The sequence below is a fragment of the Pseudomonas sp. NPDC007930 genome (assembly GCF_042958985.1).
Taxonomy (GTDB): domain Bacteria; phylum Pseudomonadota; class Gammaproteobacteria; order Pseudomonadales; family Pseudomonadaceae; genus Aquipseudomonas.
This window is the reverse complement of sequence record NZ_JBIBKC010000014.1, coordinates 1-55,495: the sequence shown is the minus strand read 5'-3', so window position 1 is coordinate 55,495 and position 55,495 is coordinate 1. Positions and strand designations below refer to the sequence as shown.

Below are 55,495 nucleotides of genomic sequence, written 5' to 3'. Positions count from 1 at the left end.
CACCGCAAAGGGCGTGCTGGGGAAAAGGGAAGGGCCTCCCTGGCCAGCCACGCCCGGCTGTTTTAGCGCTGTTGGCTGAAGCCCGGGCCACCACCGCCGCCCGGGCCACCGCCACCGGGGCCGCCGCCGTGGCCACCACCACCGCCATGGCCACCGCCGCCACCGGGCGGAGGCATGAAAATCCAGCAGCCGCTGAGCAGCGACACCAACATCAGGGGAATCAGCCAGGTGATTCGACGAAGCATCGTAACAAATCCTCGATCAATGAAACGGCTCCCCGAAGATGGGCAACCGCTGTACTATCTGACCGCACCGCTGCCGGCTCGTCCTGGCATTCGGGTAACAGCCTGGCATCGGTATCGATACATTCCCGATACATCGCACCACCGTGGACGCCCCATGACGCAAAAACAACGCTTGAAGTATTCCATCCTCATCGCCGTGGCCGTGCTGGCCATCATGCTGGGCCTGACCTGGCTGCAAACCCATAACGTGATCACCGAGCAGGTCTACAAGTACATCGCCATCGGCGTGGCGCTGGCGGTGGTGGTGCTCAACGGCATCCTGCGGCGCAAGGTGCGGCCGTAACCGCTCAGTCCTGCTCGAAGTAGCTCAACACCGCCGCTTCGAGCCGGTAGGTTTTGTCTGGCGCAAGGCTGACCAAGCCCTCTTGGGCCAGGCGCTTGAGCACTTCGCGCACGCTCAGGAAGGCCAGCGGGATCGCCTGCTCGGCCAGCCGCGCATGCACCCCGCGCATGCCGATGGCGCGGCCGTCACGCTCGGCTTGCAGCAAGGCATCGATCACCTTCAGGCGGATCAGGCTGGTGCGCAGGCCAAACTGCCTGAGCATGCCTTTGATCTGCTCGTTGCTGGCCGGGGCGCTGGCCTCGTGGGCCTGGCCCGCCCGGGGCCGTGGCTGGGCGCGGGGGAGTTGCGGGTGGGCATCGTGCATGGTTTCTCCTTGAATTCGTGGGCCGCTGGCCGGCCTGCTCGCGGTGCGCTTACTAGATAGGACGTACGAGCCGGCAAAAACCTGAACTTTCATAGGTAAATTCTTTGTCATGCCGCCGCCGCGTTGACAGCCTGGCCTGTGCAATGGCCTAAATGAGCGCCTTCGCCCACCGTTCCGGAGTTGCCGATGCCCATTGCCTACACCGACCTGGTTGCCCTGTTGCAGGGGATTTTCGTCCGCCATGGGGTCACCCCGGAGGTGGCCAGCGTGCTGGCCACCAACTGCGCCACCGCCGAGCGGGACGGCGCCCACAGCCACGGGGTGTTTCGCATCAAGGGTTACCTGTCGAGCCTGGCCAGTGGCTGGGTCAGTGGCACCGCGGTGCCCGTGGTGGAGGATGTCGCCAGCGGCTACGTCGCCGCCGATGCCGCCGGTGGTTTTGCCCAGCCGGCGCTGCACGCGGCGCGCCCGCTGCTGGTGGCCAAGGCCCGCGCCGCCGGGATTGCCGTGCTGGCGATCCGTAACTCGCACCACTTCGCCGCGCTCTGGCCTGATGTCGAACCCTTCGCCGAAGAAGGCCTGGTGGCCCTGAGCGTGGTCAACAGCATGACCTGCGTGGTGCCCCATGGCGCCAGCAAGCCGGTGTTCGGCACTAACCCGGTGGCGTTCGCCGCGCCCTGTGCCGGCGGCGCGCCGATCGTGTTCGACCTGGCCACCAGCGCCCTGGCCCATGGCGACGTGCAGATCGCCGCCCGCGAAGGCCACAGCCTGCCGCCGGGCAGCGGCGTTGACCGCCATGGCCAGCCCACCTGCGACCCGGCGGCGGTGCTCGATGGCGGCGCGCTGCTGCCGTTTGGCGGGCACAAGGGCTCGGCGTTGTCGATGATGGTCGAGTTGTTGTCAGCGGCGCTGACCGGCGGGCATTTTTCGTTCGGCTTCGATTGGTCCCAGCACCCTGGGGCGCAAACGCCCTGGACCGGGCAGTTGATCATCGTCATCGACCCGGCCAAGGCGGCCGGTGTGCCGTTCGCCGAACGGGCGCAAACCCTGGTGGCGCACATGCGCGAAGCGGGGGTGGAGCGCATGCCCGGCGAGCGGCGCCAGCGCAATCGCGCGCGGGCCGCCGCCGAAGGCATCCCGCTCAAGGCCGAGGTGCTGGCGCAACTGCGGCAATGGGCGGGGCAGGCGGTTTAGCGTTTGCCCAGCAGTAGGCCGACCACCAGGCCCAGGCCGGCGGCGATGGCCACGGTCTGCAGCGGGTGGCTGCCGATGTAGTCCTGGGCCGCCTCCAGTGCCGGTTCCGCCTTGCTGCGGGCACCGTCCATGGATTCACGGGCCTTGCGCAGCTTCAGCGTGACCTGCTCGCGCAGGGTCTCGGCTTCATCGCCCACCAATGCAGCGCTGTCTTTGAGCAGTTTTTCCGATTCTTCGATCAGCGCGGTCAGCTCACTGAAAGCCTGATCCTTGATTTGGTCGTCGATCGAGGCCGCGGAAGGCTTGCGGGGCATGGGGTCACTCCTTGTTCAGATAAATGCCGGGTGGCATGGCCAATGGAGTCATGCCGGGCCGGAAAAGTTGCAGTTTTGGTTTACACTGCGCGGCGTCTTGATAGCAGGTGATCCCCATGAGTTTCAATCTGGCCAGTAAAACCTTTGAAGAACGCCAGGCCATCGAGGAAGAAAAGGCCCGGCACTTCGACAACTGGAAAGCCAACATCGGCAAGGCCAAGGGCGAGGCCGCCCGGCTGATCGGCGAGAAGCCGCGGCGCAAGGGCAAGTGGGCCGAGTGGGTGCGCGCCGAGTTGGAACAGATGGCCCCGCCAGAATTCGCCAACATGGTGCGCATCGAGGTGAACAAGCTGATGGCGGCCGCCAAGTAGTCAGTACGCCGCGCCCCAATTGGCGGTATCCAGGCTGCCGCGCTCCTCGAAGCGCGCCGCCGGCAGCGGCCCCCGGCCCAGTTTGCCGCGCAGCACATAGGGCACCCGCGCCGGCGCGCCATCGGCCAGGCCTACCGCCTGGCGCAACACCGAGAACGCCGACACGCTCACCGGTACGCTGATCAACGCCTCGCCGTAACGGCCCACGCTGCCTTGGGCGTCGCTCACTCCGGAGGCGAGCAGGTGGCCGTTCACTTCCAGGTTCAGGGCGATGCCGTTGTAGTCGATGCTCGTGTCATTCGGGTTTTGCACGCGCAGGCGCAGCGCCATGCGCACTTCGAGGTCCTGGCCGGGCAGGGGGTCGATGCCGGCCAGGGTCACGCTGACCGGGTCTGCCGGGCGAAACAGCGCGCAACTGGCCAGGCACAGGCTGGCGAGCAGTACCCAGAGGGTTTTCATGCACAGGCTCCAGGGGCTTGGGGTACTGCATCGGACCGGCGCCAGGGGGCGCCAGTTCGCCATCGTCTAGGCTGTAGGGTGAAGCCCTGTTCACGGAGCCACGATGCCTCGCCTGCGCTACCTGCCCGTACTGCTGTGGGTGTTGGCCACGCCGCTGTATGCCGCCGACGCCAACAACCCCTACAACAGCCCGATCCGCAACGCCAACCCGAACAGCCGCCAAGGCACCGCGCCGCCGCCGGGCGTGCCGCGCAGCGCGCTGCCGCCCACCCGCGCGCCGACCGTGGAAAACCGCGGCATCGGCAACGGCGAGAACATCCGCCGCGCCGCGCCCGCGCCCGTCACCCCCACGCCGCCGCCGAAGCGTCAGTGAGCGTAGGTGTGCATGCCGCCGTCTACGGCGATCACCTCGCCGGTGAGGTAGCGCGCCCGCGGTGAGGCCAGGAACGCCACCAGGTGGGCAACGTCTTCCGGCTCGCCAAAGTAGCCGATCGGCACATGCCGGGCGATAAACGCCGCGCGCGCCTCAGGGGTGGGGTGGAGTTTTTCGAGGATCTGCTCGGAGTTGATCCGCCCCGGGGCAATGGTGTTCACCGTGATGCCCTCGGCCGCCAACTGGCTGGCCAGGCCTTTGGCCCAGAACTGCACCGCCGCCTTGGCCGCCCCGGCGCCGTTCACCTCGCGCGGTTCCATGCTGCCGCTGAAGTTGATCACCCGGCCCCAGCGCCGCGCGCGCATGCCGCCCAGCACGGCCTGGGTCATGCGCCGGGTGGCGCTGAAGTTCAACAGCAGCGCCTCTTCCCAAGCCTCTTCGCTGGCATCGACCGGCATCGGCCGCGAGCCGCCGGCGGTGTTGACCAGAATGTCGACCTGGCCCAGTTGCTGCTCGGCCTGCTCCGCCAGGCGCAGGATCGCCTCGGCGCGGGTGAGGTCTGCCGGGATCACCAGCGGGCGTGGGTGGCCGGCGGCGGCGATGCCTTCGGCGAGGCGTTCGAGATGCTCGCCGCGGCGGGCGGTGATTGCCAGTTGCACGCCTTCGGCGGCCAGTGCCCGGGCGATCCCGGCACCGATGCCGGTGCTGGCGCCGGTGATCAATGCGCTGCGGCCTTTGAGTTGTAGGTCCATCGGAGGCTCCTGTTGGGTGGGGCGAACGGCCCTTGAACGTTGCCGAGCTAGCTTGATCCGCCATCAGCATGAGATAAAGACCAAATAACTGTGGGGATTAAGCAACAGGAGTGCGCAATGGACCTGCTCGAAAGCATGCGGGTATTTGTTCGCGTGGTCGACCACGGCAGCCTGGCCGCCGCGGCCCAGGCCCATGGTATTTCAGCGAGCATGGCCGGCAACCACCTGCGCGCGCTGGAGCAGCGCCTGGGCCTGCAATTGCTGGTGCGCACCACCCGGCGCCAACGCCTCACGGCCTTTGGCGAAGGCTATTACGCCCGTTGCCGCGACATCCTCGACCTGGTCGCCGACACCGAGCGCCAGGCCGAGAGCCAGCGCCTCGCGCCCGCTGGCCCGCTGCGGGTGGCGGCGCCGTTGTCGTTCGGTACCTACGCGCTGGCGCCGCTGCTCGGTGAGTACCTGGCCCATTACCCCCAGGTAAGCCTGGACCTGGTGCTCAGCGACCGCGTGCAGGACCTGGTCGAGGAGGGCATTGATGTGGCGGTGCGCATCGGCACCCTGGCGGACTCATCGCTGGTGGCCCGGCCACTGGCGCCTTACCAGATGTGGTGCTGCGCGGCGCCGGCGTACCTCAGCCGCCACGGCACGCCGCGGCGCCTGGCCGAGCTGGCGGGGCATGAATGCCTGGGCATGGACCCGCACGCCCTGGCGCACTGGGCCAAACAGTTCGGCGAGGCGCCGCCGATGGCCCGCGGGCGCTTGCAGATCAACAGCGGCCCGGCGCTGCGCGAGGCGGCGTTGCAGGGTTTGGGGATCATCCTGCAGCCGGCCTTTTTGCTGCGTGGGGACGTCGCCAGCGGGGCGCTGGCACGGCTGTTCGAAGGCCAGGAGCCGCAGCGGCCGCTGGGGGTGGTGTACCCCCAGGCGCGTTGGCGCTCGGTGGCGGTGCGCAGTGTGGTGGCGTTTTTGCTGGAGCGCTTCGGCTAAGCCGCGCACGCCGGCAGCCGCCAGCGCTCGAGGTCGCACGGCGCGGCGGCGTGCGCCGCGGCCAGGGCCACCACCGCCTCGCCCGCCAGGCCCAGCGGCTGGCGGCAGGTCACCAGCACCTTGAGCCGGCGCCCCCGGGCCGGCAAACCGGCGATCAGCGCCCGCAGCGGCTCGATGAACGCCTCGGGGCTGTCGAACACCAGCAGCGCCTGGCGCGCCGCCAGTTGGCTGACGTGGGCCGGGCAGGGGTGGTCTGGCCGGGCCAGGCGGTTGCAGGAGAAGAAACTCGCGAGGTCTTGGTATTGGCTGTGGCGGTCGGCCTCGATGAAGTACACGCCATCGGCGAAACGCTGGCTGTGGGCCTCGACCAGGCAGCGCGCCAGGCGGGTTTTGCCAGCGCCTTCCGGGCCGCACAGGGTGACCAGGTCGTGGCGGCCCAGATGGGCCAGCAGCCGGTCGGCGTCGGCGCAGGGTTCTTGGGCCGGCACCGGGCTGGCGGCCAGCACGTAGCCTTGGCGCGGCACCGTCACGATATAGCCATCGCTGCCAGGGTCCAGCGCCTTGAACAGCTTGCGCAGGGCCGCCACCTGGCTGCGCAGGTTGCATTCTTCGATGGCCAGGCGTGGCCAGGCGCGGGCGATCAAGTCGCGCTTGTCGACCATCCGCCCGGCCTGCTCGGCCAGGGTGATGAGGATCGCCAGCGCCCGGCTGCCGATGCTCACCGGCTGGCCGAGGTGGTGCAGTTCGTGGCGGGTGGGGTACAGGGTAAAAGGGCCGAAGCCCAGGCCGCTGTCCATGGGCGGTGCTCCAGAAACGAAAAAGGTTCGATACACGGCAAGGGCGTAAGCGTACGCCCCCGGCGGTTCCCTCGGTATGTGCGTTTCGGTTGTAGCTTTAGCAACCGTTGGTTGTTTTAGCTTGAACCCTTGGGCGTGAGGATCAGGCAGGTGGTGGTCCCGGTGGCGTACAGGCGGCCTTCGGCGTCGACGATACGGCCCTCGGCCAGCGCGGTGGAGCGGCCCACGTGCACCACGGTGCCGATCGCCCGCACCGGCCCTTTGGCGCTGGCCAGCCCGCGCACGTAGCTGACGCGTAGGTCTAGTGTGGTATAGCCCTGGCCCTGGGCCAGGTGGGTGTGAATGGCGCAGCCCATGCACGAGTCGAGCAGGGTCGCCGCGTAGCCGCCGTGGGTGCCGCCCATGGGGTTGTGGTGGCGCTCATCGGGCGTGCCCTGGAAGGTGAACTCGCCTTCGCCCCAACCGATGGGCACGAAGTCCATCAACACCCCGATCGGCGGGCAGGGCAACTCGCCGTCGGCGATCCCTTGAAAGAACTGCACGGGGCTCATCTGCAACGCGGCATCGGCCGGTACCACACCGGGCGCGCCCAGGCGCTGGCGGGCCTGGCGTTCGTCTTCGAGCCATTGGGCAAGGGTATCGGCAGCGGGCATCGGTGGTACTCCTGTGGTGTTGTTGGTACGTACGTGCATAATGCAGCGGCCCACGCCCGGCTGCCTAGCTTTGCTATGCTGGCGGGCCTTTCAAGTGGCGCCCCGAGGCGCCCGTGCGAGCCTAGCCTATGACTGCCAGTTCTTCCCGCCCGCTGACCTTGTCGCGGGCCGACCATAAAACCCTGGGCCTGGCCGCCCTGGGTGGCGCGCTGGAAATCTACGACTTCATCATCTTCGTGTTTTTCGCCGTCACCCTCAGCCAGCTGTTCTTCCCGCCGCACATGCCCGAATGGCTGCGGCTGCTGCAAAGCTTCGGGATTTTCGTCACCGGCTACCTGGCGCGGCCGCTGGGCGGGATTCTCATGGCGCACTTCGCCGACCGCCTTGGGCGCAAGAAGGTGTTCAGCCTGAGCATCCTGATGATGGCGCTGCCGTGCCTGCTGATCGGGGCGATGCCCACCTATGCCGAGATCGGCTACGCCGCACCGCTGGTGCTGCTGGGGTTGCGCATCCTGCAGGGCGCCGCGGTGGGGGGAGAGGTGCCGAGTGCCTGGGTGTTCGTGGCCGAGCACGTACCGGCCGAGCGCCGTGGCTATGCGCTGGGGTTTCTCCAGGCCGGGCTGACCTTTGGCTACCTGATCGGCGCGCTGGTGGCCGCGGCGGTGGCTCGCGCCTTCAGCCCCGAGCAGTTGCTCGAGTACGGCTGGCGCCTGCCGTTCCTGCTCGGCGGGGTGTTTGGCCTGTTCGGCGTGTGGCTGCGCCGGTACCTGGCCGAAACCCCGATTTTCGTCGCCCTGCGCCAACGCCGCGAGGCAGCCCCTGAGTTGCCTCTGGCCGAAGTGTTGCGCGCCCACCGCCCGGCGCTGCTGCCGGCGGCGTTGCTCACCTGCGTGCTGACCAGCGCCGTGGTGGTGCTGGTGGTGCTCACGCCCACCCTGATGCAACAGCGCTTTGGCTTGCCGGCCAGCCAGGCCTTCGCCCTGAGCAGTGTTGGCATCGTGTTCCTCAACCTGGGCTGTGTGCTGGCCGGCCTGCTGGTCGATCGCATCGGCGCCTGGCGCGCGCTGGGGCTGTACAGCCTGCTGCTGCCAGTGGGCATCGGCGTGCTCTATGCCAGCCTGATCAACGGCTGGGGCTGGCACGGGCTGGCGTACGCCGTGGCCGGGCTGTGCTGCGGCGTGGTCGGGGTGGTGCCGTCGTTGATGGTGTCGCTGTTCCCGGCGCGCATTCGGGTGTCGGGTATTTCCCTGACCTACAACCTTGCCTACGCCCTGTGGGCGAGCATCACCCCATTGGCGCTGCTCGCGCTGGTGCCCTGGAGCCCCTGGGTGTGCCTGCTGTACTGCCTGGCGATGGGCGCCGTGGGCCTGCTCTGCAGCCGCCGTTATGGCGCCGCGGCGGCGCGGCTGGCGGCGTGCGAGGGGCGCGGGTGAACCTGTTTCAACTTCGCGCGTTCGACGCGGTGGCCCGCGAGGGCAGCTTTACCCGCGCCGCCGAGCGCCTGTGCATCAGCCAGCCGGCGGTCACCGGCCACGTCAAGGCGCTAGAGGAGCACTACCAGGTGCTGTTGCTGCGCCGTGGCGCGCGCAAGGTCAGCCTCACCGCCGACGGCGAGCAATTGGCCGCCCTCACGGCGCGGCTGTTCGCCCTCGCCGGGCAGGCCGAAACCTGGCTGGAGTCACGCCGCCAGGTGCTCAGCGGCCAGTTGGCGATTGCCGCCGACAGCCCGCAGCAGGTGATGCCGCTGGTGGCGCGGCTGCGCGAGCACCACCCGGCGGTGGTGGTGCAATTGCGCCTGGGCAATGCCCGCGATGCTCTTGAGGCGTTGCTCAGCGAGCAGGTAGACGTGGCCGTGACCACCGCCGCCCAGGCCCGTAACGGCCTGCACCTGCAAGCCCTGGCGGTGTCGCGGCTGCTGCTGTTGCTGCCCCTCGGGCACCCCTGGGCTGGCCGCGCCTCGGTGCGCCTGGCCCAACTCGAAGGGCAGGGCATGGTGCTGCGCGAGGCCGGCTCGCTGACCCGCCTGACCTTCGAGCAGGCCTGCCAGCAGGCGGCGGTCAAACCGCTGGAATGGATGACCCTGGGCAGCCGCGAGGCGGTCGGCGAGGCAGTCGCCGCCGGGCTCGGGCTGGGCCTGGTGTTCTCCGGTGAAACCAGCCCGGACCCGCGCTTGTGCACGGTGCCGCTGGCCGGCGAGGGCCTGGAGCAAACCCATGTACTGGCCTGCCAGGCGCGCCAGCGCGACCACAAGCTGATCCGCACCCTGTTCGAGTTGGCCGGCGGGCGCTAGACTTTCGCCACCGCGCGGGCCACCTGGGCCGGCGCACGAGTTCAGTGACAGTAGAGAAAGAGAGTTATGGGCGCACAATGGAAAGCTAAACACAGAGAAGCCGCGGCCAACGCCAAGGGGCGTATTTTCGGCAAGCTGGCCAAGGAGCTGCAGATCGCCGCGCGCGGTGGCGCTGACCCAGACATGAACTCGCGCCTGCGCCTGGTGGTCGAGCAGGCCAAGAAGGCCTCGATGCCGCGCGACACCCTGGAGCGGGCGATCAAGAAGGGCGCGGGCCTTTCCGGTGAAGTGGTGCAGTTCACCCTGGTCAAGTACGAAGGCTTCGCCCCGCACCAGGTGCCGTTGATCGTCGAATGCCTGACCGACAACGTGAACCGCACCGTGGCGGAAATCCGCGTGCTGTTTCGCAAGGGCCAATTGGGCGCCGAAGGCTCGGTGTCGTGGGACTTCAACCACGTCGGCTTGATCGAAGCCACGCCGGATAACGCCGACGCCGACCCGGAACTGGCCGCCATCGAAGCCGGCGCCCAGGATTTCGAACCCGCCGAAGACGGCGCCACGCTGTTCATCACCGACACCACCGACGTTGACGCGGTGCAAAAGGCGCTGCCGGAGCAGGGCTTTACCGTGACCTCGGCGAAAATCGGCTACACCCCGAAAAACCCGGTCACCCTGGGCGATGCCGACAAGCTGGCCGAGGTCGAAGCCTTCCTCGACGCCATCGACGGCCACGACGATGTGCAGAACGTGTACGTAGGCTTGGCGGGCTGATCGCCAGGCTTCAGGGCCCTTCGCCCGGCACTCCGGCTGCGCCGGGCGAGAGGCCGGTAAACCCTGTCACCCCGGCCAACTCACCAACGCCCCTTCCACCTCCGCGGCACTTGGCGGCCGCAGCACCTCCAGCGTGCTGCTGCCCCATTCCACCAGCCCCAGGTTGGCGAACGCCCCGAGCCAGCCTTCCATCGGCCAACTGCCCCAGCGCGCGTAGAACAGCCGGGAATTGGCCACGATCGCCTCGAAGTGGTTCAAGGGCGGGTCGTAACTGGGATGAAACTGGTGCATCGCCACTGCCGCGCAATCGAGCAGCGGCACCTGCTGCTCGCGGGCGCGGAAGGAAAAGTCCGTGTCTTCGCCGCCATAGCCGAGGTAGGCCGGGTCGAACCCGCCGATGCGCGCCATCAGCGCGCCCATGCAGGCAAAATTCAGTGACCAGAACAACGGGTAAGGCACCGGCAGGCCGGGGCCCGGGCGGTGCACGGCGAGCGGATGCAGCGCCGCCACGCTGAGCAGCGCCTGGGGCGTCCACAGGCCGTTGGCGGCGCCTTCGGGCAAGTACATCACCTGGCCCAGGTGCAGCGCTTCGGGGTGTACCACCAAGGCATCGCGGTACTGGCCCATCAGGTGCGGGTCAGGGATGCAGTCCACGTCGAGGAATACCCAGGCGGCATGCGGGTCGATCAACAACGCCTGGTTGCGCGCCGCGGCCAGCGGCAAGGCACCGCCTTCGCCCTCGACCTGGCGGGTGTAGATGGGGAAGCGCGCACTGCTCCAGATCTTCGCCGGCTCGTTCATGTGCACCACCCACAGCGCCTCCGGGGCGAGCAGCGACTGCTCCAGGCCCTGGATCAGGTTCAGCAGTTGCGCCTGGCGGCCTTTGACCAGGGTGATCACGTTCACGCCGGTTCCCCCAGGGTTTGCAGGTAGCTGCCGAAGCCGCCCTGGGCGCGGAAGTCCAGCCGGGCACTGGTGCGCACCCGCACCGAGCGGCTCCAGGCGATGCGCGCGCCCACCGCTTCCAGCGCCCGCACCAGGTGCACGTCTTCGTGGCAGGCCAGTGCCGGGAAGCCGCCGGCCAGCAGGTAAGCGGCGCTGGTCACGCCGAGGTTGGCGCCGTGGATATGGCTGTGGCCGTCTTCGTCGCGGTAACTGGCCTCGTAGCGCGCGCGTACCTGCAGGTGGTGTGGGCTCCAGTCGTCGACTTCGACCACCCCGCACACCGCGTCGGCCTGGTGCGCCAGTTGCGCGGCCAGCCAGTCGACGGGCACCGTGCTGTCGGCGTCGGTGCAGGCCAGCCAGCGCGCGCCGGCCTCGATCAGCGCATGGGCCCCGGCGGCGCGGGCCACCCCCACGCTGCGCGCGTGCACCTCGAGGCACTGCACCGAGTAGTGCTGGCAGATGGCCGCCGAGCCGTCATCGCAGCTGTCCAGCACCACCATCACCCGCACCGTTTCAGCGGCCAGCAGCGGGTGTTCGGCGGCCGCCAATACGCTTTGCAGGCAGCGTTCCAGGCAACGTTCCTCGTTGTGGGCGGGTATCACGACACCGATCATGAGCGGTCCTCGCAGATGGAATAAGGTTATACGACGCATGGCGGTACGCGGTTACAACCCGTAACATTCACCCCTCGTGACCGGCCTGAAGAGTCGACAGGGCGCCCGCTACAGAGGTTTCGCCCACCCGACCAAACGCCGGCCTGGCTAATACAAGCGTTATACAAAGCGTGCGAAGGAGATTGCATGGCACCGCGGGACTTGCTGTTGGCGTTGGTGGTGATCGTGGCCTGGGGGCTGAATTTCGTGGTGATCAAAGTCGGCCTGGACGGCCTGCCGCCGATGTTGCTGGGGGCGCTGCGCTTTGCCCTGGTGGCCTTCCCCGCAGTGTTCTTCGTGCGCCGCCCGGCGCTGCCCTGGCGCTGGCTGATCGCCTACGGCGCGACCATCTCGCTGGGCCAGTTCGCCTTTCTGTTCGAGGCCATGGCCCACGGCATGCCGCCGGGGCTGGCCTCGCTGGTGCTGCAGTCGCAGGCGTTCTTCACCTTGTTCTTCGCCGCGGCGTTTCTCGGTGAGCGCCTGCGCCCGGCCAGCGTGCTGGGCTTGCTGATCGCCGCCGGCGGCCTGGCGCTGATCGGCCTGCAGCATGGTGACGGCCAGGGCGTGCCGCTGCTGGCCATTGTGCTCACCCTGTGCGGTGGCGCCTCGTGGGCGATGGGCAACGTGCTCACCCGGCGCTTTGGCAGCGTGAACCTGATGGGCCTGGTGATCTGGGGCGCGATCGTCCCGCCGCTGCCGTTCATGGCGTTGGCCTGGTACTTCGACGGCCCCGAGCGGATCGCCCAGGCGCTGTTGAACATCAGTGGGTCGTCGATCCTGGCGCTGGTGTACCTGGCGGTGGTGGCGAGCATGCTCGGCTATGGGCTGTGGAGCCGGCTGCTGTCGCGTTACCCGGCGGGCAAGGTGGCGCCGTTTTCGTTGCTGGTGCCGGTGGTTGGCCTGGCCAGTGCCGCGTTGCTGCTCGGCGAGCGTTTGGCGCCGCTGCAGTGGTGGGGCGGGCTGCTGGTGATGGTCGGCTTGCTGGTGAACGTGTTCGGCCCGCAATTGCTGCGCCGCTGGGCGCCGGCGGCCTGATACAGCGCCGGCCAAGTGTGGCATCATTAGCGCCTTTCGCCCGCAGCCTATGTTTTCTGGAGAACCGTTCATGAGCGCGCCCGCCACCGTCACCGTCGTTCCGCCTGCCCGGGCCTTGCAGGGCCGGGTGGCGCCACCGGGCTCGAAGTCGATCACCAACCGCGCGCTGTTGCTGGCCGCCCTGGCCAAGGGCACCAGCCGCCTCAGCGGCGCGCTGAAGAGCGACGACACCCGGCATATGTCCAACGCCTTGCGGCTGATGGGCGTCACGGTCGATGAGCCCGACGCCACCACCTTCGTGGTCACCAGCAGCGGCCGCCTGCAAGCGCCGGCCGAGCCGTTGTTTCTGGGTAACGCCGGCACCGCCGTGCGCTTTCTCACCGCGGCGGTGAGCACGGTGGCCGGCGAGGTGCTGCTCGACGGCGACCATTACATGCAAAAGCGCCCGATCGGCCCGCTGCTCGAGGCGCTGCGCGCCGGCGGCGTGCAGGTCAGCAGCGCCACCGGCTGCCCGCCGGTGCGGGTCAACGGCAGCGGCACCCTCACGGCGCGGCGCTTCGAGATCGACGGTGGGTTGTCCAGCCAGTATGTGAGCGCGCTGTTGATGCTCGCCGCCTGTGGCGATGCGCCGATCGACGTGGCCCTCACCGGCAAGGACATCGGCGCCCGGGGTTATGTCGACCTGACCCTGGCCGGCATGCGTGCCTTTGGCGCCCAGGTCGAGATGCTCGATGAGGTGACCTGGCGCGTGCAGCCCACCGGCTATGTAGCCACCGACTACCTGATCGAACCGGACGCCTCGGCCGCCACCTACCTGTGGGGCGCCGAAGTGCTCACCGGCGGCAGCATCGACCTGGGCGTGGCCAACGCGGCCTTCACCCAGCCCGACGCCCGCGCCCAGCAGTTCATCGCGCAATTCCCGCACATGCAGGGCGAGATTGACGGCTCGCAGATGCAAGACGCCATCCCCACCCTGGCGGTGGTCGCGGCCTTCAACCAAACCCCGGTGCGCTTCACCCAGCTGGCCAACCTGCGGGTGAAGGAGTGCGACCGGGTGCAGGCCTTGTACGACGGCCTCAACGCCATCCGCCCGGGGCTGGCCACGGTCGAGGGCGACGACTTGATCGTGCACGCCGCCCCGGCCCTGGCCGGAACCACCGCTTCGTGCAGCATCGACACCCATTCCGACCACCGCATGGCCATGTGCTTTGCCCTGGCCGGGCTGAAGGTGGCGGGCATCGCCATCCAGGACCCCGCCTGCGTGGGCAAGACCTACCCCGAGTACTGGAACATGCTCGGTGGGTTGGGCGTCGAGGTGGTTTACGGTTGAGCCTTAGGGCCCTTCGCCCGGCACTCCGGCTGTGCCGTAATGCTGTTCATTTAAGCAATTTCACGGCTTTACGGAAGAGATCAATCTGTGAGCTCTGCTGATTTTGTGCATGATCTGACTGGCCCATCGCCCGGCACAGCCGGCCTCCCACGGGGTCTGTGTTGCTCCTAAAATCAATGGGTTACACAAATCTGGTGGGAGGCCGGCTGTGCCGGGCGAAGGGCCCTTCAGGTCACGCCACCAACAAATCCTCGATCCGCACCGGCAGGTCACGCACCACCACCCCGGTTGCATGGCGCACCGCGTCGGTGATCGCCGCGGCGATCCCGGCCAGGCCGATTTCGCCGATACCGCGGGCGCCGAGCGGGTTGAGGGTCATGTCCGGGTAGTCGAGGAAGGTGATGTCGACCTCGGGCGCGTCGGCGTGGGTGGTCATGATGTAGTCGGCCAGGTTGCTGTTCAGCGGTGCCCCACTGCGCGGGTCGTACTCGGTGTCTTCGAACAGCGCCATGCCCACGCCCATGATGATCGCGCCTTCGATCTGGTTGCGCCCAGTCTGGGTGTTGATCACCTTGCCGGCGTCGATCACCGTGACCACCCGGCCCACTCGCAGGCGGGCGATTTCCGGTTGCCAGAGCACCTCGACAAAATGCGCGCCGTAGGAGTGCTGGGAGTATTCCTTCGCCGCTTCCGCGCTGCCGGCGCCTTCGCCGTCACCGCTGACGTGGTCCATCTGCGCGCTGGCCAGCAGCGTGGGCAGGTCGACCGCGCTGCCGGCCTGGCCCTTGAGCGCCACGCCGGCTTCGCCGAATTCCAAATCCTCGGGGGTGCGCCCGGCAAACGCCGGGTGGTGCTCGATGGCCGCCGCCAGCGCCTCGCTGATCGCCTGTTCAGTCGCCTGCTGCACCGCCGGCACCAGTGAGCCGGTGGCCATCGAGCCGCCCGACATCGGCCCCGGCGGCAGGCTGGAGTCGCCGAGGATCACGTCGATGCGCGCCAGCGGCAGGCCGGTCAACGCGGCGACCATCTGCGCCACCACGGTGTAGGTGCCGGTGCCGATGTCCTGGGTGCCGCACAGCACCCGCGCGCGGCCTTTGGCGGTGAGCTGCACGGTGGCCTTGGCCGGCAGCGCCTTGGCCATCCATGAGCAGGCGGCCATGCCCCAGCCGAGCACTTCGCCGGCTGCGTTTTTCATCGCGCCTGGCCGCGGGTCACGGCGGCTCCAGCCAAAGCGCTCGGCGCCCACCTGCAGGCACTCGGTCAGGTGCCGCGAGGAAAACGGCAGGTTCAGGCTTTGATCATGTTCGGGCTGGTTCATCAGCCGCAGTTGCAGCGGGTCGATGTTCAGCGCCAGCGCCAGCTCGTTCATCCCGGCTTCCAGCGCGTACAACCCCGGCACCGCCCCAGGGCCACGCATCGAGGTGGGTGGGGCGATGTCGCGGCGGGCGAACGACCAGGCCGCGCGCAGGTTATCGGTGCGGTACAAAAAGCCGGTGGCTTCGCCGCAGTTCTCTTTGTAGGTGTCGAGCCGGGCGTTGTGGAACAGGTAGTCATGGCCCACGCACTGCAACTGGCCGTCGGCACTGGCGCCCAGGCGGATGCGTTGCTGGGTGTTGGTGCGGTGGCCAACGCTCTGGAACATCATCCGCCGGTCGACCACCAGCTTGATCGGTGCATTGAGCTCGCGCGCGGTGGCGGCGGCGAGGGTGGCGTGGGTCCAGGGCCAGAGCTTGCCGCCAAACCCCGAGCCGAGGTACTCGGTGATCACCCGCACCTGCTGCGGCTGCACACCGAGCATCTGCGCCATGACCATCTGGTGGTTCATGATCGCCTGGCTGGTTTCGAACAGGGTGAACTGCCGGCCGTCCCACAGGGCCACGCTGGCGTGCAGTTCGATCGGGTTATGGGTTTGCACCGGGGTGGTGTAGGTGTGGTCGACCTTCACCGGGGCTTGGGCGAAGGCGGCCTCTACATCGCCACGTTCGGTGTCGACGGAGGTTTTTTCTTCCGCGCTCAGGCCCATGCGCACGTTCGGCGTTTCGCTGTGGTAGGTGGCCTTGACCGCGGCGGCGGCGGCCACCGCCTGCTCATAGGTATGGGCGACCACCAGGGCGATGTATTGCCCGTAATAACTCACGTTGTTGTCTGCCAACGGTGGGCGGGCTTCGTCGGTCTTGCCCTTGCTGGCCTGCTTGCGGAACAGCTTGCCGCTGAAGTTGCCGGGGTGGAACACCTGCACCACGCCGGGCATGTTCAGCGCAGCGGTGGTATCGAGGCCGGTCACCTGGCCGCGGGCGATGGTGGCGGTCACCGGCACCGCATAGAGCAGCCCGGGGAAGTGATGGTCCGAGCTGTACAGCGCGCGCCCGCTGACTTTTTTCGGGCCTTCTACGCGCGGCACGCCTTGGCCGATCACGGTCACGCTGGTGGCTTGAGCCATGGGGGTTCTCCTGTTCAGGCCAGGGCGGCCACGGTGGCCAATTGGTGGGCGACGCAGCGCTTGGCCAGTTCGATCTTGAAGCCGTTTTCACTTTGCGCCTTCGCCCCGCGCACGGCGGCTTCGGCGGCGGCCTGCCAGGTGGCGGGCGAGGCCGGCGCGCCCACCAGCGCCTGCTCGGCGGCCGGCGAGCGCCAGGGCACGGTACCCACGCCGCCCAGGGCCACGCGCGCCTGCTCGACGCGCCCGTTCCTGACCCGCAGCAGCACTGCCGCTGAGGCCAGGGCAAATTCATAAGAGGCGCGGTCGCGCAGCTTCAGGTAGCCGGAGTGGGCATCGGCGACAGGCGCCGGCAGTTCCACATGGGTAATCAGCTCGCCCGGCTTGAGCACCGTTTCTACCTGGGGCGTGCTGCCCGGCAGCAGGAAGAACTCATGGATCGGCACCACCCGCGCGCCGCTGGCGCCCTGGATGTGCACCTGGGCTTCCAGGGCCATCAAAGCCACGTTCATGTCTGACGGGTTGGTGGCGATGCACTGCTCGCTGGCGCCAAACACCGCCAGGGTGCGGTTGGCGCCGCCGATGGCCGCGCAACCGCTGCCCGGCTCGCGCTTGTTGCACGGGCTGAGGTTGTCGCGAAAGTACATGCAGCGGGTGCGCTGCAGCAGGTTGCCGCCGGTGGTGGCCATGTTGCGCAGCTGGCCCGAGGCGCCGGCCAGCAGCGCTTGGCTGAGCACCGGGTAGTGCTGCTTCACGCTCAGGTGCCAGGCCAGGTCGCTGTTGCGCACCAGGGCGCCGATCTTCAGGCCGCCGCTGGGGGTGGTGTCGACCTGCGCCAAGGGCAGGCGGTTGATGTCGATCACCTGGCTGGGGTGTTCCACGCCCAGCTTCATCAGGTCGGTCAGGGTGGTACCGCCGGCGATGAAGCGCGTGCTGGCCGCGCCGCCGAGCTTCACGGCCTGGGCCACGTCGGCGGCGCGGTTGAAGGCAAAGGGTTGCATGGCAGTGCTCCGTTCAGGCCTGGGCGGTTTTGATCGCCGCGAGGATGTGCGAGTAGGCGCCGCAGCGGCAGATGTTGCCGCTCATGGCCTCTTTGATTTCGCCATCGCTGCGGCCATGGGGCTCGTTGGCCAGGGCCACCGCCGACATGATCTGCCCGCTGGTGCAATAACCGCACTGGTAGGCATCGTGCTCGACGAACGCCGCCTGCATCGGGTGCAGTTGCTCGGGGCTGCCGAGGCCTTCGACGGTGGTGATGGCGTCACCCTCGTGCATCAGCGCCAGGCTCAGGCAGGCGTTCACCCGGCGGCCATTCACGTGCACCGTGCAGGCGCCGCACTGGCCGTGGTCGCAGCCTTTTTTCGTGCCGGTCAGTTGCAGCCGCTCGCGCAGGGCGTCGAGCAGGGTGGTGCGCGGGTCGACATTCAAGGTTTGCTGCTGGCCGTTGACGGTGAAGGTCAGCGCTTGCGCGCCGGGCTCTTGGTAGGCCGGCGCCTGGCCGGGTGCCGGGGCGGCTTGGGCGAGGCCGTTGCCGAGCGCCGCGGCGGTGCCGCTGATGCCGATGGCTTGCAGCACCGAGCGGCGCGAAACGGGCAACAACGGGGGCTGTGCCGGGTCGAAATCTGGCTTGCGGGTGGGCATTGGAGGCACTCCAAGCAGGCATGCGGTTAAGCGCCGTGCCTCTGGCGGGCACTGGCGGGGTCTTGGTTTTGGGCCAGCGCTGGCGGCGGTTCGTTCCATCGGCGTGCCCGGCCACCTGTCGGCGCCGCTGCGGAACTTGAAGCGCGGCGGGCCATTCAACCCTGTATCGGTTGAACACGAGGCCCCGGCCATGACTGACGCGCTACAGGATTACCAACGCAAGCGCCGCTTCGAGCACACCCCCGAACCCCGCGGCGGGCGGCAGCGCAAGGGCGCCGGCCAGGCGTTGCAGTTCTGCATTCAGAAGCACGACGCCAGCCACCTGCATTACGACTTTCGCCTTGAGCTGGATGGCACCCTGAAGAGCTGGGCGGTGCCCAAGGGCCCCTCGCTGGACCCAGCAGACAAACGCCTGGCCATTCACGTAGAAGACCACCCGCTGGACTACGCCAGCTTCGAAGGGCACATCCCCGAAGGCCATTACGGCGCCGGCGAAGTGATCGTCTGGGACCGTGGCATCTGGGAGCCCGAGGGCGAGCCCCATGAGGCCTACGCCAAGGGCAAGCTGAAGTTTCGCCTGCAAGGCGAGAAGCTGGCCGGCAGCTGGAACCTGGTGAAAACCCGCATGGCCGGCAAAAAGGAGCAATGGTTCCTGATCAAAAGCCACGACGACCAAGCCCGCCCCCACGCTGAATACGACATCCTCACCGAGCGCCCCGACAGCGTGCTCAGTGAGCGCCGCCTGCTGCCCAAGGCCCGCGCGGGTAAAAAGCCCGTGGCCAAGCCTGCAGCCAAAGCCCCGGCCAAGCCGCGCAAGGCCAAGGCCAGCACCGCGCTGGAAGGCGCCCGCGAGGCCGCCTTGCCGGCCAGCCTCAAGCCGCAACTGGCCACTCTGGTCGGCAGCCCACCCCGTGGTGATTGGCGCTATGAGATCAAATTCGACGGCTACCGCATTCTGGCCCGCCTCGAGGGCGGCAAGGCGCGCCTGTTCACCCGCAACGGCCACGACTGGACCGCGCGCCTGCCGGAACAGGCCAAGGCCGTGGAGGCCCTGGGCCTGGCCAGCGCCTGGCTCGATGGCGAGGTGATCGTCGCCAACCCAGACGGCCTGCCAGACTTCCAGGCCTTGCAGAACGCCTTCGACGCCGAGCGCAGTGGCGACATCCTCTACTACCTGTTCGACGCGCCGCACCTGAACGGCCAGGACCTGACCGGCGTACCGCTGGAACAACGCCGCGCGGCCCTTGCCGCCGTGCTCAAGGGCCATGCCAGCCCATGGCTGCGCTACAGCGAAGACTTTGCCGAAGACGCCGAGCAGTTGCTCGGCAGCGCCTGCCAGATGCGCATGGAAGGGCTGATCGGCAAGCGCGCCGGCAGCCTGTACCACGGCAATCGCAGCCAGGACTGGATCAAGCTCAAATGCCAACACCGGCAGGAATTCGTGGTGCTCGGCTACACCGACCCCAAGGGCAGCCGCAGCGGCTTTGGCGCGCTGCTGCTGGGCCTGCACGATGCCGGCAGCGGCGCGTTGCGCTACGCCGGCAAGGTCGGCACGGGGTTCTCCGAGCAAACCCTGGGGCGTATTCTCAAGCAGCTTGAGCCGCTGCGGCGCAAAACCCGCCCGGCCCTGGCCAACCCCCCGCGCGGCGCCGAAGCGCGCGGGGTGCACTGGCTTACCCCGCACCTGCTGGCGGAGGTGGCCTACGCTGAAATGACCCGCGAAGGCGCGGTGCGCCACGCAGTGTTCCATGGCCTGCGGGAAGACAAACCGGCCAAGGCGATCCACGCCGAAACCCCGCGCCAGGCTGCGCCACGCGCACCCAGCCAAGCCGCCGGCGCCAGCGCGCCGGAACAGCTGCGCATCACTCACCCCGAGCGCGTGATCGACGCCAGCAGCGGCACCACCAAACTGGCCCTGGCGCAGTACTACATCCAGGTGGCGCCGTGGCTGCTGCCGCACCTGGCCAAGCGCCCGGTGGCGTTGGTACGGGCACCGGAAGGCATCGGCGGCGAGCTGTTCTTCCAGAAAAACCCCGAACACCTGCACATCCCCGGCCTCAAGGCACTGGGCACAGCGTTCTCCCGCCAGCCAACGATGGTGGTCGGCACGCCGCAGGCGCTGATCGGCGCGGTGCAGATGGGCACTGTGGAATTTCACAGCTGGAACGCCAGCGGCCGCGATGGCCGCCACCCCGACCGCTTCGTGCTCGACCTCGACCCGGACCCGGCGCTGCCCTGGAAGGCCATGGCCGAGGCCACCGAACTGGTGCTGGTGGCGCTGGACCAACTGGGGCTCAAAAGCTTTCTGAAAACCAGCGGTGGCAAGGGCATGCACATCGTCGTGCCGCTGCGGCGCAAGGATGACTGGGCCAGCGTCAAGGCCTTCACCCAGGCCCTGGTACAACACATGGCCGCGCTGATGCCCGAACGCTTCACCGCCACCTCGGGGCCGAAGCACCGCGTGGGCAAGATCTTCATCGACTACCTGCGCAACGGCGAAGGCGCCACCACCGCCTGCGCCTACGGCGCCCGCGCGCGGGAGGGGTTACCGGTGTCGGTGCCGGTCAGGCGCGAGGAAGTGCCTGGCCTCAAGCGCGCGACGCGTTGGCACGTGGGCAACATCGGCGAGCGCTTGGCCGAGGTGGAAAAGGATGACCCTTGGGCGGGGTACGGCAAGGTGCGGCAGGTGATTACCCAGAAGATGAGAAAGGCGCTAGGGGGCGGGCACTGAGTGGCCAGGCCGGGCCATCGCCCGGCACAGCCGGAGTGCTGTTCACTTAAGCAATTTCACGGCTTTAAGGAAAGGATCAATCTGTGAGCTCAGTTGATTCTGTGCATGAGCTTCAGGGCCCTTCGCCCGGCACAGCCGGCCTCCCACCAGTTTTATGTAAGTACCTGATTTACTAGGCAACACAGACCCCGTGGGAGGCCGGCTGTGCCGGGCGAAGGGCCCTGAAGCTCATGCGCTCAATAAAACCACTTGAAGAGACCCGCCACTACCCCCCCGTCATATTCATGAACCGCACCACCTGCACCTCATCATCCAGGCGGAAATCATGCCGCCACGGCTTCAGCCCCATGGCCGCGACAATGGCTTTTTCGAGCTTCTCTGGCTGCCCCGGGTTCGCCCGCAGCACGGCTTTCAAGTCTGCCGAATGCTCGTTGCCCAGGCACAGCAACAAGCGCCCTTCGACGGTGAGCCGCACGCGGTTGCAGGTGGCGCAGAAGTTGTGGCTGTGGGGTGAGATGAAGCCCACGCGGATGTTCGGCGCCTCGGCCAGCCGCCAGTAGCGCGACGGGCCCTGGGTGCTGGCAGTGGAAGGCAGCAGGGTAAAACGCTCGGCGAGGCGCTCGCGCACTTGTTCGCTGGAGAAGAACGCTTCGGCGCGGCTGTGTTCGGTGATGGTGCCCAGGGGCATTTCTTCGATAAAGCTGATGTCGAGCTCGCGGTCGATGGCGAATTGCACCAGGTCGATCACTTCGTCGTCGTTGCGGCCCTTCATGACCACGCAGTTGAGCTTGGTGTGGGTGAAGCCGGCGGCGCGGGCGGCGTCGATGCCTGCGATGACCGTGGCCAGCTCGCCGGTGCGGGTGAGTTCGCGAAAACGTTCGGGCCTGAGGCTGTCGAGGCTGATGTTCAGGCGGTTCAAGCCGGCGTCGAACAGCGGCGCGGCGAGGCGGCCCAGTTGCGAGCCGTTGCTGGTCATGCACAGCTCTTGCAGGCCGGGCAGGGCGGCGATGTTGCGGCACAGCTCGACCACGCCCTTGCGCACCAGCGGCTCGCCGCCGGTGAGGCGGATCTTGCGGGTGCCGAGGGCGACGAAGGCGCGCGCGACGCTGTGGATTTCCTCAAGGGTGAGCACGCGCTGGCGCGGCAGGAACTGCATGGTTTCGGCCATGCAGTACACGCAGCGGAAATCACAGCGGTCGGTGACCGAAATCCGCAGGTAGTCTACCGTGCGGGCGAAACTGTCGGTCAGCGTGGGCAAGGGCATTCAGGCCTCGCTAGGTTGGGTGGCGGCCGCAACGGGTTGCGGCGCGGTATAGGCAACAGAGTACGCCAGGCCAACAAAAACGGCACCTCCCAAAGCGTTACCGAGGTAAACCGGCACCAGGTTGGCCAGGCAGCTGGCCCAGTCCAGCGCGCCGGCGAAGATCGCCGCCGGGAGGATGAACATGTTCGCCACCACGTGCTGGAAACCAATCGCCACGAAGGCCATCACCGGGAACCACATGCCGAGGATCTTGCCGGGCACGTCCTTGCTGGCATAGGCCAGCCACACCGCCAGGCACACCAGCCAATTGCAGCCGATGCCGGAAATGAACGCCTGCAGCCAGCCGGCGCTGGCCTTGGCCTGGGCGATGGCCACGGTCTTGGCCAGGTACGGCCCCTCGGTCAGCCCCAGCAGGTGGCCGAAGCACCAGGCCACGAACACGGCGCCGAGCAGGTTGGCGGCGCTCACCCAGGCCCAGTTGCGCAGCAATGCCAGCACGCCGATGCGGCGGGCGAACAGCGCCATGGGCAGGGTCATCATGTTGCCGGTGAGCAGTTCGCCGCCGGCCAGCACCACCAGGATCAACCCCAACGGGAACACCGCGGCGCCGAGCAGGTTGCCCAGCGATGCCCAGGCCGGCGGGATCATCGTGCTGACGTGAATATCGAGCAAAAAGCCCAGGGCGATGAACGCGCCGGCCAGGAACCCCAGCGTGAGCAGGGTGCGGGCGGGCAAGCGGGCTTTGGCCACCCCGGTGTCGATGGCGAGGGCGGCGATGTGTACAGGGGTGTTGAGGGACATGAAATTCTCGAAGGCTGGCTAATCAGAGCAATGCAGGCCCTGGGGGTTCCGGGCGAGCGTCCTGCTGTGGCCTGCGACAATCCGCGTCCTTGACTGCATGCCAAGGTAATGGAGGGTAGTGATAGCGTCTAATCGCTTGTTCCGATGGGCTGATCGAAGCCATCTATGGGCCATTGCCCGCGCAGACAAACGCCGGCCCCGCCGCTATGCTGCGCGCTTTCAATCAGCTGTGGGGCAGCCATGCGGGCGGTGCTGGGTATCTTGATGGTGTGGCTGGGGCTGTTGGCCGGCCCGGTGGCGGCCGATGAGCCGCCGTTTCAGTCGTCGCGGCTGAGCGTGCAGGTGGTCGGCAACGGCCCGGACGTGATCCTCATCCCCGGGCTGGCCAGCGCCCGGGAGGTGTGGAGCGGTGTGGCCGAAGCCCTGCAGGGCCGCTACCGGCTGCACCTGGTGCAGTTGGCCGGTTTTGCCGGCGAGCCCTGGGCCAACGGCAACGGGCCGTTCCTGCAGCCGGTGGTCGAGGAACTAGCGCATTATATAAAGGCGCAGCACCTCGACCACCCGGCAATCATCGGCCACTCCATGGGCGGGCTGTGCGCGCTGATGCTCGCCCAGGCCTACCCGGATGACGCCGGGCGGGTGATGACGGTCGACACCTTGCCGTTCTACAGCGCGCTGTTTGGCGCGCACACTGTGGAAGACGCGCGCCCGGCCGCCGAGCGCGCGGCGCAAGAGATGCTCAGCCTCGATGCCGCCACCTTCCAGCAGCGCCAGTTGATGGTCGCCCAGCGCCTGGCCCTGGCGCCGGCGACCCAGGCGCGGATCGTGCAGTGGGCGCTGGCCTCGGACCGCCAGGCCCTGGCCGCGGCGCTGAAAGAAACCATGCTCACCGACCTGCGCCCGGGGCTGAGCGCGATGCACCTGCCGGTGACCGCGCTGTATGCCGACGCTGGGCGCCCGGCCGATGAGGTGGATGCGCTGTGGGCCAGCCAGTACCAGGGGTTGGTGGGGCTGAAGCGGGTACGCGTGGCCAACAGCTACCACTTCATCATGGCCGACCAGCCCAAAGCGTTTCTCGACGCGGCCGAGGCGTTTCTGGCGGCTCAGTGAGCCAGCCGGCGTAGCGCTTCGCTCAGCCCCAGCGGTTGCTTGAGGCGTTCGGCCAGCCAGGCGCAGGCGGCCTCGCGGTTGCAACCGACCACCGCCTTGACCTGCCCGCCGCGGCACAGCAGTTGTAGAAAGGCCATGCCGGCCAGGTCGCCGAGGGTGTGTTCCTCTTCCCAGGCCTGGGCATGGCCGAGGTAGTCGACCCGTTGGCCGAAATGGTAGGTCCAGAAGTACGGCACCCCGTCGTAGGGCTGGCGGGCGCCGAGCATGTTCGCCGCGGCCAGCCGGCCGTGCTGCTCGGCCATCCGCCAATGCTCCACCCGGGTCGGCTCGCCGGCCAGCGGGAAGCTGGCGATGTCGCCCGCCGCCCACAGCCCCTCGGCCGCGCGCAGTTGCGCATCCACCCGCACCGCCTGGTGCGGGTCCAGGTACTCGGCGCCGAGCAGCTCGGTGGCCGGGGTCACCCCCGCGGCCACCAGCACCGCTTCGGCCGGCAGTTGCTCGCCGTTATCCAGGGCCACGCCGTGCACCTCCCGCTCACCCTCGAAGCGCAGCACCCTGGCGCGGTGGAAGCTCACCCCGTGGGCCTGGTGCAGCTCCAGCAGGCGCCGGCCCACGGCATCGCCAAACTGCGCGGCGAAGGGCACCTGGCGGCGGCTGATCACGCTCACCACCATGCCGCGCTCACGCAAGGCACTGGCGGCCTCAAGGCCGATGAAGCCACTGCCGACCACCACGATGCGGGTACCTGGGCGGGTGTGCTCGAACAACTGCCGGGCGTCTTCCCGCGAGCGCAGGGCGTACACGTTGGCCAGGCCCTCACCGGGCACGCCGAGGCGCTTCGGCACCCCGCCAGTGGCCAGCAGCACGGCGCTGTAGGGCAGGGTGGTGCCGTCGGCCAGCTCCAGGCGCCGGGCCGGGTGGTCGAGGCGCGCCACCGCGGTGTGCAGGCGCTCGATACGCTGTTGGTCATAGAAGGCCGGGTCGCGCAGCGGCGGGGTGTCGGCGGCGGCCATCTGCCCGGCGAGCACGAATTTGCTCAGGGCGGTGCGGTCGTAGGCCGGTTCGGCCTGGGCGTCGAGCATCAGGATGCGCCCGGCGAAGCCGTTTTCCCGCAGCGCCAGTGCCGCGGCGGTGCCCGCGGCGCCGGCACCGATAATGGCGAAGGTGCGGCGGTCGGCCTTGGCCCGTGGCCGCGGCGCGCTGGGCAACGGTTGGTCATCGACCCACACCCGCTCGCCGTCCAGGCGCACCCGGTAGCGCTTGAGCGCGTCCAGCGCGGGCAACTCGCACAGCTGGCCGCTGTGCAGGTCGAACACCGCCTTGTGCCACGGGCAGATCAGCTTGCCAGCGCACACCGCGCCACCGGCCAGTGGCGCGCCGGCGTGGGGGCAGTCGGCCTGGAAGGCGTCGACCTGGCGGCCCTGGCGCACCAGCAACCAATGGTGCTCGCCCGCCTGGGCGGGGCAGCCCTGGCCCTCGGGCAGGTCATGGAGGCGGGCAACGGCGTGCAGCGGCATGGGGTGGGCCTCTGGGCGGTGAAGTGTGAGGTTTCGAAAACGCCGGCCCGCGCGGGGTTCAGGCTAACTGCCCAGCGGTGCCGGCGCTTGGTGGCGGCCGCGGTTTCGTGGTTAACTCAGCGCTTTCACCCCACCGAATAAGGACGATTTCCATGGCTCAAGTCACCCAAGGCGGCAACCCGATCGAAGTCAAGGGCGCGTTCCCGCAGCCAGGCGCCAAGGCGCCGGCGTTCTCCCTGGCAGGCGGCGACCTGGCCGACAAAACCCTGGCCGACTACGCCGGCAAGCGCAAAGTGCTGAACATCTTCCCGAGCATCGACACCCCCACCTGCGCCACCTCGGTGCGCAAGTTCAATGCCCAGGCCAATGATGTGGCCAACACCGTGGTGCTGTGCATCTCGGCCGACCTGCCGTTCGCCCAGAAGCGCTTCTGCGGCGCCGAAGGCCTGGAAAACGTCGAAAACCTTTCGACCTTCCGTGGCCGTGACTTCCACGAAGCCTATGGCGTGGCCATCGCCAGCGGCCCGATCGCCGGCTTGACCGCCCGCGCGGTGGTGGTGCTCGACGAAAACGACACCGTGCTGCACGCCGAACTGGTGCCGGAAATCAAGCAAGAGCCGGACTACGCCGCGGCGCTGGCTGTGCTGAAGTGAATATGTAATTGCTTACAAAAAAACCGCCGCTGGTGACAGGGGCGGTTTTTTTGTGTCTGGCTTGGGGGCCCATCGCCCGGCTGTGCCGTAACGCTGTTCACTTAAGTAGCTTCATGGCCTCGTGGAGGGCATGAACATGTCAGCTCTGCTGATTGTGTGCATGAGCTTCAGGGCCTATCGCCCGGCACAGCCGGCCTCCCACGGGTTCTGTGTTGCCCAGTAAATCAATGGCTTATACGAATCTGGTGGGAGGCCGGCTGTGCCGGGCGATGGGCCCTAAAGCGCTTGTACAGTTACAGTCATCATCCCGTTTCATTGCTGCTGTACAACAACGCCCCTTGTGGCCAAACCCCGCGCGCCAGGGCGTTCGGCGGGCCAAAACCCACGGTGTTAGGTAAAAGACCCGTAAAGGCACTTTGCTAATTCGCCGGTTGTGCTTATCGTTCAGCCTCCTGAAAGGAAGCTGTTACATAGAAGGGCTGTTCCCCCCATGCAATCGTCTGGTTCCCGCTCTACCCGCCGTTGGCTGCTCGCCATTCTGGTCATCGCCATTCTCGCCGCTGCCGCTTGGTGGTATTGGAGCCAGCAACGCGCCAGCGCGCCTGCCGCCAGCACTGGCCAGGCCGCCACCCATGCCCGGCGGGCCGGTGGCAACCCGATGCGCCCCGGTTTCGGCGGCAGCGATGCGGCCACCCCGGTGCGGGTGGCCAGCGTGACGGTGGGCGACTTCCCGCTGTACTACAAGGCCCTCGGCACGGTGACCGCGCTGAACACGGTGAACGTGCGCACCCGGGTCGCCGGCGAGCTGGTCAAGGTGGCCTTCCGCGAAGGCCAGGCGGTCAAGGCCGGCGACCTGCTGGCGCAGATCGACCCGCGCAGCTACCGCATCGCCCTGCAGCAGGCCGAAGGCACCCTGGCGACCAACCAGGCATTGCTCAAGAACGCCCAGATCGACCTCAAGCGTTACCAGGAGCTGTTCGCCCAAGACAGCATTGCCCGGCAAACCCTCGACACCCAACAGTCGCTGGTGGCCCAGTACGAAGGCACCATCAAGACCAACCAGGCAGCGGTCAACGACGCCCGGCTGAACCTCGACTTCACCGACATCCGCTCGCCGATCGCCGGCCGCGTGGGCCTGCGCCAGCTCGACGGCGGCAACCTGCTGGCCGCCAACGACAGCACCGCGGTGGCGGTGGTCACCCAGATGCAGCCGATCAGCGTGACCTTCACCTTGCCTGAAACCCAGCTCGACCCGGTGCTCGAGCGCTACCGCAATGGCGCCCGGCTGGCGGTCGAAGCCTGGGACCGTGGCGACGTCAAGCTGCAGGCCAGCGGCACCCTGCAAAGCCCGGACAACCAGATCGACACCACCACCGGCACCCTGAAGTTCAAGGCCGCCTTCGAGAACAAGAGCGAAAGCCTGTTCCCCAATCAGTTCGTCAACGTGCGCCTGCTGGTCGACACCCTGCGCCAGGTGGTGCTGGTGCCGACCGCGGCGGTGCAGTACGGCAGCGATGGCTCGTTCGTGTATGTGCTCGACGGCGCCGACAAGGTCAAGGTGCGCCAGCTCAAGCTGGGCGCCAGCGACGGCAGCTCGACGGTGGTCGAACAAGGCCTGGCCCAGGGCGACCGGGTAGTGCTCGAAGGCACCGACCGGCTGCGTGACGGCAGCCGCGTAGAGGTGGTCAGCGACCCGCAGCAGGTGGTGCCGAGTACCCCCGGTGAGCACCTGCAGGGCCAGGACACGCCGTCGGCGACCGGCAAGCGCGCGGGCAAGCCGGGGGCATGAACATTTCTCGCTTGTTCATCCTGCGCCCGGTCGCCACCACCCTGACGATGCTGGCGATCGTGCTGGCCGGGTTGATCGGCTACAAGCTGATGCCGGTGTCGGCGCTGCCGCAGGTCGACTACCCGACCATCCGGGTGATGACCCTGTACCCCGGCGCCAGCCCGCAGGTGATGACCAGCGCGGTGACCGCGCCGCTGGAACGCCAGTTCGGGCAGATGCCCGGGCTTGATCAGATGGCCTCGACCAGCTCCGGCGGTGCCTCGGTGATCACCCTGCGCTTCAGCCTGGCGTTGTCGATGGACGTGGCCGAGCAGGAAGTGCAAGCGGCGATCAACGCCGCCAACAACCTGCTGCCCAGCGACTTGCCGGCGCCGCCGGTATACAACAAGGTCAACCCCGCCGACACCCCGGTGCTCACCGTGGCGGTGAGCTCGAAAACCCTGCCGCTGCCCAAGCTCAACGACCTGGTCGAAACGCGCATGGCGCAGAAGCTTTCGCAGATCGGCGGGGTGGGCATGGTGACCCTGGCCGGCGGCCAGCGCCAGGCGGTGCGGATCAAGGTCAACCCGCAGGCGCTGGCGGCCAACGGCCTGAACCTGGCCGACGTGCGCACGCTGATCGGCAACTCCAACGTCAACCAGCCCAAGGGCAACTTCGACGGCCCCACCCGGGTGTCGATGCTCGACGCCAACGACCAACTGCGCTCGCCCGCCGAGTACGGCAACCTGATCCTCGCCTACCAGAACGGCGCGCCGCTGCGCCTGAAGGACGTGGCGCAAATCACCGACGGCGCCGAGAACGAACGCCTGGCCGCCTGGGCTAACCGCCAGCAGGCGGTGCTGATCAACATCCAGCGCCAGCCCGGCGCCAACGTGATCGAGGTGGTCGACCGGATCAAGCAAGCGCTGCCCGGGCTGACCGAGAACATGCCGGCCGGGCTCGACGTCAGCGTGCTCGCCGACCGCACCCAGACCATCCGCGCCTCGGTGCACGACGTGCAGGTCGAGTTGCTGTTCGCCATCGCCCTGGTGGTGCTGGTCACCTTCGTGTTCCTGCGCCGCGCCAGCGCCACGCTCATCCCCTCGATCGCCGTGCCGCTGTCGCTGGTGGGCACCTTCGCGGTGATGTACCTGGCCGGGTTCTCGATCAACAACCTCACGCTGATGGCCATGACCATCGCCACCGGCTTCGTGGTCGACGACGCCATCGTGATGCTGGAGAACATCGCCCGCCACATCGAGGAGGGCGAAACCCCGCTGCAGGCCGCGCTCAAGGGCGCCCAGCAGATCGGCTTCACGTTGGTGTCGCTGACCTTCTCGCTGATCGCCGTGCTGATCCCGCTGCTGTTCATGGCCGACGTGGTCGGGCGCTTGTTCCGCGAGTTCGCCATCACCTTGGCGGTGGCCATTCTGATTTCGCTGGTGGTGTCGCTGACCCTCACGCCGATGATGTGCGCGCGCTTGCTCAAGCGTGAGCCGCCGCCCGAGCAGCAAGGGCGCTTCTACCGCGCCAGTGGCGCCTGGGTCGACTGGCTGGTGGCCCGCTATGACCGCGGCCTGGGCTGGGTGCTTGGCCATCAGGGCCTGACCCTGATCGTTGCAGTGCTCACCCTCGGCCTGACCGTGGTGCTGTACCTGGCGGTGCCCAAGGGGTTCTTCCCGGTGCAGGACACCGGGTTCATCCAGGGGATTTCCGAAGGGCCGCAGGCCATCTCGTTCAAGGCCATGAGCCAACGCCAGCAGCAGTTGGCGGATATCATCCTGCAAGACCCGGCGGTTGAGAGCTTGTCGTCGTACATTGGCGTAGACGGCGACAACGCCACCCTCAACAGCGGCCGCTTGCAGATCAACCTCAAGCCGCTGAGCCAGCGCGATGCCAGCGCCAGCGAGGTGATCGCCCGCCTGCAACCGCAGGTCGACGGCTTGGTGGGCATGCGCCTGTTCATGCAGCCGGTGCAAGACCTGACCATCGAAGACCGGGTCAGCCGCACCCAGTACCAGTTCAGTTTGTCGTCGCCGGATGCCGACCTGTTGAGCGAATGGAGCGGCAAGCTGGTCGATGCCCTGCGCCAGCGCCCGGAACTGCGCGACGTGGCCAGCGACCTGCAAGACAAAGGCCTGCAGGTGTACCTCGACATCGACCGCGACAGCGCCAAGCGCCTGGGGGTCAACGTTGCCGACATCACCAACGCGCTGTACGACGCCTTCGGCCAGCGGCAGATCTCGACCATCTACACCCAGGCCAGCCAGTACCGGGTGGTGTTGCAGTCCGCCGACGGCGGCAGCATCGGCCCCGAGGCCCTCGAGCAGTTGTATGTGAAGGCCTCGGCGACCAACAGCAGCGCCGGCACCAACACCACTGGCAGCGGTAACACCAACAACACCGCCAACGCCGCCAGCAGCACGGGCACCACCGTGACCAGCAGCGAGGGTGGGGGCCAGGTGCGCCTGAGCAGCCTGGCGCGCATCGAACAGCGCCAGGCGCAGCTGGCGATCGCCCACATCGGCCAGTTCCCGGCGGTGATGATGTCGTTCAACCTCGCCCCCGGCGTGGCCCTGGGCGAGGCGGTGAAGGTGATCGAGCAAACCCAGCAAGCGATCGGCATGCCGCTGGGGGTGCAAACCGCCTTCCAGGGCGCCGCCGAGGCGTTCCAGGCGTCGCTGTCGAGCACCCTGTTGCTGATCCTGGCGGCGGTGGTGACCATGTACATCGTGCTCGGCGTGCTCTACGAGAGCTACGTGCACCCGGTGACCATCCTCTCCACGCTGCCCTCGGCGGCGGTGGGGGCGTTGCTGGCGCTGCTGTTGTCGGGCAACGACCTGGGGATGATCGGCATCATCGGCATCATCCTGCTGATCGGTATCGTCAAGAAAAACGCCATCATGATGATCGACTTCGCTCTCGATGCCGAACGCAGCCGCGGCCTGGCCCCGGCGGAGGCGATCCGCGAGGCGGCCTTGCTGCGCTTCCGGCCGATCCTGATGACCACCCTGGCGGCGCTGTTCGGCGCGCTGCCACTGATGTTCGCCAGCGGCTCCGGCGCCGAACTGCGCCAGCCACTGGGCCTGGTGATGGTCGGTGGGCTGGCGGTCAGCCAGGTGCTGACGCTGTTCACCACGCCGGTGATTTACCTGGCGTTTGATCGGTTATCACGCCGGTACCGGCGGGTGGGCGCGCAAGGGGCCGAAGGATGATTGGGGGGGCCAGCCGCAAGTTTTCAGCTGCAAGCTGCAAGCAAACAGTGGTGGCGCCTGTGGCGTTGGCTTTACCGGTTTTTGCGGGTGGCTTGCGATCAGCAACTGAGGCCTGGCCTGCTTGTGGCTTGCGGCTGAACGCTTGGAGCTCCCCCCGGTGAACCTCTCCGCCCCGTTCATCCGCCGCCCGGTCGCCACCCTGCTGCTGAGCCTGGCGGTGATGCTGCTCGGCGGCGTCAGCTTCGGCCTGTTGCCGGTGGCGCCGTTGCCGCAGATGGACTTCCCGGTGATCGTGGTCAGCGCCAACCTGGCCGGGGCCAGCCCGGAGGTGATGGCCTCGACCGTGGCCACGCCGCTGGAGCGCTCGTTCGGCAGCATCGCCGGGGTCACCAGCATGAACAGCCGCTCCAGCCAGGGCTCGACGCGGGTGATCTTGCAGTTCGAGCAAGGCCGCGACATCAACGGCGCCGCCCGCGACGTGCAGGCGGCGATCAACGCCTCGCGGGCGCTGCTGCCCAGCGGCATGAAAAGCCTGCCCACCTACAAGAAGATCAACCCGTCCCAGGCACCGATCATGGTGCTGGCGCTGACCAGCCAGGTGTTGCAAAAAGGCCAGCTGTACGACCTCGCCTCGACCATCCTTTCGCAAAGCCTGTCGCAGGTGAACGGCGTCGGCGAGGTGCAGATCGGTGGCAGCTCGCTGCCAGCGGTGCGCATCGAGCTGGAGCCGCGCCTGCTCGACCAGTACGGCATCGCCCTCGACGACGTGCGCACGGCGATCACCAATGCCAACGTGCGCCGGCCCAAGGGCTTTGTCGAAGATGCCGAGCGCAGTTGGCAGGTGCAGGCCAGCGACCAGTTGGAAAAGGCCGTGGACTACCGGCCGTTGATCATCCGCGCCCGCGACGGCGCCATCTTGCGCCTGAGCGACGTGGCCAAGGTCAGCGACGCGGTGGAAGACCGCTACAACAGCGGCTTTTTCAACAAGCAGGATGCCGTGCTGCTGGTGATCAACCGCCAGGCCGGGGCCAACATCATCGAAACCACCCGGGCGATTCGCGAGCAGTTGCCGGTGCTCGAGTCGTTGATGCCGGCCAGCGCCACCCTGACCGTGGCGATGGACCGCACCACGGTGATCAAGGCCACCCTGCACGAAGCCGAGATGACCCTGCTGATCGCCGTGGTGCTGGTGGTGCTGGTGGTGTACCTGTTCCTGGCCAGCGCGCGGGCCTCGTTGATTCCCACGCTGGCAGTGCCGGTGTCGCTGATCGGCACCTTCGCGCTGATGTACCTGTACGGCTTCTCGCTGAACAACCTGTCGCTGATGGCGTTGATCCTCGCCACCGGCCTGGTGGTCGACGACGCCATCGTGGTGCTGGAGAACATCGCCCGGCACATCGACGATGGCGTGCCGCCGGTCGAGGCCGCCTACCGCGGTGCCCGCGAGGTGGGCTTCACGCTGCTGTCGATGAACGCCTCGCTGGTGGCGGTGTTCTTGTCGATCCTGTTCATGGGCGGGATCGTCTCCAACCTGTTCCGCGAGTTTTCCATCACCCTGGCGGCGGCCATCGTGGTCTCGCTGGGGGTGTCATTGACCCTCACGCCGATGCTCTGCGCGCGCTGGCTCAAACCCCACGACCCCACCCAGCGCAGCCGCCTGCAGCACTACAGCGACCGCGCCAACGGCTGGATGATCGGCGTGTACGACCGCTCGCTGGGCTGGGTGCTGCGCCACCCACGGCTCACGCTGCTGAGCTTGTTCATCACCATCGGGGTGAACATCGCGCTGTACGTGGTGGTGCCGAAAACCTTCATGCCGCAGCAGGACACCGGCCAACTGATGGGGTTTATCCGGGGTGACGACGGGCTGTCGTTCACGGTGATGCAACCGAAGATGCACCAGTACCGCGACGCCATCCTCGCCGACCCGGCGGTGGCCAGCGTGGCCGCCACCCTGGGCGGCAACAACGGCACCAACAACGCCACCGTGCTGGTGCGCCTGAAACCGCTGAAAGAGCGCGGTGTGTCGGCCCAGGAGGTGATCCAGCGGATCAACAAGAACGCGCCGAAGATCCCTGGCGGGCGGTTGTTCCTGTTCGCCGACCAAGACCTGCAATTTGGCGGCGCCCGCGACAACAACGCCTCGCAGTATTCCTACACCGTGCAAAGCGATGACCTCGCCACCCTGCGCGCCTGGTACCCGAAGGTGGTGGCCGGGTTCCACGGGGTGAAGGAAATCACCTCGATCGACGCCCGCGAAGGCCGCGGCGCCGCCCAGGTCACGCTGGAGGTCGACCGCGACACCGCCAAGCGCCTGGGCATCGACATGAGCACGGTGATGAGCGTGCTCAACAACGCCTACAGCCAGCGCCAGGTGTCGACCATCTACGAGGCGCTGAACCAGTACCAGGTGGTGATGGAGATCAACCCCCAGTACGCCTGGGACCCAGTCACCCTCGAGCAGATCCACGTGATCACCAGCAGCGGCGCGCGGGTGCCGCTGTCGACCATCGCCCATTACCGCAACAGCCTGGCCGACGACAGCGTCAGCCACGACGGCCAGTTCGCCTCGGAGAACATCGCCTTCGACCTCGCCCCCGGCGCCACCATCGACCAGGCAACCCTGGCGATCGAGCGCGAACTGGCGGCGTTGGGCCTGCCCGACGGGCTGATCGTCAAGAGTGGCGGCAACGCCAACGCCTTCCTCGAGGCGCAAAAGGGCCAGCCGTGGATGATCCTCGGCGCGCTGGTGCTGGTGTACCTGGTGCTGGGCATCCTCTACGAAAGCTACATCCACCCGCTGACCATTCTCTCTACGCTGCCCTCGGCGGGGGTGGGTGCCTTGTTGGCGATCTACCTCACCGGCGGCGAGTTCAGCTTGATCTCACTGCTGGGCTTGTTCCTGTTGATCGGCGTGGTGAAGAAAAACGCCATCATGATGATCGACCTGGCCCTGCAGCTTGAACGCGAGCAGCGCCTGCCGCCGTTCGAATCGATCCGCCAGGCCTGCCTGCTGCGCCTGCGGCCGATCCTGATGACCACCCTGGCGGCGATCCTCGGCGCGCTGCCGCTGTTGCTCAGCCGCGGCGATGGCGCCGAGATGCGCACGCCGCTGGGGGTGGCGATCATCGGCGGGCTGCTGCTCAGCCAACTGTTGACGCTGTACACCACACCGGTGGTTTACCTTTCCCTGGACCGCGTACGCCACCGCTTCAACCGCTGGCGCGGCGTACGCACCGATGCCGCTCTGGACACCCCGCTATGAACCGCCCACACCTGTTTTGCCTTGCTCCCCTGGCCGCCGCGTTGTGGCTCAGCGCCTGTGCGGTGGGGCCGGATTACCAGCGCCCGAGCATGGCCACCCCGGCGCAGTTCAAGCAAGCCGAAGGCTGGACCGCCGCGCAACCGGCCGACGCCCAGGCCAAGGGCGCCTGGTGGGCGGTGTACGGCGACGCCCAGCTCAATGGCCTGGTCGATGAACTGAACCGCTCCAACCAGACCGTCGCCCAGTACGAAGCCCAGTACCGCCAAGCCCAGGCGCTGGTGCGCAGCAGCCGCGGCGCGCTGTTCCCCAGCCTCGACCTCTCGGCCAGCAAGAACCGCGCGGCCCAGGGCACCGGCAGCAGTGGCTCGAGCCTGAGCTCGGCGAGCAGTGGCATCCGCGATACCTATAACGCGCAACTGGGGGTGAGCTGGGAGCTCGACCTTTGGGGCCGCCTGCGCCGCACCCTGGAGGCCAACCAGGGCAGCGCCCAGGCGAGCCTGGCCGACTGGGCCAACATGCGCTTGTCGTTGCAGTCGCAACTGGTGCAAAACTATTTGCAACTGCGCGTGCTCGACCAGCAAAAGCGCCTGCTGCAGGCCACCGTAGACGCCTACCAGCGCTCGCTGACGCTGACCCAGAACCAGTACCGCGCGGGGATCTCCGGCCCCGACGCGGTGGCCCAGGCGCAAACCCAGCTGAAAACCACCCAGGCCGACCTGATCGACCTGGCCTGGCAGCGCGCCCAGTTCGAGAACGCCATCGCCGTGCTGATGGGCAAGGCCCCGGCGGACTTCAGCCTGGCCGAGGCCCAGAGCATCCCGGCGCTGCCCAGGGTGCCGGTGGGCCTGCCGTCGCAGTTGCTGGAACGGCGCCCCGACATCGCCGCCGCCGAGCGTTCGGTGATGGCCGCCAACGCCGGCATCGGCGTGGCCAAGGCGGCGTACTACCCCGACCTCTCGCTGAGCATGGCCGGGGGCTACAGCTCGAGCAGCTTCTCCAACTGGATCAGCCTGCCGAACCGCTATTGGTCGGTGGGCCCGAGCCTGGCCATGACCCTGTTCGACGCCGGCCAACGCAGCGCTGAAGTGGAGCGTAACATCGCCATCTACGACCAGACCGTGGCCCAGTACCGGCAAACCGTGCTTGATGGCCTGCGCGAGGTGGAGGACTACCTCGCCCAACTGAAAACCTACCAGGACGAAGCCGTGGTGCGCGACCAAGCGCTGGCCGCGGCGCGCGAGTCCCTGCGCCTGACCAACAACCAGTACCGCGCGGGGCTGATCGGCTACCTCGACGTGGTCACCACCCAGGCCACCGCCTTGAGCAACGAGCGCAGCGTGCTCAACCTGCTGCAGAGCCGGCTGGTCGCCAGTGTGAACCTGATGGTGGCGCTGGGCGGGGGGTGGGAAGGGTTGAACTGACAGCAGCGATAGGCCCGCAACCGATGTCGCATCCAGAACAGCCCCCACCGCCCCCTCTGCTACGCTTGGCCTTTGACGAAGCACCCCTGGGGAGGCCACGCCCATGCGCATCTTCAAAGCCTTGCTGCTGCCGTTACTGTTGATCATCACCCTGATCGGGCTTGACCGGGTACACGCGGCCACCCCGGCGCCGGCCGGCGCGGTGCTGGCCGGGTAATGTTCGGCAACCGTTTTGCGCTAGGAGTATTCCGAGAAAAACAGGACCCTACCGGCCCTGTTCGCAAGGAGTGCTTCCATGCCTCGCTGTCTGCTCTTCTGTGTGTGCCTGCTCAGCCCCTGGGCCCAGGGCCTGACCCTGGAAAACGCCGATTGGCGTATTAGCGTAAACCCCGCCACCCTGGCCATGGTCGCCCGCCCCGCCGGCGGCGGCGAGCGGGTGCTGTCCGCTGCCGGCCCGCTGGCGCCGGTGCAGGGCCTCGAGCACCACGCCAACCTGGCGCGCTGGCGCCACGGGCCCTTGGGCGTGCAGGTACGCCTCGACGGCCCGGTACTGGCCGTGTCCTTCGAGGCGGGCGCCCCCGGCGAGCTCACCTGGCCGCGCCTGCCGCCCAGCACCGACGGGCTGCTGCTGCCGCTCAAAGAGGGCCATTACATCCGCGCCGAAGACGCCGCCTGGCGCCATGCCCTGGCCACCGAGCACCAGCAGCTCAGCCCTACCGAAGACCTCAGCCTGCCAGCCTTCGGCCGCGAAAACGGCCGCCACAGCCTCAGTTGGCTGCTGGCCACGCCTTATGACAACCAACTGGCCTTCGAGGTGACCGAAGCGGGCATCGGCCTGGCGGTCAGCCATCGTTTTACCCCGCTCGAGGCCGAACGCCGCTACGAGGTGCGCATCGTGCTCAGCGAGCAAGACCTGCTGGCACCGGCCAAGGCCTGGCGCGCCTGGCTGCAGCAACGGGGCGAGTGGGTGCCGCTGCGCGCCAAGCTGGCGGCGGTCGAGGAGGGCGGCCGGCTGCTGGGCGCCTCGCACCTGTACCTGTGGGGCGGCGGCTGGCCCCAGGCCCTGGCCGCGCTGCAACAGGCCGGGCTGCCGCGGCTATGGCTGGGTTTGCCGCAATGGACACAAGGCCTGGCCGCGCCCGAGGCGGTGGCCGCGGCGGTGCACGCCGGCTACCTGATCGCCCCGTACGATTCTTACGACACCGCCTTGCCCGCCGGCAACCACCGGCAAAGCTGGCTGACCGCGCAAATGGGCGAGCGCGTGTACCGCGAGTGCGGCGTGCACCTCGAGGGCGGCGGCCGGCGCAAGGGCTTTGGCGGCGAGGGGGTGTACACCAACAGCGCCTGCGTGCAGCCGGTGCTGCGCGAGCGGGTGCCGCGGCTGCTGGCCGGGGCACCGTTCAACAGCTGGTTTCTCGACGTGGCCGCCACCGGCATGCTGTTCAACGACTTTGACCCGGCCAAGCCCACCAGCCAACGCCAGGACGCCGCCAACCGCCTGGCGAGCATGGCCTGGGTTGCCACCGAGCAGCGCCTGCCGGTGGGCTCTGAAGTGGGCGGCGCGGTGGCCAACGCGACCGCGGCGTTTGCCCACGGCATGCAAACCTCCGGCTTTGGCTGGCGCGACCCGCAGATGCGCCAGCAGCGCAATTCGCCGTATTTTCTCGGCCAATGGTGGCCCGAGGGGCAACCGGCGGTGTTCTTCAAGCCTGCCCGGCTCAAGGCCGAATACCGGGCGCTGTACTTCAACCCGGCGTCGCGCCTGCCGTTGTTCCAAGCGGCCTACCACGACAGCCTGATCACCACCGACCACTGGACGCTCGACACCCTCAAGTTCCCCGAGGTACAGGCCACCCGTGAGCTGCTGGCGCAGTTGTACAACGTACCGCCGTTGCTCAACCTCAGCGCCGCCACCGCGGCGCAGCGGCTGCCGTACCTGCAGGCGCTGGATGGGTTCTTCCGGCCGCTGCACCAACGCCTCGCCCACCAGGCGCTGGTGGACTTCCGCTGGCTCGACCGCGCCGGCGAGGTGCAGCAGGTGCGCTTTGCCGACGGCACCCGGCTGGTCGCCAACTTCGGTGCCCAGCCTTGGCCCGAGGGCCCGGCGCCGGGCAGTGTGGTCGCCTACCTGCCTGAGGGTGGGCAGCGGGTATTCACCGCACCGGGCGCCTGAGCCGCAGCAAGTACAGCGCCCCTACCGCTGCGCCGAGCAGCCCGGCCAGGGCGCCGACCGCCATGCCCCAGCGCGGCCCGCCGTGGTCGACCACCCAGCCCACCAGCGGCGCGCCCAGCGGCGTGCCGCCCAGCGCCACGCACAGGTACAGCGCCATCACCCGCCCGCGCATGCCGGCCTCGGTGCCGAGCTGTATCAGCGCATTGCAGCCGGTGGTGAAGGTTTGCGCGCACACCCCGCACAGCACCAGCAGCACCGCGAACACCCCGTAGCGCGGCGCCACCGCGGCCAACCCGCAGCCCACGCCGAACACCAACGCCGCCAGCACCAACCGAGGCAAGCGGGCCTCGGCGCGGCGCGCGGCGAGCAGCGCGCCGCTGACCGAACCGATGGCCATCGCCGAGGTGAGCAGGCCGAACTCATCGGCGCTGGCATGGAACACCCCCACCGCCATGGTGGAGATATAGATCGGGAAGTTCAGGCCAAAGGTGCCGACCAGGAACAGCATCAGCAGCACGGTTTTCAGCGCCGGCCGGGCCGCCACGTAGCGCAGCCCATCGGCCAACCCCTTGCGCCCGCGCGGGGCACGGCCGCCGTGCAGCTCAGCGCTGCGCAAGCGCGCCAGCGCCAGCAGCACCGCGGCGAACGACAGCGCGTTGACCAGCAACGCCCAGCCGGTGCCGACCCCGGCGATCACCCACCCCGCCGCCGCGGGGCCGAGCAGCCGGCCGCTGTTGAACGAAGCGGAATTGAGCGCCACCGCGTTGGCCAGGTCGGCGTCGCCGACCATCTCGCCGACGAAGGTTTGCCGCGCTGGCGCATCGAACGCCGCCACGCAGCCCTGTAGCCCCGCCAGCAGGTACACCTGCCACAACGCCAGCCAGCCACCCAGCGCCAGCACGCCCAGGCACAGTGCCAACAGGCCCATGCAGCCCTGGGTGAGCATCAACAGCTTGCGCCGCTCGAAGTGGTCCGCCGCGTAGCCGGTCAGCGGCATCAACAGCGCCTGCGGGCCGAACTGCAGCGCCATGGTGATGCCCACGGCGGTGGCCTGGTGGTCGGTGAGCTGGGTCAGCACGATCCAGTCCTGGGCGGTGCGCTGCATCCAGGTGCCGATGTTCGACACCAGCGCGCCCGCGGCCCACAGGCGGTAGTTGTAGCTGTTGCGCAAGGCGCGGAAGGTGCTCATGGCAGCACCGGGGCAGGGCAGTGGGTGGCAAAAGGCATGGGCATGGCCGCGTATGGTCTGATTATTGTGATGGGCAGGTAACGACCCGACGAACGGTAAGGCGGGTGTCGCGCGCAGACTGCGCGCTACCCTCTACAAACCAGCAAAACTGTACAACCCTTGTAAGCCAAGGCTTACAGCGTGTCAGCCGTTTCCGGCAGCATAGCGAGGCTGATGAGTTAAACGTTTCACCGATAGAGCGGAACGATCATTTGGGTAGTTTGGATCCTTGAAAGTTGCACTACCGGTGGTCGAGGAAGATGAACGGCTATTACAGTAAATAAAACTTCTGGCAATAATGGCGCCGCGCCATCTTTCTGGCCACTTAACCACTTCGTCAACTTTCGAGAATTAGGGTGAATACCATGCTGCGCGGCCTTTTGCTGGGATTGTGCATCCTGCCATTGATGGCGTGCTCCACGGGCTATAAATTCACCATGGCGGACGGATCCACTGTGGCTAGCCCGCAACCCCCGGTGTTGAGCGGGGGGGCTTATCGTTTCACAGATGCCCAAGGCGTTGACCAGGTGCTGTACCTGTCACAGGTTAAACGATTGGACAAAGAGTAATCGCGTTTCTTTCGTATTTAATCCACCGGCGCCTAGCGCCGGTTTTTTTAACTTTGCGCTGAAACGGTTCGCCGCAAAGTTCATCGCCCTTGTGCTCAGCCCAGCCCCAGCCAGGCGCCGAGTGAGCGCTTGGTGACCATCAACAGCACCGTGATGAACATCCCGCTAAAGCCCGCCACGCCCATCCAGAACCACGGCCGGTACTGCCGCGCGAAGGCTTCATCCAGTGGCTGCCCGGCCGCGGCGGCGGCTGCCGCGAGGTGGCGCAGGCGGCCTTGCAGCACCAGCACGGGCAGCCACAGCAGGCCCACCGCGGCGAATATCAACAGCGCGTCGCGCAGCCAACCGCTGCCCAGGGGCCAGCCGGCCAGGTAGGCCATGCCGAGGCCGCTGGCCAGCTGCAGCACCCCAGCGGGGGTGGTGACCCAGGTGTCGAAGCGCACCACCAGCCGCGCCACCTCGGCCACCACCACCGGGTTGCGCCCGCGCACGGCGGCGATCAGGTACAGGTACGAGCCCATGCCGAAGCCGAACAGGAACACCGCGGCGATGATGTGCAGGTATTTGACGAAAAAATACAGCATTCAGCCGCGCCCCTCGTGCCACTGCGCGGTAAGGCGCACGTGCTGTTCATCGCCGATGGCGGCCAGGTACTCGGCCACGCTGAGCTCGCCCACGCAGGGCCGCGCGCCGGCGGCCGGGCGGTAGCCGGCGGCGAGCTTGCGCGCCAGCGCCACCGCCGCGCAGCTGGGGATTTCCGGGCCTTTGTCGTGGCTGGCGGTGAGCTGCAGGCGCAGCCGCAATGGCTGGCCCTGCTGGCCGTGGCCACGGCAGTCGATGTACATCGCGCTCAGGCCATCGCCAAAGCGCTCGCAGCGCAGGCCCAGGCGGTGCAGGCGCGCGGCCCAAGGGGTGGGGTCATCGACCAGCCGCAGCCGGCGCGCGGCGGCCAGTAGCCAGTTGGCCAAGGCGCCGGCCATCAGCCCGGGGCCGGCCTTGAAGCTCAGCGAGCGGGCGCCGTAGCGCGGGCCGAAGAGGTCCATGTCGGGCACATCGACGTTCGCCAGCAGGCGCCAGCCCAGCCCTGGCAGGCGCCGCAGCACCAGGCCCTGCCAACCCGGCACTGGCTGCGGCTGGCCGCCGCGGCGTTGCAGGATTGGCTGCCCGGCGTAGGCCAGCACGCCCTGCACGGTCGACAACCCAGGCATTTTCGCCGATGAACTGATGCCGTGCTCGATGTGCTCGATCCGCGCGAAGCGCGCGCGGTGTTCGTCGATCAAGGCGCTGGACAGGGTTGGCACCGAGCTGCAGCCGCTGAGCAGCGCCACCCCGGCGGCCTGGGCCTGGGCATCGAGCACGCCGATGCCGTTGACGAAGGTACGGCAGTCGGCGAGGTCGCAATAGTGCGCACCGGCGGCCAGGCAATGCTCGGCCACGGTGTAGGCCTGGCCCTGGAACGGGCCGCCGGTGTGGATCACCAGTTGCGCGCGCTGTTCACGCAGCGCCTCGGCGAAGGCCGGGCTGTGGGCGTCACCGCACCAGCGTTGCGGCTGGCCGCCCAGCGCGGCGGCCAACGCCTCGAGCCGGGCGGCGTTGCGCCCGGCCAGGGTCAGCTCGATGCCGGGCTCGCGGCTCAGGTGGCGGCACACGATCCGCCCGAAATTGCCGTAGGCACCGATCACCCACACCTTCAACGCCATGGCCGCCTCCTTGAAGCAAAGGACGGCGATTCTAGGCGAGCGGGGCCCTTGGCTCAACGGTTCCAGAGGGTTGCAAAAGGGTTCTCACGCGCGCGGCCCTTCGCCCGGCATAGCTGTAATGCTATTCACTTAAGCCATTTCAGAGCTTCATGGTAGGGATCGATCTGTGAGCACTGCAGATTTTGTGCATGAGCTTCAGGGCCTATCGCCCGGCACAGCCGGCCTCCCACGGGTTCTGTGTTTCTTCAAAATCAATGGCTTACACAAATCTGGTGGGAGGCCGGCTGTGCCGGGCGAGGGGCCAGTCAGGCCATGCGCTCAGTAAAACCAGTTGAGGACAATCAGGGCTTTTTATCCTCAATTGAGCGCGCTGATTGCTTACGTGAACGGCATTACCGCACAGCCGGCCTCCCAGCGGCCAAGCGGTCCACCAACGCCTGCCAACTGAACGGCTCCAGGTCGGCGTAGGTCAGGCCCTCGGCAGCGATCCGCTCCACCAGCCCGCGCTGGGCCTGCACCGTGGCCTGGCTCATGTGCGCCGGCACGCCGGCGTCTTCGGCGGTGCGCGCCACTTCTTCCATTTCCTCGGCGCGGCGCCGGCCGTGCTCGGCGATGCGGCTGACCAGGTAGCTCGGTAGCGCCGCGTCCCAGCCCATGTGCGGGAAGCTTTTATGCAGCGAGGCCAGCACCTCGGTTTCGGCGCCGTACTGGCGGGCGGTGCTCAGGCATTCGCAGGTCAGGGCCTCCAGGCCCTTGATCATGATGCTGCGGCACATCTTGATCGCCGAGGCCACACCGACCGCCTCGCTGACCACCCGGGTGTTCAAGCCCAGCGCATTGAGCGCCGGGCCCAGCCCGCTGGCCTGGCTGCCGCCCAGCAGGATCGGGGTTTGCAAGCGTTGCGGCGGCACCGGGGCCATCACCGCGGCGTCGACGTAGTGCGCGCCGCTGGCCTCGATCAAGGCGCAGGCTTCGCGCTTGGTGTTTGGCGCCACCGAATTGATGTCGATGAACACCTGCCCGGGGCGCAGGTGCGCGGCCAACTCGCCGGCCACCGCCAGCGCGGAACCGGCGGTGACCGCTGAGAACACCCATTCGGCGCCTTCGGCGGCCGCCGCGGCGCTGGCGCACAGGCGCACGCCGCACTGGGTGGCCTTGGCCTGCAGCGCCGCCAGGCTGCCGGGCTGTTGTTGCAGGCGGTCGTAGGCCTGCACGCGCAGGCCTTGGGCGGCCAGGTCTTGGGCGAGGATGCCACCGGCTTCACCGAAGCCGATCAGGGCGATGCAAGGGGTGCTCATTCAGGTTTCTCCGTCAGGGGCAGGGCGGTAGGGGTTGGCGCGGGGCGGTCGTCGCCCTCCAGGCAGGCGTTGAAGCGGTCACGGTCGAACAGCCCTTCCCAGCGGCTGATGACCAACACCGCCACGCTGTTGCCGATCACATTGGTGGTCGAGGTGGCGATCGCCAGTACTCGGTCGATGCCGAACAGCAGGCCGATGGTGCCGGCCGGCAGCACCTTCACCGATTGCAGGGTGGCGGCCAGCTTGACCACCGCGCCGCCGGCGGCGCCGGCACCGCCCTTGCTGGTCAGGAGCATGACCCCGAACAGGCTCAGTACCTGGGCGAGGGACAACGGCGTGTCACTCACCTGGGCCAGAAAGCCCAAGCCGCAGGCCATGTACAGGCACGCGCCATCGATGTTGAAGCTGTACCCGGCCGGCAGCACAAAGCCCACCACGGCCTGGTCGCAGCCAGCTTTGTGCAGTTTGTCGACCAGCCGCGGGAAGGCCGCTTCGCTGGAGGCGGTGCCCATGGCGATGATCGCTTCTTCCTTGATCACCCGCAGGATCTTCACGATCGACAACCCCGCCAGCGCCGCCACCGTGCCCAGCACCAGGAAGATGAAAATCAGCACGCTGGCGTAGTACGTGAGGATGTAGCGCAGCAGGTACAGCAGGGTGGCGTGGCCGTAGCTGCCCACCGCCGCGGCCATCGCGCCAAAGGCGCCGAGCGGCGACAGGCGCATGATGTAGCCCAGCAGCTTGAACACGATCACCTGGCCTTCTTCGAGCAGCTTCAGGCCCACCCAGCCGGGCTTGGCGCAACTGGCCACGGCCAGGCCGACCAGCACGGACACGAACAACGCCGGCAGGATTTCTTCACCGGTGAATGCCGACACCACGGTTTTCGGGATGATCGACAGCAAAAAGCTCACCGTGTCGAAACTCGGCACAGTGCCTGGCGCGCCCTGGGCGGCGCCTTCGAGGCTGACGTGCAGGCCATCGCCGGGGCGTACCAGGCTGACCACCGTGTAGCCCACCAACAGCGCCAGGGTGCTGACCACTTCGAAGTAGATCAGGGTTTTGATGCCGATCCGCCCGAGCCGGCGGAAGTCGCCGATGTGGGCGATGCCATGGACCACGGTGAAGAAGATGATCGGCCCCAGCAGCATCTTCAGCAGGGCGATGAACGCGCTGCCGAGGGGTTTCATCTGTACCGCGAGGTCCGGCGCGAGCAGGCCCAGGGCGATGGCCAGGGCCATGGCGATGAGTACCTGGATGTATAGCTTGCTAAGTATTTTCATGTGCAACGACCTTCGCGAACGTATTGTTGTTGTGAATCGCGGGGTGGGCCGGGGGGTTACCCCGGCCAGATGTCGGCAGGCACCAGCACCTTGCCGTCGAACAGCAGCCGCGCGGTGCGCAGCAGGCCACAGCCGGCCAACTGGCCGTTGTCCAAACGCAGTTGCACGGTGAACTCGCCACTGGGGTGCTCCACCGCCAGCCGTACGTGGTCACCCTCGGGCACCCGTGCCAGGCCGTCGCACACGCTGCCCGCCAGCAGGCACGCCGAAGCCACGCTGACCGCGCCGAACACGCCGATCGAGGCATGGCAGCGGTGCGGGATGAAGGTCCGCGTGGCCAGCGCGCCGCCGGCCTGGGGCGCGGCGATCAGGCTCATTTTCGGCACCGTGCGCTGGCTCACATCGCCCAGGTTCATCGCCCGGCCCGCTTGCAGGCGGATGGCTTCAAGGCGCTCGCGCAGCGCACCGTTGGCGTCCAGCGCGGCGGGGCTTTCATCGCCGCGCAGGTTGAAATCCGCCGCGCGCAGCAGCACCACCGGCATGCCGTTGTCGATGCAGGTGGCGGGTACACCGTCGAAATGGTCCAGCACCTGGCCGGTGGGCAGCAGCGCGCCACAACTGGAACCGGCCACGTCGGCGAACTCCACCACCAGTGGCGCGCCGCTGCCGGGCACGCCGTCGATGCGCGCGTCGCCGCTATAGCTCACCTGGCCCCCGGGGGTAGGCACATGGGCCAGGGCCAACTGGCCGGTGTTGACCATAAAGATGCGCACCGCGGTCAGCTCGCCGCGGGCCTGAACCAGCCCGCGCTCGAGGGCGAACGGGCCGACCCCGGCAAGGATGTTGCCGCAGTTCTGGCCCCAGTCTACCCGCGGCTGGTCGACCACCACTTGGGCGAAGTGGTAATCCACGTCGGCATCCGGCCGCGCCGAGGGGCTGATCACCGCGACCTTGCTGGTCAGCGAGTGGGCGCCGCCGAGGCCGTCGATCTGCCGCGGGTCGGGCGAGCCCATCGCCGCCAGCAGCACGCGGTCGCGCAGGGCTGGGTCGGCGGGTAAGTCGCTGGCGAGAAAGTACGCCCCCTTGGAGGTGCCGCCGCGCATCATCAGGCAGGGAATGCCGCGTTGGCCCATGGCTCAGCCCTCCAGGTCTTCGAGCCGGTCGACGTAGCGCAGGCCTTTTTCCGCCAGGCGCGGGCGCATGGCGTAGATGTCCAGGCCCAGTTCACCGGCCGCCATGCGCTGGCGCTTGGCTTCTTCGTTGGCGGCGCGCTGGTCGGCGGCGGCCAGCACCGCGTCGGCATCAGTGCGGCGCACCACCACAACGCCGTCGTCGTCGGCGATGATCGCATCGCCTGGCATCACCAGTTGCCCGCCGCACAGCAGCGGCACGTTCACCGAGCCGAGGGTTTCCTTCACCGTGCCTTGGGCGTACACCGCCCGCGACCACACCGCAAAGCCCATCTCGCGCAGGGTGCGGGTGTCGCGCACGCCGGTGTCGGTGATCAGCGCGCGCACGCCGCGGGCCTTCAGCGAGGTGGCCAGCAGGTCGCCAAAATAGCCGTCTTCGCAGGGCGAGGACGGCGCGACCACCAGCACGTCACCGGGCCGGCACTGCTCCACGGCGACGTGGAACATCCAGTTGTCGCCGGGGGCGACCAGCACCGTCACCGCACTGCCGCCCACGGCGAGGTTGTGCTGGATCGGGCGGATCGCCGGCGCCAGCAGGCCTTTGCGGCCCTGGGCTTCGTGCACGGTGGCCACGCCATGGGCGGCCAGCGCCTCGACCGTAGCCTGGGCGCTGCGCTCGATGTGGCGCACCACCACCCCGGGTTTACCGATCAGCTGCGAGAGGTTCATGCCAGCTCCTCGGTGACCCGCGGGAACACGCTCTGGAAGCCCTCGGCGTACTGGATGTGCTTCGCTGCGGTGATGCCGATATTGCGCTTGGCCTGCACACCGCGTTGCAGCGCGACGCGGGTGTAGTACTCCCACAGGTGTTCCTGGCCGGCCATGCACTGGATGGCGGCGTACTTTTTGGCCCACACCTCGGTGATGTCGAGGAACACGTCCGGGCACCAGCCGCATTGCTCCGGCTGGTGGGGCTCGAAGGCGTACACCGGCGGCGCGGCAACGATCTGCTCGCCGGGCTTGTAGCCTTCGGCCTGGGCGATGATCCGCGCTTCCTGGGCGAGGTCCATGGCGCGAGGGTGGTCGTAGTTGTACGGGTCTTTGAGCGAGTGGCTGAGGACGAACGCCGGCTGCACGCGGCGGTACACATCGGCCAGGCGCAACAGGTGTTCCTGGGTGATCTGCAGCGGGTAGTCGCCGAGGTCGAAGAACTCCACGCTGGCGCCGAGGATGTCGGCGGCGGCCTGGGCTTCCTCGCGGCGCGCGGCCTTGACCGTGGCTTCGGTCATGTTGCCTTTGCGCCACAGCTTGGCCGACTCGCCACGCTCACCGAAGCTCAGGCAGACGATATGCACCTGGTAGCCACGGCTGGCGTGCAGGGCGATGGCGCCGCCGGCGCGCCAGACAAAATCAGCGGAGTGGGCACTGACCACCAGGGCGGTCTTGGCGGGGGATACGGGCATGGCAGGCTCCTTTTTTGTTGCCCACAGGTTTGCATGGGGCGCCGCCGGGGCATAATGCAAAGGCTTGCATCAGCTATGCGTTTTGGTTATCGCCCGTACCGTTCAGGAGCCTCCATGGCCACCGACCTGCCCAACCTCATGCACATTCGCGCGTTCGTCCGCGTGGCCGACCTGGGCAGCGTTTCGCGTGCCTGCCACACGCTGTTCCGCGCGCAGTCGGTGGTGACCCGCGCCATCAGTGACCTGGAGCAGCGCCTGGGCGCGGTGCTGTTCGAGCGCCGCGCCAACGGCATGCTGCTGACCGACGCCGGCAAGCAGGTGTTGCCGCGGGCACGCGAGGCACTGGCGGAGCTGGCCAGCATCGCCGCGGCCGGCAGCGAGCCGTTGTACTTGCTCAACACCCGCCGGCTGGAGGTGTTCGTGCGGCTGTGCGCCTCGCGCCACATGCAAACCGTGGCCAGCCACTTTGGCCTGACCCAGCCGGCGGTCAGCGCGGCGCTGAAGGTGCTTGAAAACGGCTTCGGCGAGCCGCTGTTCGAGCGCAGCGTGCGCGGCCTGCTGCCCACCCGCGCGGCCCAGGAGCGGGTGTACCCGGTGCGCCGCGCGCTCAACGCGCTGCGCCACATGGACGCCGAGCTGGCCGCGCTGCATGGCCAGGTGCAGGGCGCGGTGACCATCGGCGCGTTGCCGCTGGGGCGCACGCGGATCCTCCCGCAGGCAATCACCGGGCTGCTCGCCGAGCACCCGCAGGTGCGCATCGCCACCCACGAAAGCCCCTTCGAGTGGCTGGCCAGTGAACTGCGCGCGGGCGATGTGGACTTTATCCTCGGCGCCCTGCGGCCCAGTGACTACGCCTCGGATTTACACAACGAACCGCTGCTCACCGAAGAAATGGTCGTGCTCGGCCAACGCGGCCACCCGCTGCTGGAGCAGGGCGTGAGCCACCACGACCTGGCCCACGCACGCTGGATCCTGCCGCGCGCGGCCACCCCGGCGCGGCAGTTGCTCGACGGTTACTTCACCGAGCTGGGCCTGGAGCCGCCGGTGCCGGTGGTCGAAACCGGCGACCTGGCGTTGATCCGCGGCTTGCTGTTGCAGTCGGGCATGCTCGCGGCCGTGTCGGCCCACCAGTTGGAATACGAGATCGCCAACGGCACCTTGCAGCGCCTGCCGCTGCAACTGCGCCACACCACCCGGGCCATTGGTTTGATTTATCGCGCCAACGCGCTGCACAGCCCGGCGGCGTTGGCGTTGATGGAGCAGGTGCGGGTGGCGGTGGGGGGCGGTGGCCAGGTTTGAGGGCCCTTCGCCCGGCACAGCCGGAGTGCCGGACCACGGCCTCCCACCAGTTTTGTGTAAGCCATTGATTTTGGGCTCAACACAGAACCCGTGGGAGGCCGGCTGTGCCGGGCGAAGGGCCCTCAAACCCTAGCCCAACATCCGCCGCGCCCGCAGCACCACCGGCGCATCGATAAGCCGGCCGTCCAGGCTCACCGCGCCCACCCCTGGCTGGGCGTCGGCGGCGGCCACCACCCGTTCGGCCCAGGCGCGTTCTTCGGCGCTGGGGGCGAAGCCCTGATTGATGCCCGGCACCTGCTTGGGGTGCACGCACAGTTTGCCGGCAAAGCCTAACTGCCGCGCCTGCTCGACGTCGGCGAGCAGCGCCGGCTGGCTGTTCAGGTCCAGGGTCACGCCGTCGACCGGCGGCTCGATGCCGGCCATGGCGCTGGCCAGCACCAGGCGTGAGCGGGCGTACAGCAGCTCCAGGCCGTCGCCGAGGATGCCGCAGTCGTGTTGAAAATCCACCGAGCCGAAGGCCAGCCGCAGCACCCGTGGCGCGGCGGCGATCTCGGCAGCGTTCCACACGCCGCGGGCGCTTTCGACGATCGGCAGGATCATCAACCCCGCCGGCAAGCGCTCGGCCAACTGGGCGAGGGTGGCGCCATCGCCGGCCTTGGGCAGGCATACGCCGAGCAGCCCGGGGGTGCTGAGCAGGGCGAGGTCTTCGGCGTAGTGCGCGGTGTCTGCCGCGTTGACCCGGACCCACGCCTGGCCACCGCTGCGCAGCCAGTCGTCGACCGCGGCCCGGGCCTGGGCCTTGTGGGCCGGCGCCACGGCGTCTTCGAGGTCGATGATGACCACGTCGGCGCCGGCCGCCACGGCCTTGGCGAAGCGCTCGGGGCGGTCACCGGGTACGAACAGAAAGGAACGGGCGAGCATGGGTGCCTCCGTTTCAGGGCGCCTGCCATTGCAGGTGCTGGGTGATCGAATAGGTAAAGCGTTCGCCCGGGTGCAGGCTCACCGCCACTTCCAGCAGCTCCTGGCCGGGCCCGTAGTAGCGGCGCAGCACCGACAGCCCAGCGCTGCCCGGCGCCACCTGCAGGCGCGCGGCCGCGGCCGGGGCGATCAACACCGCGCTGATGTCTTGCCGCACCTGTACCACTTGCAGACCGTAGCGCTGCTCGATCAGCGCGTAGATCGGCACATGGCCGTCACCGAGGTCTTCGGCCACCGCGCGGTAGGGGCGGGCGATGTACACGTCGGTCCAGGCCAGCGGCACCGGGTCTTCGCCGCGGTACCGCAGGCCGGTGAGGTGCAGCCAGGCCTGGCCGGGGCCGCATTCGAGCAGCTCGGCCAGTTCGGCGCCGGCGTTGAGGTCTTCGATGTGCTCGATGGCCAGGCGCACGTCTTGCACGTACTGGTGCAGGTCGGCGATGTTCTCGTTGGCCTGCACGTAGCGCGAGGCCACGTGGCTGGCCTTGACCCGGCTGCCCACGCCCTGCTGCTTGGCCACCAGGCCGAGGTCACAGAGCCGGCGGATCGCCTCGCGCACGGTGTGGCGGCTGACCGCGAACTGCGCGCACAGCTCATGCTCGGTGGGCAGCAACTCGCCCACCGGGTAGCGCTGGCTGGCGATGTCGGCCATCAAGGCCTGGGCCAGCACCAGGTAACGGGGTTGGCTGCCGGCCAGCGGCGAGGGCGGGGCGAGGTTCATCAGTGCGGTTCTCCCTGGGCACGTGCGCGCCGCAACGGCCCGAGAATCCGTTCGTTGTCGGCGCCCAGGCGCGGCGCGGCCTGGCTGGGCAGTGTTTCACCCGGGCAGCGGATCGGGCAAGCCAGGGTGCTGATATGCCCGCGCACCGGGTGCGCGGTGGCCTGCACCAGGCCCTGTTCGCGGGCGAAGGGGGTGTCCAGCGCCTGCGCCACGGTGTTCACCGGCGCCGCCGGCACGCGCCCGGCGAAGTGCTCCATCCATTCGCCGGTGCGGCGGGTCATCAGTACCTGGTCGAGCTCGGCGGTCAGCTCATCGCGGTGCGCCAGGCGCGCCTTGAAGTCGCTGTAGCGTGGGTCGGTGGCCCACTGCGGCTTGCCGATCAGCTCGGCCAGCACCGGCCAGAATTTCTCTTTGTTGCACATGATGAACATCCAGCCGTCGGCGGTCTTGTACAGCTGGCTGGGCACCAGCGACGGGTGCGCCGAACGTGGCGCGCGCTCGGTTTGCACGCCCTCGTTGAGGTACCAGGTGGCCAGGTAGTTGACGTTGTGCATGGCCACGTCGTACAGGCTCACGTCGATGTCACGGCCCTGGCCGGTGGCGCGGGCACCGATCACCGCGCTGGTGAGCGCCAGGGCGGCGGTGGTGCCGGTCATCATGTCGATGATCGAAATCCCCAGCCGCGCCGGTGGCCCGCCCGGTTCGCCGGTGATCGAGCAGTAGCCGGCCTCGGCCTGCATCAGGTAGTCGTAGCCCGGCCAGGCCTTGCGCGCGCCCTCGCGGCCGTAGGCCGAGAGGTGCACGCACACCAGCGCCGGGTTGTGCTCGGCCAGCGCCTCGTACGTGAGGCCGAGTTTTTCCGGCAGGTCGCCGCGCAGGTTGTCGTAGAGGGCGTCGGCGGTTTTGATCAGCTCGACCAGCAGGGCTTTGTCGTCGGGTTTTTTCAGGTTCAGGGTGATGCTCTGCTTGTTGCGGTTGAACGACTGAAAGAAGTGGCTATCGCCCGGTTCGAAGAAGTGCGGGCCCACCGCGCGGCCGACTTCGCCGCCCTCGTCGGGGTTCTCGATCTTGATCACCTCGGCGCCCAGGTCAGCCAGGTGCTGGGTGCCGAAGGGGCCGGCGCCGTACTGTTCCACCGCGATAATGCGCACACCGTGCAGGGGCAAACTCATACCGGGAACCTCTCGACCAGTTGCCGCGCGATGATGATGCGCTGCAGTTCGTTGGTGCCTTCGCCGATGGTCAGCAAGGGCGCGTCGCGGTACAGCCGCTCGACGTTGTATTCCTTCGAATAGCCGTAGCCGCCGTGGATGCGCATGGCCTCCAGGGCATTCTCCACAGCGGCTTCAGTGGCGAAGTACTTGGCCATGCCGGCTTCCATGTCGCAGCGCTCGCCGCGGTCATAGGCCTTGGCGGCGGAGCCGGTGAGCAGCCGCGCGGCTTCAACGCGGGTGGCCATTTCGCCCAGCTTGAGCTGGATCGCCTGGTGCTCGCAGATCGGCTTGCCGAAGGTTTTGCGGGTTTGGCTGTAGGCCAGCGCCTCGTGCAGCGCGGCGCTGGCCACGCCCACGCCGCGCGCGGCGACGTTGATCCGGCCCAGCTCCAGGCCCGACAACACCTGCTTCAGGCCCAGGCCCTCGACGCCGCCGATCAGGCAATCGACGGGCACGCGGAAGTCTTCGAACACCAGCTCGCAGGTGTCGATACCGCGGTAGCCGAGTTTCTCCAGCTTGCGCGCCACCTTGAAGCCCGGGCCTTTTTCCGCGATCAGCCAGCTCATGCCCTTGTGCCGCGGCTGCGCGGTGGGGTCGGTTTTCACCAGCAGGGCCACCACGCCGCCGTGCAGGCTGTTGGTGATCCAGGTTTTCGCGCCGTTGACCACGTAGTGCTCGCCCTCGCGGCGGGCAGTGGTGCGGATCGCTTGCAGGTCGGTGCCGGCGTCGGGCTCGGTGAAGCCCACCGCGCCACGCAGCTCGCCGCTGGCCATGCGCGGCAGGAACCGCTCTTTTTGCGCCGTGGTGCCATGGCGCTGGATCGCCGAGGCCATGATCAGGTGCGAGTTGATGATCCCCGAGAGCGACATCCAGGTGGCGGAAATCCGCTCGACGATTTTCGCGTAGGTGGCGGTCGACAGCCCCAGGCCGCCGTATTCGGGGGCGATGATGCAGCCGAACAGGCCCATGGCCTTCATCTGCTCGACCATTTGCTCGGGGTAGGTGTCGTTTTTTTCCAGCTCGTGCACGTAGGGCTTGGCTTCGGTTTCGAGGAAGCGGTCCAGGGCATCGAGGATCATCTGTTCTTGTTCGTCGTAGTCGTTCATCTGCGGCTCCTGGTCAGGCGGGGGCGGCCAGCGTCGCGGCCAGTTGCGCGGCGCTGTGCTGTTCAAGGTTGAGCACCGCGCCGATCACCTGCTCGGCGCGTTGGGCGGCGAAGGCGGTGGTGATGTTGGCGTGGGCCTTGGCGGTGATCTCGGCGTTGCTCAGCGGCCGCTCGGCGTTGCCACGGTTGATCGCTTCGCGGTGGCTCAGCACCTGGCCGTCGTCGAGGGTGACGCGCACCTCGCCGCTGTAGTGGCGGGGGAAGCCCGAGGCGGGGTCTACCCGGTGCTCGACCTTATCCGCCAGGGCCAGGACCTCGGGGGCGGTCAGTGCCGCGCCGTCTTGCTCGGCCAGGCCGAAGCGCCCGCGCAGCAGGCCGCTGGCGACCGCGTAGTGGATGCTGAACTGCGCCTCGTAGCTGTTTTTTGGGCGGCGCTTGCTGGCCACCGGCTCGCATACCACGCCCACCGTTTGCGCCGGTACCCACGCCTCGATGTGGCGAATGCGCTGCACCTCGATGCCCTGGTTGTGCAACAGGATCGCGGCGTCGGCGCAGGCGTGGGTGAAGTGGCAGGCCGGCAGCGGCTTGACCGCCACCTGGAGAATTTCCCACTGATCGTTGAGCCCGGCCACGGCTTCAGCGAGGTTCAGCTCATCGGCGGCGCTGCCCAGGCATAGCCGGTACAGGCCATAGCGGCCCTCGTAGGCCGCCGCCGGGCCAGTGATGCCATGCCGCGCCAGGGTGGCCGCGGTATAGCCGGCGGCGCCGGCCCAGCCGGGGTGCAGGCGTTTGGTCCAGGCGCCGTCTTCGAGAAACTCCAGGCTGCCGCCGGCCATGCTCAGGGCGATGCCCTGGGCCATGGCCATCTGCGCTGGCGCCTGGCCTTGCAGGCGCCCGGCGATCAGCGCCGCGGCAAAGGCGCCGACCAGCCCGGTGGGGTGGAAGCCGCGCAGGTGAAAGCCGCCCTGGGCCACCGCGGCAACCCGAGTGGCGGCTTCCATGCCGGCAATGTACGCCGCCAGCAACTCACTGCCACTGAGGCCGTAATGGGCTGCCAGCACCAGCGCGGTGGGCAGGCAACTGGCGGTGGCGTGGATCACCCCACGGCCGTGGGTGTCGTCGTAGTCCAGGCCATGCACCAGTACGCCGTTCAGCAGGATCGCCTCGCGCGGCGCCAGGCGGGCGTTCAGGCCGATCACCGGGCTGTTGCCGCTGCTCAGCTCCTGGGCCGCGGCCAGGCTGCGCTGGGCAAATTCATAGCGGGTGGAGGCAAAGCCGATGCCGATGGCGTCGAGCATCAGGTACCGGGCGCGTTCGCGCACCGCGTGGGGTACCGCGCCGAGGTGCAATTCGCTGGCAAAGGCGGCGAGGGTCTGGGCGATGTTCATCGGCTGTCTCCTGGCTGGGCGTGGAGGGGGCCTTGCGGCTGCGGCTCGGCGCTGGCGCCGGGGGCGATCGCCTCGAGGGCGCTGCGGTTGGTGTCGACCCCCAGCAGGCCGATGGCCACGGCCATCGCCAGCAGCATCACGCTGACCATCGCCAGCACGCCGACCACCCCGAACTGCTGGAACAGCACCACGGCCAGGTAAGAGGTGGCCATCGACGCCAGCCGCCCGCACACCCCGGCCACCCCGGTGCCGCGCAGGCGCAGGTGGGTGGGGAAGAGTTCCGGCACGTAGCCGAACAGGCCGAAGGTGACGATGGTGTAGATGCAGGTGACCAGCGCAAAGCCGACCCCGGCGATGCCGGCGGTGCTGGCCATGTTCGGGTAGATCACGCCTAGGCCGATGGCCAGCAGGGCGAACAGGATCAACCCGCGCGAGCGGCCGAGGCGGTCGGCGATGGCAAAGCCGAGCAGGGCGCCGGCCGGCGCGCCGAACGACATCAGCGTGGTAAAGCCCAGCGACTTCACCACCGTGTGCCCTTCGCTGACGAAGAACGTCGGCAGCCAGGCGACGAAGCCATACACCGCCACGTTCACCGCCATCGCGGTGATCGCCGCGGTCACCGTGCGTGGCCAGATGTTGCGCGCCAGCAGGGCCCGCAACGGCACCCGCGGCACCTGCAGGTTCTGCGTGCGCGGGCAGTCGGCCAGCGGGCCGTGCTGGGCACTCACCTCGGCTTCGATCTCGCTCACGGTGGCTTCGGCCTCGCGGTGCCGGCCGCGGGCTTCGAGCCAGCGCGGGGACTCCGGCATGCGGTGGCGCAGCACCCAGATGACCACCGCGCCCACCCCGGCAATGGCGAACATGTAGCGCCAGCCCACGCTGGGGATCACCACGTAGCCAATCAGGGTGGCCAGCACCAGGCCGGAGTTGACGATCAGCGCCAGCAGGGAAATCCATCGCCCGCGGTACTGCGGCGGGATGAACTCGCTGAGGGTGCCGGCGGCGATCACCAGCTCCGCGCCCAGGCCGATGCCCATGATGAAGCGCAGCACGATCAGGCTCTCGATGTTCGGCACGAAGCACGCCAGCAACGAGGCGATGCCAAACAGCAACAGGTTGAACTGGTACGAGGCGCGGCGCCCGAGGTGGTCGCCGAGCACCCCGGCCAGGCCCGCGCCGATCACCATGCCGAAAAACCCGGCGCTGACGAACAGCGCGTTCTGCGCCAGGGTGGAGAAGCCTTCCTTGTACATGGCGGCGCTGACGCCGCCGGCGATGTACACGTCATAGGCATCGATGCAGGCCCCGGCGCCGATCAGGCCGAGGATTTTCCAGTGAAAGCGCGACAGGGGCAGGCGGTCGAGCCGCGCCCCGGAGCTGACGGGGGTCATCACTGCGATCTCCGATTGTTGTTGTTGGAGGAGGAGCAGGGGGCTCAGGCGATACCGTTTTCGAACCCGCGCTTGGCGATCAGCGCCGTGCGGATGAAGTCCATCACCGGGCTGCCGTCGGCCTTGTAGGCACGGGTTTTCACCGTGACGATGCCCTGGGTCGGGCGTGAGCGGGATTCGCGTTTTTCCAGCACTTCGGATTCGGCGTAGAGGGTGTCGCCGCAGAACACCGGGCCGGTGAGGTTGATTTCCTTCCAGCCGAGGTTGGCGATGGCCTTGCCGCTGACGTCGTTGACGGTCATCCCCAGCACCACCGCGACGGTGAGGCCGCTGTTCACCAGCAACTGGCCGAATTCGCTCTGGGCGGCGTAGGCGGCGTCGCAATGCATGGGGTGGAAGTTCATCGTCAGCAGCGAAAACTGGATGTTATCGGCTTCGGTGAGGGTGCGGCCGGGGCGGTGTTCGTACACATCGCCAACGGTGAACTCTTCGAAGAAGCGGCCATAGCTGGCGCGGTAGCGCTGCGGGGCAATTTCGATGGCGCCCATGGGGGTCTCCTGTTGTTGTTATGTGACCGGTTATGCGGTTGTCCGGACAACAGGGAGCGTAGGTGATGAATGAAGGGGCTGCATGGCCGTTGGTCGTAAAGGCTTTAGCCCATCGCCCGGCACAGCCAGGACGCTGTTCACTTAAGCAATTTCACGGCTTTTAGGAAGGGATCAATCTGTGAGCTCTGCTGATTTTGTGCATGAGCTTCAGGGCCTATCGCCCGGCACAGCCGGCCTCTCATCAAACAAAAAATATCCCCTTGTTTTTTAAAAGAAAAAATCAAGCAGCCCTCACCAGTTCCATCCCCAAC

Annotated in this window: 49 protein-coding genes; 19 read left to right on the top strand and 30 right to left on the bottom strand. The window is 68.0% G+C overall.

Going from position 1 to position 55,495, the window contains the following annotated elements; genetic code table 11:
• Positions 1-62: 62 nt before the first annotated feature.
• The gene (locus ACFZCE_RS22190) at positions 63-245 is read right to left on the bottom strand and encodes a hypothetical protein (RefSeq protein ID WP_390942681.1); all 183 of its coding nucleotides are present in this window, start codon (positions 243-245) and stop codon (positions 63-65) included.
• 154 nt (positions 246-399) lie between these two features.
• Here ACFZCE_RS22190 and ACFZCE_RS22185 point away from each other — a divergent pair, with 154 nt between their 5' ends.
• Positions 400-588, top strand: coding sequence for a hypothetical protein (locus ACFZCE_RS22185; RefSeq protein WP_390942680.1), 189 nt, complete (start codon positions 400-402; stop codon positions 586-588).
• A 4-nt stretch (positions 589-592) separates the two neighbouring features.
• Here the strand turns inward: ACFZCE_RS22185 and ACFZCE_RS22180 are convergent, their stop codons facing one another.
• Complete coding sequence (locus ACFZCE_RS22180; protein ID WP_390942679.1) at positions 593-952, bottom strand: fe2+ zn2+ uptake regulation protein; 360 nt, start codon at positions 950-952, stop codon at positions 593-595.
• 186 nt (positions 953-1,138) lie between these two features.
• On the opposite strand from ACFZCE_RS22180, the gene ACFZCE_RS22175 reads away from it, so the two are divergent.
• A complete protein-coding gene (locus ACFZCE_RS22175; RefSeq protein WP_390942678.1) occupies positions 1,139-2,146 on the top strand; it encodes an Ldh family oxidoreductase in 1,008 nt (335 codons plus the stop codon).
• Here ACFZCE_RS22175 and ACFZCE_RS22170 read toward each other — a convergent pair.
• The gene (locus tag ACFZCE_RS22170) at positions 2,143-2,460 is read right to left on the bottom strand and encodes a DUF883 family protein (protein WP_390942677.1); all 318 of its coding nucleotides are present in this window, start codon (positions 2,458-2,460) and stop codon (positions 2,143-2,145) included. The genes ACFZCE_RS22175 and ACFZCE_RS22170 overlap by 4 nt on opposite strands.
• 116 nt (positions 2,461-2,576) lie before the next feature.
• Between ACFZCE_RS22170 and ACFZCE_RS22165 the strand changes: the two genes are divergently transcribed.
• Positions 2,577-2,831, top strand: coding sequence for a hypothetical protein (locus tag ACFZCE_RS22165; RefSeq protein ID WP_390942676.1), 255 nt, complete (start codon positions 2,577-2,579; stop codon positions 2,829-2,831).
• Here ACFZCE_RS22165 and ACFZCE_RS22160 read toward each other — a convergent pair whose 3' ends face one another.
• Positions 2,832-3,290 carry an LEA type 2 family protein gene (locus ACFZCE_RS22160; protein WP_390942675.1) on the bottom strand — a complete coding sequence of 153 codons (459 nt, stop codon included), beginning with the start codon at positions 3,288-3,290 and terminating at the stop codon, positions 2,832-2,834.
• A 103-nt stretch (positions 3,291-3,393) separates the two neighbouring features.
• Between ACFZCE_RS22160 and ACFZCE_RS22155 the strand changes: the two genes are divergently transcribed.
• On the top strand, positions 3,394-3,663 hold the full coding sequence (locus ACFZCE_RS22155) for a hypothetical protein (RefSeq protein ID WP_390942674.1): 270 nt from the start codon (positions 3,394-3,396) through the stop codon (positions 3,661-3,663).
• Here the strand turns inward: ACFZCE_RS22155 and ACFZCE_RS22150 are convergent.
• On the bottom strand, positions 3,657-4,415 hold the full coding sequence (locus tag ACFZCE_RS22150) for an SDR family oxidoreductase (RefSeq protein ID WP_390942673.1): 759 nt from the start codon (positions 4,413-4,415) through the stop codon (positions 3,657-3,659). The two genes, ACFZCE_RS22155 and ACFZCE_RS22150, sit on opposite strands and share 7 nt — an antisense overlap.
• Before the next feature lie 117 nt (positions 4,416-4,532).
• On the opposite strand from ACFZCE_RS22150, the gene ACFZCE_RS22145 reads away from it, so the two are divergent.
• Positions 4,533-5,402 carry a LysR substrate-binding domain-containing protein gene (locus ACFZCE_RS22145; RefSeq protein ID WP_390942672.1) on the top strand — a complete coding sequence of 290 codons (870 nt, stop codon included), beginning with the start codon at positions 4,533-4,535 and terminating at the stop codon, positions 5,400-5,402.
• Here the strand turns inward: ACFZCE_RS22145 and ACFZCE_RS22140 are convergent.
• Complete coding sequence (locus tag ACFZCE_RS22140; RefSeq protein WP_390942671.1) at positions 5,399-6,199, bottom strand: winged helix-turn-helix domain-containing protein; 801 nt, start codon at positions 6,197-6,199, stop codon at positions 5,399-5,401. The two genes, ACFZCE_RS22145 and ACFZCE_RS22140, sit on opposite strands and share 4 nt — an antisense overlap.
• A gap of 116 nt (positions 6,200-6,315) precedes the next feature.
• Positions 6,316-6,852 (bottom strand): hotdog fold thioesterase, encoded by a 537-nt coding sequence (locus ACFZCE_RS22135; RefSeq protein WP_390942670.1) that lies wholly within the window; start codon positions 6,850-6,852, stop codon positions 6,316-6,318.
• 128 nt (positions 6,853-6,980) lie between these two features.
• Here ACFZCE_RS22135 and ACFZCE_RS22130 point away from each other — a divergent pair, with 128 nt between their 5' ends.
• The 3 genes from ACFZCE_RS22130 (at position 6,981) to ACFZCE_RS22120 (ending at position 9,913) form a co-directional block, all read left to right on the top strand.
• A complete protein-coding gene (locus ACFZCE_RS22130; RefSeq protein ID WP_390942669.1) occupies positions 6,981-8,285 on the top strand; it encodes an MFS transporter in 1,305 nt (434 codons plus the stop codon).
• Positions 8,282-9,142: a LysR substrate-binding domain-containing protein gene (locus ACFZCE_RS22125; protein ID WP_390942668.1), complete on the top strand. Its 861-nt coding sequence runs from the start codon at positions 8,282-8,284 to the stop codon at positions 9,140-9,142. The genes ACFZCE_RS22130 and ACFZCE_RS22125 overlap by 4 nt, the downstream gene beginning before the upstream one ends.
• A gap of 66 nt (positions 9,143-9,208) precedes the next feature.
• Positions 9,209-9,913 carry a YebC/PmpR family DNA-binding transcriptional regulator gene (locus tag ACFZCE_RS22120; protein WP_390942667.1) on the top strand — a complete coding sequence of 235 codons (705 nt, stop codon included), beginning with the start codon at positions 9,209-9,211 and terminating at the stop codon, positions 9,911-9,913.
• 66 nt (positions 9,914-9,979) lie between these two features.
• Here the strand turns inward: ACFZCE_RS22120 and ACFZCE_RS22115 are convergent, their stop codons facing one another.
• Positions 9,980-10,819, bottom strand: a complete 840-nt coding sequence (locus tag ACFZCE_RS22115; protein WP_390942666.1) for a galactosyltransferase-related protein — start codon at positions 10,817-10,819, stop codon at positions 9,980-9,982.
• Positions 10,816-11,472, bottom strand: coding sequence for a glycosyltransferase (locus ACFZCE_RS22110; protein ID WP_390942665.1), 657 nt, complete (start codon positions 11,470-11,472; stop codon positions 10,816-10,818). Before ACFZCE_RS22110 ends, ACFZCE_RS22115 begins: the two co-directional genes overlap by 4 nt.
• Before the next feature lie 186 nt (positions 11,473-11,658).
• Here ACFZCE_RS22110 and ACFZCE_RS22105 point away from each other — a divergent pair, with 186 nt between their 5' ends.
• Both ACFZCE_RS22105 and ACFZCE_RS22100 read left to right on the top strand, forming a co-directional pair.
• A complete protein-coding gene (locus ACFZCE_RS22105; protein ID WP_390942664.1) occupies positions 11,659-12,546 on the top strand; it encodes an EamA family transporter in 888 nt (295 codons plus the stop codon).
• Between the two features lie 70 nt (positions 12,547-12,616).
• Positions 12,617-13,876 (top strand): 3-phosphoshikimate 1-carboxyvinyltransferase, encoded by a 1,260-nt coding sequence (locus tag ACFZCE_RS22100; RefSeq protein ID WP_390942663.1) that lies wholly within the window; start codon positions 12,617-12,619, stop codon positions 13,874-13,876.
• Positions 13,877-14,108: 232 nt separating this feature from the next.
• On the opposite strand, the gene ACFZCE_RS22095 is transcribed toward ACFZCE_RS22100, so the two are convergent.
• The 3 genes from ACFZCE_RS22095 to ACFZCE_RS22085 are packed head-to-tail and all read right to left on the bottom strand — an operon-like array spanning position 14,109 to position 17,954.
• The gene (locus ACFZCE_RS22095; RefSeq protein ID WP_390942662.1) at positions 14,109-16,316 is read right to left on the bottom strand and encodes a molybdopterin cofactor-binding domain-containing protein; all 2,208 of its coding nucleotides are present in this window, start codon (positions 16,314-16,316) and stop codon (positions 14,109-14,111) included.
• Positions 16,317-16,330: 14 nt separating this feature from the next.
• Entirely contained in the window at positions 16,331-17,314 is a 984-nt protein-coding gene (locus ACFZCE_RS22090) for an FAD binding domain-containing protein (RefSeq protein WP_390942661.1), read from the bottom strand.
• A 13-nt stretch (positions 17,315-17,327) separates the two neighbouring features.
• Positions 17,328-17,954: a 2Fe-2S iron-sulfur cluster-binding protein gene (locus ACFZCE_RS22085; protein WP_390942660.1), complete on the bottom strand. Its 627-nt coding sequence runs from the start codon at positions 17,952-17,954 to the stop codon at positions 17,328-17,330.
• 190 nt (positions 17,955-18,144) lie between these two features.
• Here ACFZCE_RS22085 and ligD point away from each other — a divergent pair, with 190 nt between their 5' ends.
• Entirely contained in the window at positions 18,145-20,685 is a 2,541-nt protein-coding gene (gene ligD / locus ACFZCE_RS22080) for a DNA ligase D (RefSeq protein WP_390942659.1), read from the top strand.
• 265 nt (positions 20,686-20,950) lie between these two features.
• On the opposite strand, the gene moaA is transcribed toward ligD, so the two are convergent.
• Together moaA and ACFZCE_RS22070 are read right to left on the bottom strand one after the other, a co-directional pair.
• On the bottom strand, positions 20,951-21,949 hold the full coding sequence (gene moaA / locus ACFZCE_RS22075; RefSeq protein ID WP_390942658.1) for a GTP 3',8-cyclase MoaA: 999 nt from the start codon (positions 21,947-21,949) through the stop codon (positions 20,951-20,953).
• Complete coding sequence (locus ACFZCE_RS22070; protein WP_390942657.1) at positions 21,950-22,750, bottom strand: formate/nitrite family transporter; 801 nt, start codon at positions 22,748-22,750, stop codon at positions 21,950-21,952. It lies immediately after the preceding gene.
• A gap of 240 nt (positions 22,751-22,990) precedes the next feature.
• Here ACFZCE_RS22070 and ACFZCE_RS22065 point away from each other — a divergent pair, with 240 nt between their 5' ends.
• Entirely contained in the window at positions 22,991-23,860 is an 870-nt protein-coding gene (locus tag ACFZCE_RS22065) for an alpha/beta fold hydrolase (RefSeq protein ID WP_390942656.1), read from the top strand.
• Here the strand turns inward: ACFZCE_RS22065 and ACFZCE_RS22060 are convergent.
• Positions 23,854-25,377 (bottom strand): FAD-dependent oxidoreductase, encoded by a 1,524-nt coding sequence (locus tag ACFZCE_RS22060; RefSeq protein WP_390942655.1) that lies wholly within the window; start codon positions 25,375-25,377, stop codon positions 23,854-23,856. The two genes, ACFZCE_RS22065 and ACFZCE_RS22060, sit on opposite strands and share 7 nt — an antisense overlap.
• 152 nt (positions 25,378-25,529) lie before the next feature.
• Between ACFZCE_RS22060 and tpx the strand changes: the two genes are divergently transcribed.
• The 6 genes from tpx to ACFZCE_RS22030 all read left to right on the top strand — a co-directional run bounded on the left by tpx (position 25,530) and on the right by ACFZCE_RS22030 (position 37,872).
• The gene (gene tpx, locus ACFZCE_RS22055; protein WP_390942654.1) at positions 25,530-26,030 is read left to right on the top strand and encodes a thiol peroxidase; all 501 of its coding nucleotides are present in this window, start codon (positions 25,530-25,532) and stop codon (positions 26,028-26,030) included.
• Positions 26,031-26,520: 490 nt separating this feature from the next.
• Positions 26,521-27,819 (top strand): MdtA/MuxA family multidrug efflux RND transporter periplasmic adaptor subunit, encoded by a 1,299-nt coding sequence (locus tag ACFZCE_RS22050; protein ID WP_390942653.1) that lies wholly within the window; start codon positions 26,521-26,523, stop codon positions 27,817-27,819.
• Positions 27,816-31,013 carry an efflux RND transporter permease subunit gene (locus tag ACFZCE_RS22045; RefSeq protein ID WP_390942652.1) on the top strand — a complete coding sequence of 1,066 codons (3,198 nt, stop codon included), beginning with the start codon at positions 27,816-27,818 and terminating at the stop codon, positions 31,011-31,013. Before ACFZCE_RS22050 ends, ACFZCE_RS22045 begins: the two co-directional genes overlap by 4 nt.
• 157 nt (positions 31,014-31,170) lie before the next feature.
• On the top strand, positions 31,171-34,278 hold the full coding sequence (locus ACFZCE_RS22040; protein ID WP_390942651.1) for an efflux RND transporter permease subunit: 3,108 nt from the start codon (positions 31,171-31,173) through the stop codon (positions 34,276-34,278).
• On the top strand, positions 34,275-35,699 hold the full coding sequence (locus ACFZCE_RS22035; RefSeq protein ID WP_390942650.1) for an efflux transporter outer membrane subunit: 1,425 nt from the start codon (positions 34,275-34,277) through the stop codon (positions 35,697-35,699). The genes ACFZCE_RS22040 and ACFZCE_RS22035 overlap by 4 nt, the downstream gene beginning before the upstream one ends.
• A gap of 295 nt (positions 35,700-35,994) precedes the next feature.
• Positions 35,995-37,872, top strand: a complete 1,878-nt coding sequence (locus ACFZCE_RS22030) for a glycoside hydrolase (protein ID WP_390942649.1) — start codon at positions 35,995-35,997, stop codon at positions 37,870-37,872.
• Here the strand turns inward: ACFZCE_RS22030 and ACFZCE_RS22025 are convergent.
• The 8 genes from ACFZCE_RS22025 to galB form a co-directional block, all read right to left on the bottom strand.
• The gene (locus ACFZCE_RS22025) at positions 37,853-39,061 is read right to left on the bottom strand and encodes an MFS transporter (protein WP_390942648.1); all 1,209 of its coding nucleotides are present in this window, start codon (positions 39,059-39,061) and stop codon (positions 37,853-37,855) included. The genes ACFZCE_RS22030 and ACFZCE_RS22025 overlap by 20 nt on opposite strands.
• Before the next feature lie 703 nt (positions 39,062-39,764).
• Entirely contained in the window at positions 39,765-40,253 is a 489-nt protein-coding gene (locus ACFZCE_RS22020; protein ID WP_390942647.1) for a DUF2269 family protein, read from the bottom strand.
• Entirely contained in the window at positions 40,254-41,369 is a 1,116-nt protein-coding gene (locus ACFZCE_RS22015) for a saccharopine dehydrogenase NADP-binding domain-containing protein (protein WP_390942646.1), read from the bottom strand.
• Between the two features lie 392 nt (positions 41,370-41,761).
• A complete protein-coding gene (locus ACFZCE_RS22010) occupies positions 41,762-42,667 on the bottom strand; it encodes an NAD(P)-binding domain-containing protein (RefSeq protein WP_390942645.1) in 906 nt (301 codons plus the stop codon).
• Positions 42,664-43,950 carry a cation:dicarboxylate symporter family transporter gene (locus ACFZCE_RS22005; protein WP_390942644.1) on the bottom strand — a complete coding sequence of 429 codons (1,287 nt, stop codon included), beginning with the start codon at positions 43,948-43,950 and terminating at the stop codon, positions 42,664-42,666. The genes ACFZCE_RS22010 and ACFZCE_RS22005 overlap by 4 nt, the downstream gene beginning before the upstream one ends.
• 56 nt (positions 43,951-44,006) lie before the next feature.
• Positions 44,007-45,083, bottom strand: coding sequence for a 4-oxalomesaconate tautomerase (locus ACFZCE_RS22000; protein ID WP_390942643.1), 1,077 nt, complete (start codon positions 45,081-45,083; stop codon positions 44,007-44,009).
• A gap of 3 nt (positions 45,084-45,086) precedes the next feature.
• Positions 45,087-45,809, bottom strand: a complete 723-nt coding sequence (locus tag ACFZCE_RS21995) for a 4-carboxy-4-hydroxy-2-oxoadipate aldolase/oxaloacetate decarboxylase (protein ID WP_390942642.1) — start codon at positions 45,807-45,809, stop codon at positions 45,087-45,089.
• Positions 45,806-46,543 carry a 4-oxalmesaconate hydratase gene (gene galB / locus ACFZCE_RS21990; RefSeq protein WP_390942641.1) on the bottom strand — a complete coding sequence of 246 codons (738 nt, stop codon included), beginning with the start codon at positions 46,541-46,543 and terminating at the stop codon, positions 45,806-45,808. The genes ACFZCE_RS21995 and galB overlap by 4 nt, the downstream gene beginning before the upstream one ends.
• Positions 46,544-46,657: 114 nt before the next feature.
• On the opposite strand from galB, the gene ACFZCE_RS21985 reads away from it, so the two are divergent.
• Positions 46,658-47,842, top strand: a complete 1,185-nt coding sequence (locus ACFZCE_RS21985) for a LysR substrate-binding domain-containing protein (protein WP_390942640.1) — start codon at positions 46,658-46,660, stop codon at positions 47,840-47,842.
• Positions 47,843-47,971: 129 nt separating this feature from the next.
• On the opposite strand, the gene ACFZCE_RS21980 is transcribed toward ACFZCE_RS21985, so the two are convergent.
• The 7 genes from ACFZCE_RS21980 to ACFZCE_RS21950 are packed head-to-tail and all read right to left on the bottom strand — an operon-like array spanning position 47,972 to position 55,184.
• Positions 47,972-48,763 carry an aldolase/citrate lyase family protein gene (locus tag ACFZCE_RS21980; protein ID WP_390942639.1) on the bottom strand — a complete coding sequence of 264 codons (792 nt, stop codon included), beginning with the start codon at positions 48,761-48,763 and terminating at the stop codon, positions 47,972-47,974.
• Positions 48,764-48,776: 13 nt separating this feature from the next.
• Complete coding sequence (locus ACFZCE_RS21975; protein WP_390942638.1) at positions 48,777-49,538, bottom strand: UTRA domain-containing protein; 762 nt, start codon at positions 49,536-49,538, stop codon at positions 48,777-48,779.
• Positions 49,538-50,710 (bottom strand): CoA transferase, encoded by a 1,173-nt coding sequence (locus ACFZCE_RS21970; protein ID WP_390942637.1) that lies wholly within the window; start codon positions 50,708-50,710, stop codon positions 49,538-49,540. Before ACFZCE_RS21970 ends, ACFZCE_RS21975 begins: the two co-directional genes overlap by 1 nt.
• Entirely contained in the window at positions 50,707-51,858 is a 1,152-nt protein-coding gene (locus ACFZCE_RS21965) for an acyl-CoA dehydrogenase family protein (RefSeq protein WP_390942636.1), read from the bottom strand. The genes ACFZCE_RS21970 and ACFZCE_RS21965 overlap by 4 nt, the downstream gene beginning before the upstream one ends.
• Positions 51,859-51,871: 13 nt before the next feature.
• Positions 51,872-53,245: an MmgE/PrpD family protein gene (locus ACFZCE_RS21960; protein ID WP_390942635.1), complete on the bottom strand. Its 1,374-nt coding sequence runs from the start codon at positions 53,243-53,245 to the stop codon at positions 51,872-51,874.
• Entirely contained in the window at positions 53,242-54,636 is a 1,395-nt protein-coding gene (locus ACFZCE_RS21955) for an MFS transporter (RefSeq protein ID WP_390942634.1), read from the bottom strand. Before ACFZCE_RS21955 ends, ACFZCE_RS21960 begins: the two co-directional genes overlap by 4 nt.
• 44 nt (positions 54,637-54,680) lie before the next feature.
• Entirely contained in the window at positions 54,681-55,184 is a 504-nt protein-coding gene (locus tag ACFZCE_RS21950) for a MaoC/PaaZ C-terminal domain-containing protein (protein ID WP_390942633.1), read from the bottom strand.
• Positions 55,185-55,495: the final 311 nt, after the last annotated feature.

What these genes read in the sequence shown, in the direction of transcription:
- galB (WP_390942641.1), bottom strand. Translation starts at nt 46,543, where the DNA reads ATGCCCGTATCCCCCGCCAAGACCGCCCTGGTGGTCAGTGCCCACTCC.
- ACFZCE_RS21970 (WP_390942637.1), bottom strand. Translation starts at nt 50,710, where the DNA reads ATGAGTTTGCCCCTGCACGGTGTGCGCATTATCGCGGTGGAACAGTAC.
- ACFZCE_RS22190 (WP_390942681.1), bottom strand. Translation starts at nt 245, where the DNA reads ATGCTTCGTCGAATCACCTGGCTGATTCCCCTGATGTTGGTGTCGCTG.
- ACFZCE_RS22175 (WP_390942678.1), top strand. Translation starts at nt 1,139, where the DNA reads ATGCCCATTGCCTACACCGACCTGGTTGCCCTGTTGCAGGGGATTTTC.
- ACFZCE_RS22025 (WP_390942648.1), bottom strand. Translation starts at nt 39,061, where the DNA reads ATGAGCACCTTCCGCGCCTTGCGCAACAGCTACAACTACCGCCTGTGG.
- ACFZCE_RS22130 (WP_390942669.1), top strand. Translation starts at nt 6,981, where the DNA reads ATGACTGCCAGTTCTTCCCGCCCGCTGACCTTGTCGCGGGCCGACCAT.
- ACFZCE_RS21950 (WP_390942633.1), bottom strand. Translation starts at nt 55,184, where the DNA reads ATGGGCGCCATCGAAATTGCCCCGCAGCGCTACCGCGCCAGCTATGGC.
- ACFZCE_RS22070 (WP_390942657.1), bottom strand. Translation starts at nt 22,750, where the DNA reads ATGTCCCTCAACACCCCTGTACACATCGCCGCCCTCGCCATCGACACC.
- ACFZCE_RS22005 (WP_390942644.1), bottom strand. Translation starts at nt 43,950, where the DNA reads ATGAAAATACTTAGCAAGCTATACATCCAGGTACTCATCGCCATGGCC.
- ACFZCE_RS21955 (WP_390942634.1), bottom strand. Translation starts at nt 54,636, where the DNA reads ATGACCCCCGTCAGCTCCGGGGCGCGGCTCGACCGCCTGCCCCTGTCG.
- ACFZCE_RS22065 (WP_390942656.1), top strand. Translation starts at nt 22,991, where the DNA reads ATGCGGGCGGTGCTGGGTATCTTGATGGTGTGGCTGGGGCTGTTGGCC.
- ACFZCE_RS22165 (WP_390942676.1), top strand. Translation starts at nt 2,577, where the DNA reads ATGAGTTTCAATCTGGCCAGTAAAACCTTTGAAGAACGCCAGGCCATC.
- ACFZCE_RS21980 (WP_390942639.1), bottom strand. Translation starts at nt 48,763, where the DNA reads ATGCTCGCCCGTTCCTTTCTGTTCGTACCCGGTGACCGCCCCGAGCGC.
- ACFZCE_RS21985 (WP_390942640.1), top strand. Translation starts at nt 46,658, where the DNA reads ATGGCCACCGACCTGCCCAACCTCATGCACATTCGCGCGTTCGTCCGC.
- ACFZCE_RS22105 (WP_390942664.1), top strand. Translation starts at nt 11,659, where the DNA reads ATGGCACCGCGGGACTTGCTGTTGGCGTTGGTGGTGATCGTGGCCTGG.
- ACFZCE_RS22020 (WP_390942647.1), bottom strand. Translation starts at nt 40,253, where the DNA reads ATGCTGTATTTTTTCGTCAAATACCTGCACATCATCGCCGCGGTGTTC.
- ACFZCE_RS22110 (WP_390942665.1), bottom strand. Translation starts at nt 11,472, where the DNA reads ATGATCGGTGTCGTGATACCCGCCCACAACGAGGAACGTTGCCTGGAA.
- ACFZCE_RS21965 (WP_390942636.1), bottom strand. Translation starts at nt 51,858, where the DNA reads ATGAACGACTACGACGAACAAGAACAGATGATCCTCGATGCCCTGGAC.
- ACFZCE_RS22060 (WP_390942655.1), bottom strand. Translation starts at nt 25,377, where the DNA reads ATGCCGCTGCACGCCGTTGCCCGCCTCCATGACCTGCCCGAGGGCCAG.
- ACFZCE_RS22050 (WP_390942653.1), top strand. Translation starts at nt 26,521, where the DNA reads ATGCAATCGTCTGGTTCCCGCTCTACCCGCCGTTGGCTGCTCGCCATT.
- ACFZCE_RS22120 (WP_390942667.1), top strand. Translation starts at nt 9,209, where the DNA reads ATGGGCGCACAATGGAAAGCTAAACACAGAGAAGCCGCGGCCAACGCC.
- ACFZCE_RS22000 (WP_390942643.1), bottom strand. Translation starts at nt 45,083, where the DNA reads ATGGGCCAACGCGGCATTCCCTGCCTGATGATGCGCGGCGGCACCTCC.
- ACFZCE_RS22155 (WP_390942674.1), top strand. Translation starts at nt 3,394, where the DNA reads ATGCCTCGCCTGCGCTACCTGCCCGTACTGCTGTGGGTGTTGGCCACG.
- ACFZCE_RS22180 (WP_390942679.1), bottom strand. Translation starts at nt 952, where the DNA reads ATGCACGATGCCCACCCGCAACTCCCCCGCGCCCAGCCACGGCCCCGG.
- ACFZCE_RS22135 (WP_390942670.1), bottom strand. Translation starts at nt 6,852, where the DNA reads ATGCCCGCTGCCGATACCCTTGCCCAATGGCTCGAAGACGAACGCCAG.
- ACFZCE_RS21960 (WP_390942635.1), bottom strand. Translation starts at nt 53,245, where the DNA reads ATGAACATCGCCCAGACCCTCGCCGCCTTTGCCAGCGAATTGCACCTC.
- ACFZCE_RS22100 (WP_390942663.1), top strand. Translation starts at nt 12,617, where the DNA reads ATGAGCGCGCCCGCCACCGTCACCGTCGTTCCGCCTGCCCGGGCCTTG.
- ACFZCE_RS22090 (WP_390942661.1), bottom strand. Translation starts at nt 17,314, where the DNA reads ATGCAACCCTTTGCCTTCAACCGCGCCGCCGACGTGGCCCAGGCCGTG.
- ACFZCE_RS22010 (WP_390942645.1), bottom strand. Translation starts at nt 42,667, where the DNA reads ATGAGCACCCCTTGCATCGCCCTGATCGGCTTCGGTGAAGCCGGTGGC.
- ACFZCE_RS22035 (WP_390942650.1), top strand. Translation starts at nt 34,275, where the DNA reads ATGAACCGCCCACACCTGTTTTGCCTTGCTCCCCTGGCCGCCGCGTTG.
- ACFZCE_RS22185 (WP_390942680.1), top strand. Translation starts at nt 400, where the DNA reads ATGACGCAAAAACAACGCTTGAAGTATTCCATCCTCATCGCCGTGGCC.
- ACFZCE_RS22045 (WP_390942652.1), top strand. Translation starts at nt 27,816, where the DNA reads ATGAACATTTCTCGCTTGTTCATCCTGCGCCCGGTCGCCACCACCCTG.
- ACFZCE_RS22015 (WP_390942646.1), bottom strand. Translation starts at nt 41,369, where the DNA reads ATGGCGTTGAAGGTGTGGGTGATCGGTGCCTACGGCAATTTCGGGCGG.
- ACFZCE_RS22140 (WP_390942671.1), bottom strand. Translation starts at nt 6,199, where the DNA reads ATGGACAGCGGCCTGGGCTTCGGCCCTTTTACCCTGTACCCCACCCGC.
- ACFZCE_RS21975 (WP_390942638.1), bottom strand. Translation starts at nt 49,538, where the DNA reads ATGAACCTCGCCCCGCCCTCGCCGCTGGCCGGCAGCCAACCCCGTTAC.
- ACFZCE_RS22095 (WP_390942662.1), bottom strand. Translation starts at nt 16,316, where the DNA reads ATGGCTCAAGCCACCAGCGTGACCGTGATCGGCCAAGGCGTGCCGCGC.
- ACFZCE_RS22170 (WP_390942677.1), bottom strand. Translation starts at nt 2,460, where the DNA reads ATGCCCCGCAAGCCTTCCGCGGCCTCGATCGACGACCAAATCAAGGAT.
- ligD (WP_390942659.1), top strand. Translation starts at nt 18,145, where the DNA reads ATGACTGACGCGCTACAGGATTACCAACGCAAGCGCCGCTTCGAGCAC.
- ACFZCE_RS22085 (WP_390942660.1), bottom strand. Translation starts at nt 17,954, where the DNA reads ATGCCCACCCGCAAGCCAGATTTCGACCCGGCACAGCCCCCGTTGTTG.
- ACFZCE_RS22030 (WP_390942649.1), top strand. Translation starts at nt 35,995, where the DNA reads ATGCCTCGCTGTCTGCTCTTCTGTGTGTGCCTGCTCAGCCCCTGGGCC.
- ACFZCE_RS21995 (WP_390942642.1), bottom strand. Translation starts at nt 45,809, where the DNA reads ATGAACCTCTCGCAGCTGATCGGTAAACCCGGGGTGGTGGTGCGCCAC.
- moaA (WP_390942658.1), bottom strand. Translation starts at nt 21,949, where the DNA reads ATGCCCTTGCCCACGCTGACCGACAGTTTCGCCCGCACGGTAGACTAC.
- ACFZCE_RS22150 (WP_390942673.1), bottom strand. Translation starts at nt 4,415, where the DNA reads ATGGACCTACAACTCAAAGGCCGCAGCGCATTGATCACCGGCGCCAGC.
- tpx (WP_390942654.1), top strand. Translation starts at nt 25,530, where the DNA reads ATGGCTCAAGTCACCCAAGGCGGCAACCCGATCGAAGTCAAGGGCGCG.
- ACFZCE_RS22145 (WP_390942672.1), top strand. Translation starts at nt 4,533, where the DNA reads ATGGACCTGCTCGAAAGCATGCGGGTATTTGTTCGCGTGGTCGACCAC.
- ACFZCE_RS22160 (WP_390942675.1), bottom strand. Translation starts at nt 3,290, where the DNA reads ATGAAAACCCTCTGGGTACTGCTCGCCAGCCTGTGCCTGGCCAGTTGC.